Source organism: Sporosarcina sp. NPDC096371 (assembly GCF_044762865.1).
In the GTDB taxonomy this organism is placed as follows: Bacteria; Bacillota; Bacilli; order Bacillales_A; family Planococcaceae; genus Sporosarcina.
Genome location: NZ_JBIWFE010000006.1, coordinates 173,015 through 228,116, shown reverse-complemented (window position 1 = coordinate 228,116; position 55,102 = coordinate 173,015). Strand labels below are relative to the sequence as shown.

Annotated in this window: 66 protein-coding genes, 3 pseudogenes, 1 riboswitch and 1 other annotated feature (1 of these 71 only partly in view); of the genes and pseudogenes, 53 read left to right on the top strand and 16 right to left on the bottom strand. The window is 39.3% G+C overall.

The window, feature by feature from the left end; all coding sequences use genetic code 11:
• Positions 1-387 precede the first annotated feature (387 nt).
• Together ACIQ0H_RS16840 and paiA are read left to right on the top strand one after the other, a co-directional pair.
• Complete coding sequence (locus ACIQ0H_RS16840; RefSeq protein WP_403417160.1) at positions 388-816, top strand: hypothetical protein; 429 nt, start codon at positions 388-390, stop codon at positions 814-816.
• 393 nt (positions 817-1,209) lie between these two features.
• Entirely contained in the window at positions 1,210-1,740 is a 531-nt protein-coding gene (gene paiA, locus ACIQ0H_RS16835) for a spermidine/spermine N(1)-acetyltransferase (protein WP_403417158.1), read from the top strand.
• Positions 1,741-1,847: 107 nt separating this feature from the next.
• Here paiA and ACIQ0H_RS16830 read toward each other — a convergent pair.
• A protein-coding gene (locus tag ACIQ0H_RS16830) for an IS3 family transposase (RefSeq protein ID WP_403417155.1) occupies positions 1,848-2,989 on the bottom strand; the annotation gives its coding sequence in 2 pieces (ribosomal slippage) (positions 1,848-2,719 and positions 2,719-2,989; 1,143 coding nt in all).
• Positions 2,990-3,330: 341 nt separating this feature from the next.
• On the opposite strand from ACIQ0H_RS16830, the gene ACIQ0H_RS16825 reads away from it, so the two are divergent.
• The 8 genes from ACIQ0H_RS16825 to ACIQ0H_RS16790 all read left to right on the top strand — a co-directional run bounded on the left by ACIQ0H_RS16825 (position 3,331) and on the right by ACIQ0H_RS16790 (position 7,782).
• Positions 3,331-4,155, top strand: a complete 825-nt coding sequence (locus tag ACIQ0H_RS16825) for a methyl-accepting chemotaxis protein (protein WP_403417153.1) — start codon at positions 3,331-3,333, stop codon at positions 4,153-4,155.
• Positions 4,156-4,588: 433 nt separating this feature from the next.
• Positions 4,589-4,750 carry a hypothetical protein gene (locus tag ACIQ0H_RS16820; protein WP_403417150.1) on the top strand — a complete coding sequence of 54 codons (162 nt, stop codon included), beginning with the start codon at positions 4,589-4,591 and terminating at the stop codon, positions 4,748-4,750.
• A gap of 194 nt (positions 4,751-4,944) precedes the next feature.
• The gene (locus ACIQ0H_RS16815; RefSeq protein ID WP_403417148.1) at positions 4,945-5,382 is read left to right on the top strand and encodes a cell wall hydrolase; all 438 of its coding nucleotides are present in this window, start codon (positions 4,945-4,947) and stop codon (positions 5,380-5,382) included.
• A gap of 315 nt (positions 5,383-5,697) precedes the next feature.
• On the top strand, positions 5,698-5,820 hold the full coding sequence (locus ACIQ0H_RS16810; RefSeq protein WP_403417145.1) for a hypothetical protein: 123 nt from the start codon (positions 5,698-5,700) through the stop codon (positions 5,818-5,820).
• A 97-nt stretch (positions 5,821-5,917) separates the two neighbouring features.
• On the top strand, positions 5,918-6,427 hold the full coding sequence (locus ACIQ0H_RS16805; protein WP_403417142.1) for a DUF3189 family protein: 510 nt from the start codon (positions 5,918-5,920) through the stop codon (positions 6,425-6,427).
• Positions 6,428-6,583: 156 nt separating this feature from the next.
• On the top strand, positions 6,584-6,985 hold the full coding sequence (locus tag ACIQ0H_RS16800) for a phage holin family protein (protein ID WP_403417140.1): 402 nt from the start codon (positions 6,584-6,586) through the stop codon (positions 6,983-6,985).
• Positions 6,985-7,464, top strand: a complete 480-nt coding sequence (locus ACIQ0H_RS16795) for a M23 family metallopeptidase (protein ID WP_403417137.1) — start codon at positions 6,985-6,987, stop codon at positions 7,462-7,464. The genes ACIQ0H_RS16800 and ACIQ0H_RS16795 overlap by 1 nt, the downstream gene beginning before the upstream one ends.
• 6 nt (positions 7,465-7,470) lie before the next feature.
• A complete protein-coding gene (locus tag ACIQ0H_RS16790) occupies positions 7,471-7,782 on the top strand; it encodes a peptidoglycan-binding domain-containing protein (protein ID WP_403417135.1) in 312 nt (103 codons plus the stop codon).
• Positions 7,783-7,840: 58 nt separating this feature from the next.
• On the opposite strand, the gene ACIQ0H_RS16785 is transcribed toward ACIQ0H_RS16790, so the two are convergent.
• The 3 genes and pseudogenes from ACIQ0H_RS16785 to ku all read right to left on the bottom strand — a co-directional run bounded on the left by ACIQ0H_RS16785 (position 7,841) and on the right by ku (position 9,653).
• Positions 7,841-8,071, bottom strand: a complete 231-nt coding sequence (locus ACIQ0H_RS16785) for a DUF3243 family protein (protein WP_403417132.1) — start codon at positions 8,069-8,071, stop codon at positions 7,841-7,843.
• A gap of 60 nt (positions 8,072-8,131) precedes the next feature.
• Positions 8,132-8,896, bottom strand: a complete 765-nt coding sequence (locus ACIQ0H_RS16780) for an ATP-dependent DNA ligase (RefSeq protein WP_403417130.1) — start codon at positions 8,894-8,896, stop codon at positions 8,132-8,134.
• Positions 8,893-9,653: pseudogene (gene ku / locus ACIQ0H_RS16775) on the bottom strand (non-homologous end joining protein Ku). The gene ACIQ0H_RS16780 and the pseudogene ku overlap by 4 nt, the downstream one beginning before the upstream one ends.
• A gap of 250 nt (positions 9,654-9,903) precedes the next feature.
• On the opposite strand from ku, the gene ACIQ0H_RS16770 reads away from it, so the two are divergent.
• The 9 genes from ACIQ0H_RS16770 to ACIQ0H_RS16730 all read left to right on the top strand — a co-directional run bounded on the left by ACIQ0H_RS16770 (position 9,904) and on the right by ACIQ0H_RS16730 (position 16,290).
• Entirely contained in the window at positions 9,904-10,731 is an 828-nt protein-coding gene (locus ACIQ0H_RS16770; RefSeq protein ID WP_403417127.1) for a GNAT family N-acetyltransferase, read from the top strand.
• 271 nt (positions 10,732-11,002) lie between these two features.
• Positions 11,003-11,101: riboswitch (purine riboswitch) on the top strand.
• A 67-nt stretch (positions 11,102-11,168) separates the two neighbouring features.
• Entirely contained in the window at positions 11,169-12,161 is a 993-nt protein-coding gene (add, locus tag ACIQ0H_RS16765; RefSeq protein ID WP_403417125.1) for an adenosine deaminase, read from the top strand.
• Between the two features lie 220 nt (positions 12,162-12,381).
• Entirely contained in the window at positions 12,382-12,636 is a 255-nt protein-coding gene (locus ACIQ0H_RS16760) for a hypothetical protein (RefSeq protein WP_403417122.1), read from the top strand.
• A gap of 1 nt (position 12,637) precedes the next feature.
• Positions 12,638-13,348: a DUF418 domain-containing protein gene (locus ACIQ0H_RS16755; protein ID WP_403417119.1), complete on the top strand. Its 711-nt coding sequence runs from the start codon at positions 12,638-12,640 to the stop codon at positions 13,346-13,348.
• Positions 13,349-13,529: 181 nt separating this feature from the next.
• The gene (locus ACIQ0H_RS16750) at positions 13,530-13,703 is read left to right on the top strand and encodes a transcriptional regulator (protein WP_403417116.1); all 174 of its coding nucleotides are present in this window, start codon (positions 13,530-13,532) and stop codon (positions 13,701-13,703) included.
• On the top strand, positions 13,703-14,962 hold the full coding sequence (locus tag ACIQ0H_RS16745; protein ID WP_403417114.1) for a Y-family DNA polymerase: 1,260 nt from the start codon (positions 13,703-13,705) through the stop codon (positions 14,960-14,962). The genes ACIQ0H_RS16750 and ACIQ0H_RS16745 overlap by 1 nt, the downstream gene beginning before the upstream one ends.
• Positions 14,963-14,971: 9 nt before the next feature.
• Complete coding sequence (locus ACIQ0H_RS16740) at positions 14,972-15,190, top strand: YolD-like family protein (RefSeq protein ID WP_403417193.1); 219 nt, start codon at positions 14,972-14,974, stop codon at positions 15,188-15,190.
• A 131-nt stretch (positions 15,191-15,321) separates the two neighbouring features.
• Positions 15,322-15,588, top strand: coding sequence for a YolD-like family protein (locus tag ACIQ0H_RS16735; protein WP_403417112.1), 267 nt, complete (start codon positions 15,322-15,324; stop codon positions 15,586-15,588).
• A gap of 201 nt (positions 15,589-15,789) precedes the next feature.
• Positions 15,790-16,290: a DUF3231 family protein gene (locus ACIQ0H_RS16730; protein ID WP_403417109.1), complete on the top strand. Its 501-nt coding sequence runs from the start codon at positions 15,790-15,792 to the stop codon at positions 16,288-16,290.
• A 339-nt stretch (positions 16,291-16,629) separates the two neighbouring features.
• Here the strand turns inward: ACIQ0H_RS16730 and ACIQ0H_RS16725 are convergent, their stop codons facing one another.
• Complete coding sequence (locus tag ACIQ0H_RS16725; RefSeq protein WP_483882540.1) at positions 16,630-16,977, bottom strand: tyrosine-type recombinase/integrase; 348 nt, start codon at positions 16,975-16,977, stop codon at positions 16,630-16,632.
• Between the two features lie 20 nt (positions 16,978-16,997).
• The gene (locus tag ACIQ0H_RS16720) at positions 16,998-17,438 is read right to left on the bottom strand and encodes a tyrosine-type recombinase/integrase (protein ID WP_403417107.1); all 441 of its coding nucleotides are present in this window, start codon (positions 17,436-17,438) and stop codon (positions 16,998-17,000) included.
• Positions 17,439-17,915: 477 nt separating this feature from the next.
• On the opposite strand from ACIQ0H_RS16720, the gene ACIQ0H_RS16715 reads away from it, so the two are divergent.
• A complete protein-coding gene (locus tag ACIQ0H_RS16715; protein ID WP_403417104.1) occupies positions 17,916-18,533 on the top strand; it encodes an HAD family hydrolase in 618 nt (205 codons plus the stop codon).
• A gap of 310 nt (positions 18,534-18,843) precedes the next feature.
• On the opposite strand, the gene ACIQ0H_RS16710 is transcribed toward ACIQ0H_RS16715, so the two are convergent.
• Both ACIQ0H_RS16710 and ACIQ0H_RS16705 read right to left on the bottom strand, forming a co-directional pair.
• Complete coding sequence (locus ACIQ0H_RS16710; protein WP_403417101.1) at positions 18,844-19,188, bottom strand: ATPase; 345 nt, start codon at positions 19,186-19,188, stop codon at positions 18,844-18,846.
• 884 nt (positions 19,189-20,072) lie between these two features.
• Positions 20,073-20,432, bottom strand: coding sequence for a ribbon-helix-helix domain-containing protein (locus ACIQ0H_RS16705; RefSeq protein ID WP_403417098.1), 360 nt, complete (start codon positions 20,430-20,432; stop codon positions 20,073-20,075).
• 129 nt (positions 20,433-20,561) lie between these two features.
• Between ACIQ0H_RS16705 and ACIQ0H_RS16700 the strand changes: the two genes are divergently transcribed.
• The 3 genes and pseudogenes from ACIQ0H_RS16700 (at position 20,562) to ACIQ0H_RS16690 (ending at position 22,269) form a co-directional block, all read left to right on the top strand.
• Positions 20,562-20,831 (top strand): transcriptional regulator, encoded by a 270-nt coding sequence (locus ACIQ0H_RS16700; protein ID WP_403417095.1) that lies wholly within the window; start codon positions 20,562-20,564, stop codon positions 20,829-20,831.
• Positions 20,831-22,089, top strand: a pseudogene (locus ACIQ0H_RS16695) (Y-family DNA polymerase). The gene ACIQ0H_RS16700 and the pseudogene ACIQ0H_RS16695 overlap by 1 nt, the downstream one beginning before the upstream one ends.
• Complete coding sequence (locus tag ACIQ0H_RS16690; protein WP_403417092.1) at positions 22,090-22,269, top strand: YolD-like family protein; 180 nt, start codon at positions 22,090-22,092, stop codon at positions 22,267-22,269.
• A gap of 217 nt (positions 22,270-22,486) precedes the next feature.
• Here ACIQ0H_RS16690 and ACIQ0H_RS16685 read toward each other — a convergent pair whose 3' ends face one another.
• Positions 22,487-23,107 (bottom strand): hypothetical protein, encoded by a 621-nt coding sequence (locus ACIQ0H_RS16685; protein ID WP_403417089.1) that lies wholly within the window; start codon positions 23,105-23,107, stop codon positions 22,487-22,489.
• Positions 23,108-23,262: 155 nt separating this feature from the next.
• On the opposite strand from ACIQ0H_RS16685, the gene ACIQ0H_RS16680 reads away from it, so the two are divergent.
• From ACIQ0H_RS16680 to ACIQ0H_RS16670, 3 genes are all read left to right on the top strand, one after another.
• Positions 23,263-23,505 carry a hypothetical protein gene (locus tag ACIQ0H_RS16680; protein ID WP_403417087.1) on the top strand — a complete coding sequence of 81 codons (243 nt, stop codon included), beginning with the start codon at positions 23,263-23,265 and terminating at the stop codon, positions 23,503-23,505.
• Positions 23,506-23,665: 160 nt separating this feature from the next.
• Positions 23,666-23,818, top strand: a complete 153-nt coding sequence (locus ACIQ0H_RS16675; RefSeq protein WP_403417086.1) for a hypothetical protein — start codon at positions 23,666-23,668, stop codon at positions 23,816-23,818.
• A gap of 196 nt (positions 23,819-24,014) precedes the next feature.
• On the top strand, positions 24,015-24,593 hold the full coding sequence (locus ACIQ0H_RS16670; protein ID WP_403417084.1) for a DNA-3-methyladenine glycosylase I: 579 nt from the start codon (positions 24,015-24,017) through the stop codon (positions 24,591-24,593).
• Positions 24,594-25,356: 763 nt separating this feature from the next.
• Here the strand turns inward: ACIQ0H_RS16670 and ACIQ0H_RS16665 are convergent.
• Complete coding sequence (locus ACIQ0H_RS16665) at positions 25,357-25,545, bottom strand: hypothetical protein (protein WP_403417082.1); 189 nt, start codon at positions 25,543-25,545, stop codon at positions 25,357-25,359.
• Positions 25,546-25,682: 137 nt separating this feature from the next.
• A complete protein-coding gene (locus ACIQ0H_RS16660; protein ID WP_403417081.1) occupies positions 25,683-25,859 on the bottom strand; it encodes a hypothetical protein in 177 nt (58 codons plus the stop codon).
• Positions 25,860-26,051: 192 nt separating this feature from the next.
• On the opposite strand from ACIQ0H_RS16660, the gene ACIQ0H_RS16655 reads away from it, so the two are divergent.
• The 6 genes from ACIQ0H_RS16655 (at position 26,052) to ACIQ0H_RS16630 (ending at position 32,359) form a co-directional block, all read left to right on the top strand.
• Entirely contained in the window at positions 26,052-27,254 is a 1,203-nt protein-coding gene (locus ACIQ0H_RS16655) for an MFS transporter (protein WP_403417078.1), read from the top strand.
• 200 nt (positions 27,255-27,454) lie between these two features.
• Positions 27,455-27,871, top strand: a complete 417-nt coding sequence (locus tag ACIQ0H_RS16650; protein ID WP_403417075.1) for a hypothetical protein — start codon at positions 27,455-27,457, stop codon at positions 27,869-27,871.
• A 194-nt stretch (positions 27,872-28,065) separates the two neighbouring features.
• Complete coding sequence (locus tag ACIQ0H_RS16645; protein WP_403417072.1) at positions 28,066-28,569, top strand: GNAT family N-acetyltransferase; 504 nt, start codon at positions 28,066-28,068, stop codon at positions 28,567-28,569.
• Positions 28,570-28,935: 366 nt separating this feature from the next.
• Positions 28,936-29,159: a binding site (T-box leader), on the top strand.
• A gap of 51 nt (positions 29,160-29,210) precedes the next feature.
• Complete coding sequence (gene thrS / locus ACIQ0H_RS16640; protein WP_403417069.1) at positions 29,211-31,130, top strand: threonine--tRNA ligase; 1,920 nt, start codon at positions 29,211-29,213, stop codon at positions 31,128-31,130.
• Between the two features lie 295 nt (positions 31,131-31,425).
• Complete coding sequence (locus ACIQ0H_RS16635; protein ID WP_403417066.1) at positions 31,426-31,767, top strand: nitroreductase family protein; 342 nt, start codon at positions 31,426-31,428, stop codon at positions 31,765-31,767.
• A gap of 127 nt (positions 31,768-31,894) precedes the next feature.
• Positions 31,895-32,359 carry an NUDIX hydrolase gene (locus tag ACIQ0H_RS16630; RefSeq protein WP_403417063.1) on the top strand — a complete coding sequence of 155 codons (465 nt, stop codon included), beginning with the start codon at positions 31,895-31,897 and terminating at the stop codon, positions 32,357-32,359.
• A 97-nt stretch (positions 32,360-32,456) separates the two neighbouring features.
• Here the strand turns inward: ACIQ0H_RS16630 and msrA are convergent, their stop codons facing one another.
• The gene (gene msrA, locus ACIQ0H_RS16625; RefSeq protein WP_403417060.1) at positions 32,457-32,987 is read right to left on the bottom strand and encodes a peptide-methionine (S)-S-oxide reductase MsrA; all 531 of its coding nucleotides are present in this window, start codon (positions 32,985-32,987) and stop codon (positions 32,457-32,459) included.
• A gap of 253 nt (positions 32,988-33,240) precedes the next feature.
• Positions 33,241-33,339 (bottom strand): YjcZ family sporulation protein, encoded by a 99-nt coding sequence (locus ACIQ0H_RS16620; protein ID WP_403417057.1) that lies wholly within the window; start codon positions 33,337-33,339, stop codon positions 33,241-33,243.
• A gap of 225 nt (positions 33,340-33,564) precedes the next feature.
• On the opposite strand from ACIQ0H_RS16620, the gene ACIQ0H_RS16615 reads away from it, so the two are divergent.
• The 3 genes from ACIQ0H_RS16615 to ACIQ0H_RS16605 are packed head-to-tail and all read left to right on the top strand — an operon-like array spanning position 33,565 to position 36,172.
• Positions 33,565-34,524, top strand: coding sequence for an LCP family protein (locus ACIQ0H_RS16615; protein ID WP_403417054.1), 960 nt, complete (start codon positions 33,565-33,567; stop codon positions 34,522-34,524).
• Positions 34,525-34,555: 31 nt separating this feature from the next.
• Positions 34,556-35,791, top strand: a complete 1,236-nt coding sequence (locus ACIQ0H_RS16610; protein ID WP_403417051.1) for an AI-2E family transporter — start codon at positions 34,556-34,558, stop codon at positions 35,789-35,791.
• Positions 35,792-35,794: 3 nt separating this feature from the next.
• On the top strand, positions 35,795-36,172 hold the full coding sequence (locus tag ACIQ0H_RS16605) for a sporulation protein (protein ID WP_403417049.1): 378 nt from the start codon (positions 35,795-35,797) through the stop codon (positions 36,170-36,172).
• A 140-nt stretch (positions 36,173-36,312) separates the two neighbouring features.
• Here the strand turns inward: ACIQ0H_RS16605 and ACIQ0H_RS16600 are convergent.
• Positions 36,313-37,670 (bottom strand): IS3 family transposase gene (locus ACIQ0H_RS16600; RefSeq protein ID WP_403417046.1). Its coding sequence is split into 2 segments (ribosomal slippage): positions 36,313-37,217 and positions 37,217-37,670, totalling 1,359 coding nucleotides; the frame shifts between segments, so codons are not numbered across the junction.
• A gap of 203 nt (positions 37,671-37,873) precedes the next feature.
• Here ACIQ0H_RS16600 and ACIQ0H_RS16595 point away from each other — a divergent pair.
• From ACIQ0H_RS16595 to ACIQ0H_RS16520, 16 genes and pseudogenes are all read left to right on the top strand, one after another.
• Positions 37,874-38,086 carry a transcriptional regulator gene (locus ACIQ0H_RS16595; RefSeq protein ID WP_403417187.1) on the top strand — a complete coding sequence of 71 codons (213 nt, stop codon included), beginning with the start codon at positions 37,874-37,876 and terminating at the stop codon, positions 38,084-38,086.
• Positions 38,086-39,342 (top strand): annotated as a pseudogene (locus ACIQ0H_RS16590) (Y-family DNA polymerase). Before ACIQ0H_RS16595 ends, ACIQ0H_RS16590 begins: the two are co-directional and overlap by 1 nt.
• A 10-nt stretch (positions 39,343-39,352) precedes the next feature.
• Positions 39,353-39,682: a YolD-like family protein gene (locus tag ACIQ0H_RS16585; protein ID WP_403417043.1), complete on the top strand. Its 330-nt coding sequence runs from the start codon at positions 39,353-39,355 to the stop codon at positions 39,680-39,682.
• A 295-nt stretch (positions 39,683-39,977) separates the two neighbouring features.
• The gene (locus ACIQ0H_RS16580) at positions 39,978-40,652 is read left to right on the top strand and encodes a response regulator transcription factor (protein WP_403417041.1); all 675 of its coding nucleotides are present in this window, start codon (positions 39,978-39,980) and stop codon (positions 40,650-40,652) included.
• Complete coding sequence (locus ACIQ0H_RS16575) at positions 40,649-41,680, top strand: sensor histidine kinase (RefSeq protein ID WP_403417039.1); 1,032 nt, start codon at positions 40,649-40,651, stop codon at positions 41,678-41,680. The genes ACIQ0H_RS16580 and ACIQ0H_RS16575 overlap by 4 nt, the downstream gene beginning before the upstream one ends.
• Before the next feature lie 34 nt (positions 41,681-41,714).
• Entirely contained in the window at positions 41,715-43,439 is a 1,725-nt protein-coding gene (locus ACIQ0H_RS16570; protein ID WP_403417037.1) for an ABC transporter ATP-binding protein, read from the top strand.
• The gene (locus ACIQ0H_RS16565; protein WP_403417035.1) at positions 43,436-45,298 is read left to right on the top strand and encodes an ABC transporter ATP-binding protein; all 1,863 of its coding nucleotides are present in this window, start codon (positions 43,436-43,438) and stop codon (positions 45,296-45,298) included. The genes ACIQ0H_RS16570 and ACIQ0H_RS16565 overlap by 4 nt, the downstream gene beginning before the upstream one ends.
• 121 nt (positions 45,299-45,419) lie before the next feature.
• Positions 45,420-46,550 (top strand): radical SAM/CxCxxxxC motif protein YfkAB, encoded by a 1,131-nt coding sequence (gene yfkAB / locus ACIQ0H_RS16560; protein ID WP_403417034.1) that lies wholly within the window; start codon positions 45,420-45,422, stop codon positions 46,548-46,550.
• Positions 46,551-46,785: 235 nt separating this feature from the next.
• Positions 46,786-47,292, top strand: a complete 507-nt coding sequence (locus ACIQ0H_RS16555) for a sigma-70 family RNA polymerase sigma factor (protein ID WP_403417031.1) — start codon at positions 46,786-46,788, stop codon at positions 47,290-47,292.
• Positions 47,285-48,589, top strand: a complete 1,305-nt coding sequence (locus ACIQ0H_RS16550; protein ID WP_403417028.1) for a DUF4179 domain-containing protein — start codon at positions 47,285-47,287, stop codon at positions 48,587-48,589. The genes ACIQ0H_RS16555 and ACIQ0H_RS16550 overlap by 8 nt, the downstream gene beginning before the upstream one ends.
• A gap of 110 nt (positions 48,590-48,699) precedes the next feature.
• Positions 48,700-49,173, top strand: a complete 474-nt coding sequence (locus ACIQ0H_RS16545; RefSeq protein ID WP_403417026.1) for a hypothetical protein — start codon at positions 48,700-48,702, stop codon at positions 49,171-49,173.
• A 169-nt stretch (positions 49,174-49,342) separates the two neighbouring features.
• Complete coding sequence (locus tag ACIQ0H_RS16540) at positions 49,343-49,471, top strand: hypothetical protein (RefSeq protein WP_403417024.1); 129 nt, start codon at positions 49,343-49,345, stop codon at positions 49,469-49,471.
• The gene (locus ACIQ0H_RS16535) at positions 49,468-50,178 is read left to right on the top strand and encodes a YwaF family protein (protein ID WP_403417021.1); all 711 of its coding nucleotides are present in this window, start codon (positions 49,468-49,470) and stop codon (positions 50,176-50,178) included. Before ACIQ0H_RS16540 ends, ACIQ0H_RS16535 begins: the two co-directional genes overlap by 4 nt.
• 99 nt (positions 50,179-50,277) lie before the next feature.
• Entirely contained in the window at positions 50,278-51,021 is a 744-nt protein-coding gene (locus tag ACIQ0H_RS16530) for an EcsC family protein (RefSeq protein WP_403417018.1), read from the top strand.
• A complete protein-coding gene (locus ACIQ0H_RS16525) occupies positions 51,005-51,805 on the top strand; it encodes a DUF4097 family beta strand repeat-containing protein (RefSeq protein WP_403417015.1) in 801 nt (266 codons plus the stop codon). The genes ACIQ0H_RS16530 and ACIQ0H_RS16525 overlap by 17 nt, the downstream gene beginning before the upstream one ends.
• Before the next feature lie 461 nt (positions 51,806-52,266).
• Positions 52,267-52,524, top strand: a complete 258-nt coding sequence (locus tag ACIQ0H_RS16520; RefSeq protein WP_403417012.1) for a YIEGIA domain-containing protein — start codon at positions 52,267-52,269, stop codon at positions 52,522-52,524.
• 118 nt (positions 52,525-52,642) lie between these two features.
• On the opposite strand, the gene ACIQ0H_RS16515 is transcribed toward ACIQ0H_RS16520, so the two are convergent.
• On the bottom strand, positions 52,643-53,035 hold the full coding sequence (locus tag ACIQ0H_RS16515) for a YuzC family spore coat inner layer protein (RefSeq protein ID WP_403417010.1): 393 nt from the start codon (positions 53,033-53,035) through the stop codon (positions 52,643-52,645).
• Between the two features lie 196 nt (positions 53,036-53,231).
• On the opposite strand from ACIQ0H_RS16515, the gene ACIQ0H_RS16510 reads away from it, so the two are divergent.
• Both ACIQ0H_RS16510 and ACIQ0H_RS16505 read left to right on the top strand, forming a co-directional pair.
• On the top strand, positions 53,232-53,423 hold the full coding sequence (locus ACIQ0H_RS16510; RefSeq protein ID WP_403417009.1) for a capping complex subunit for YIEGIA: 192 nt from the start codon (positions 53,232-53,234) through the stop codon (positions 53,421-53,423).
• A 20-nt stretch (positions 53,424-53,443) separates the two neighbouring features.
• Positions 53,444-53,662: a hypothetical protein gene (locus ACIQ0H_RS16505; protein WP_403417007.1), complete on the top strand. Its 219-nt coding sequence runs from the start codon at positions 53,444-53,446 to the stop codon at positions 53,660-53,662.
• A 589-nt stretch (positions 53,663-54,251) separates the two neighbouring features.
• Here ACIQ0H_RS16505 and ACIQ0H_RS16500 read toward each other — a convergent pair.
• Positions 54,252-55,102: the 3' portion of a glycoside hydrolase family 18 protein gene (locus ACIQ0H_RS16500; protein WP_403417004.1), read on the bottom strand. The gene runs 421 nt beyond the window's last position; 851 of the gene's 1,272 nt are visible here — the last part of the coding sequence; its start codon lies off the right edge, out of view; it ends in the stop codon at positions 54,252-54,254.

Genomic DNA, 55,102 nt, shown 5'->3' with positions numbered 1-55,102 from the left:
GCACCCACGACCTGTTCTTCACCTCTACTATATAAAAAAAGTAGTACAAACCAATGCCTTGGCCTGTACTACTAATCTTAGTATGTTTAGTTTAACAAGTTGAGTCAACTTTTGGTTGGCTATTTTTGTTGCACATTCGGAACATAATGTGTCGTAACAACATCTTATTTGAGGTGTTTTTTTAATGACTCCAAATTGGAGGATTATGGTACCATGGAATAAATACTGTTATTCAACTAACGGTGCAGTTTAGTGCAATAGTGTTGTTTAACTTGTGTTCAACAATCGGGCCAGATTGTTGAAGAAAGGGAATATAAACAAAACACTATTCTCGAGATAGTTCTTTTTGGTAAGTGATTATGTAATTAAAATTAAGGGGGAAGTTGTATGGAGTTTGTTGTAAAACCTTACAAAAGTATTGGACCCATTAAATTGGGGATGACAAAGAAAGAAATCAGAAGTGTTATGCCTGAAAAGCCAGAGGACTCACATAATATACGGGGTCCTTATACAGACTACTTTATAAAATCATCTCTCTTCGCATACTATACAGAAGAGAATGGAGTATGTGAAGCTGTCGAGTTTACCGAACCTGTAATTGCTCTATTTGAAGGGAAACAGTTAAATGGTATTCCTTTTGCTGAAGCTAAGAATTGGTTGGAAAACTTTGATAGTGAAATGACATTTGAAAAGTATGTGGGAGTAACCTCATATAAACTTGGCATTGGATTATATGCTCCTAAATATGATGAAGAACATGAGCCTGATGCATATGTGGAAGCAGTAATTATTTTTAAAAAAGGGTACTATGACTAAACATACATGCAACAAGGAGAAGATTTATGGAGAAAATGTATTGTTTTTTTTCACTAACGATGTGCTTTAGTTTAATAAGAATTACTGAAGTCGACATACTTTTTGTTGGCTTTTTATTTCGCAGTAGGACCATTATGTGTAGCACCAAGCACCTTTATGAGGTGTTTTTTTAACGCCTACTAAGTGGGTAATTATGGTACTATGATAACAAATGGTTATTCAACTAGCGGGGCGGTTAGTACAATGACTAGATATAAAAACTATTCAGAATGATCCCCACTGTTATAATCATTAAAAGTCCATTAGAGCTAATTATTTTGAGGAAGTTCAATATCTTTCTATAAAAACAATATCCATATAAAAAATAGAAATATTAAGGAGAGACCTATAATAATGAATATTGATATAAAAAAATGCACGCTTGAAGATTTATACACACTGCAAGAAATAAGTTCTGAAACATTTAATGAGACATTCAAGCATCAGAATTCACCCGGAAATATGAAAGTATATCTGGAAAAAGCGTTTAATCCAAAACAATTAGAAAAAGAATTATCTAATCTCTCTTCATCGTTCTTTTATTTATATACTAATGGTGAGCTCGCGGGATATTTAAAAGTTAATGTCAATGAAGCACAATCAGAAAAAATGGGTGAAGATTCACTTGAAGTTGAGAGGATTTATATACGAAGTAAATTTCAAAAACTAGGAATTGGAAAACACCTTATGAATAAAGGAATTGAAATAGCGGTAGAACAGAATAAGAAGAACATCTGGCTTGGTGTTTGGGAAAAAAATGAAAACGCAATCGCTTTTTATAAAAAAATTGGTTTTGTTCAAACTGGAGCCCACACTTTTTATATGGGAGATGAAAAACAAACGGATTTTATTATGACAAAAAAACTAGTGTTAACTGAAGAATAAATTCAAATAAAAGGGTTTGTTAAGCTAACTGGTGTTTTTGTTTAATAAGGATTACTGAAGTCAACAGGCACTGACTACTCTTTTTGAGACAAGGATAAAACACCTTATCATACAGCCAATTGACGGTATTTAACCGGCGATTGGCTGTTTAGTTTCGTTTGAATTCGGATATTATTATAGTAATTAATAAATTCTCCGACGATTTGTATCACACATGCATTCGTTGTACGGTAGATATTGTCGAGATAGAACGTTTCAGACTTTAGCGTGGAATGAAACGTTTCGATAGGGGAATTATCAGCTGGCGTGCCTTTGCGGGACATGCTCATGGTAATTCCTTTTTCTTTGATTGCTTTCTGGTAAGCGTAGGATGTGTAAACAGAACCTTGGTCACTATGCAGAATACAGCCTTCTGGTAGCTCTGGCAATTGGTGTAGCGTATCCAACACAAAAACGGTATCTTGTGTAAAACCAATAGTTTGTGCCACAATCTCTCCATTATAGACATCAAGAATATTTGAAAGATACATCATCGATTGGCCAAAAGGCAAGTAGGTAATATCCGTAACTAGCTTCTCGAAGGGCTTAGATGCTGTAAAATCACGTGCCAATAAATTCTGTGCGACATATGTCGGCTGCCCAGTGCGCTTCCGTTTCTTCACTTTTACTCGACATTGCCAGCCATACTTTTGCATGACACGCTGCACAGTCTTCTCACAAACTCCCGGATACAGCGCGGTAATCTTTCGATAACCATATCGGAACTTATGCTGTTTACACAAGTCGCCAATCTGACGATTCCGAATCTCCTTCTCCGTCTGGTTGTCCGCATTCATCTTCCATCGATAATACGATGAGCGACCTACACCCAAATGGCGACAGATCACACCTACGGGAATGGTTCCTTTTAAATCTTCCACCAATTGGATCACTACTTTTGGCGCCACTTCCTCTCCAACTCTACGTACTTTTTTAAGACCTCAATCTGTTGCTTTAGGTAACGATTCTCCACTTGTAATTTAGCAGTTTCATTTTCATATTCAGGCCCTTTACCGAAGGTATATTGTTTTCCAACAGGTTGTTTAAGTCGGTGTAGCTCGCCATTTCGATACCAACTCATCCATTTTTTGAGTTGCGTATAGTTTCGGATGTTCAATTCTTCCATTACCTCTTTTACTGGCACCCCGGCTAACCGCATTTCAATTGCCTTCATTTTCACTTCTACCGGATAACTTACTCTTGTTCCCAAAGCAAAAAACACCTCCACGTTGTCTAGTTAGGATAGTAATACCCATTTTTCAACGAAAGGTGTTTTTATTTGTCTCATTTTGTTAGGTCAGTGCCACAAACTATTTGTTGGCTTTTTTATTTCGCAGTAGGCAGATAAGATGCGGTCAAAGATGGTTTGCCTGGCGTTGTCGGTTTAGATGGTGAGCAAAAGGAACTACGTGAACGGTACAACTTGTGGATACGTTAAGGCGAAAGGTTATGACCCTCGTATAAGACACTTATTTAAGAAGAAGTATACTTCGGGTATAAATACCTGGTATAATAGAACTAAAAACTATTTTCATAAGGGAGCATTTTCGCGTGGACATTTTTTCAAGGTTTAATATAAGCAATCAAATATTAAATGAAACATACGTTCTGGCTGCATTAGAGTCAAATTTAGCAATGATAGAATTCAATCTAAATAGAGAAGTTATTTGGGTAAATGAAAATTTCGCAATGACTTTGGGATATAAAGTTAATGAAATGAAAAATATGCAGCATAAACAGTTTTGTACGGTAAAATTCGGAAACAGCAGAGAATATGAAGAGTTATGGAGAAATCTTGCAAATGGGCAAAAGTTTCAAGAAAAGATACTGAGGGTTGGCAAAACAGGGGATTTATTTTGGCTTGAAGCTACCTATATTCCGATCCTAAATGAAGAGGGTAAAGTCGATGCTGTTCTTAAAATTGCAACCGATATCACAGAACGTGAAAATCACATGATAAATGTTCTTTCTAAATTGAAGGATATGCCTACAGAATTAGTACGTATAGTAGTTGCAAATTCTAATGAAAAAGTGCAAGCAATTGAATCACTAAAGAAACAAACTGAATTAATAAATGATGTGTCTAAAATGATACGGAATATTTCTTCGCAAACGAATATGTTGGCATTAAACGCGGCTATTGAAGCAGCTCGTGTAGGAGAACAAGGACGAGGTTTTAAAGTTGTAGCTGACGAAATAAGGAGATTGGCTGGTAATGTTGATGATGCTATGAAAAATGTAAATTCTAATGTAGAAAATATTAGAAGAGAGATAGAAAGAGTTAGCAATATAACAGATGACTTGCAAAAAATAGTCATAGAAACTCAAGCAAAATTTAATAGGAATATTGAAGAATTCGAAGGTGTTACTAAATAAAGGGTTAGGCTATGAGTGGGAAAATTAACTGAAATTGATGATTTTTCAACCCTTTTTATGTTTCAAAAAGAACTTAACCCGAAAATAATTAGTTATTCAATATAGGGGAGTGATAATTGAATACAGCTGCCCCACAAACGGTCCAAATGAGTTATGGATGAAACGATGTGCATCGTGTTGAAGAAGGTATCTCTTTGCCTAATTACCACTCTCTTTCACAAGAGGAACAAGGATTTGATGTATTCTCAATTACTATCTCAAGCAACTGAGTGTATTTTCATAATATTTTATTTAATAAGGGTTACTGAAGTCAACATATTATTTTGTTGGTTTTTTTATTTCGCAGTAGGAACATTATGCGTCGTATGCAATAATTAAATATCAACATAGAGAGCAGCCAACTGGGTGCTCTTTTTCTATACAAAAAATAGAAGTGTGGAGATTAGGATATGGAAAAAAACAAATGGCAGCCGAAGAAAAGTTTGCAACTGAAGAAGAATTGATAGAAAAGTTTAGCGCCGGTAAGAAACCTACTAGTGCCGATTTTAAGTCGTTGATTAAGGGTGTTGTTGGTCCACAAGGCGAATCTAGTTAGGTAGTAGGTGGCAGTGATGTATCCTTCGAGAAGATTAAAAACATCCCCGAGGAACTATTGAAAAAGGGTATAAAAAAGAAGGCCATAGTTTTCATCTTACTTAAAACTGTAAGCATAAAAAACTAAGCATAATTATTTTATAAATAATGACATCAATGCAGGCTTTTTTCATACTATATTTATGGGGTGAGAAAATGCCAAGAGTAAAATACCGTGATGCTGATGTCGATATGATGGCAAGGATGATGAGAGCAGAAGCTGAAGGTGAAGGGAAACAAGGGATGTTATATGTTGGAAATGTAATTGTTAATCGTCTTGTATCAAATTGTTTAGACTTCAAAGATTTAAGGACTATTGAAGATGTCATTTATCAAGTACAAGGTGGAAATTATTCTTTTGAGGCTGTTCAAAAAGGGAATTTATTTTATCAAAGAGCGAGATCTACTGAGAAAAAATTAGCCCAACAGACTTTGGATTATTGGAGAGAGCACCCAGGGAAATATGCACTTTGGTATTTCAATCCATATGGACCATGTCCTCTAACATGGTACGGTCAACCATTTACTGGACAATTTAAAAATCATTGTTTTTATGAACCGGTAGCTGATACATGTGAAGGTGTTTATACCTGACAGGTAGAAATTTTGCTTTTGAAGCTACGAATACAACAATTTTATTTGTTGGACTGGTAGCAAAGCTGCTGCGTCGTAACGAAATCGTTAAGCACTTTTGATATGAAGGAAGCATACCAATTCATAAGCTTCACAATGGAGACGCATAGCGGAGCACATTTTTTTACCAAAGGATTAGCTGATTTATTTACCCCATCTATCAATTTTCATGGAACAGATTGGGACTTTGACGCTAACTAAGGTAAGATGACTTCTATTTCGCAAAACTAACCATAGAGTGCCCATTGGGTGCTCTTTTTTCTATACAGAAATGAGATGGAGAATAATTGGCGACCCAAAAATGAATTAAAGCCAAAGTTTGGTACGGGTAAAAAACCTGCTGGTCCTGATTTAGCGTTGATGATTGACTCGCTGGCAGAACAATTGGAAAACGCTTAATGGCGTTTTTTAATTACGCACATTTAAGGAGGGAATGAGTTTAGTTATTAATCAATTGCCCATAATAGTCTAAGATAACAATACAAAGGATGATATCATGATTTATATCTATAATGACTATGGCGGAACACATACTACAGCACTGGCAGCTGCATATCATTTAAAAGAAATAGACCAATCAGAACGCAAACTTACTAAAGAAGAAATATTAAGTGTAAACTATTTCAATAAATTAACTAAAAAGGATTCCGGAAAAATCATTTTCCATGGGATAGATGAAAATGGAGACTCAGTGTATACAATAGGTAGGAAATCCTCTAAACTTGTCGTTCCAGCAATGAAAAATTTAATCTTATTGATTCAAAGTAAACATCAATTTCATGAACAAATAATATTCTCCAATACATCACCTACTGTACCGTTAGCAATGTCGATTGGTGGTTTTTTGTCTAGAGGATTAAAAATTGATTTTCTTGGTGTGCCATTACTGGTTATAGGTGCCAAACAATGTTGCGATAATATTTTTCGGTTGGTAGAAAACACAAAACGTATAGCCCAATCCAGTAAAGAACAAGTGACTATTTTAGCAAATAAAGAATTTAAGTAATACTTCTTAACACTATTTATTTCTGAAATAAATATGTGAGAGGAGTGTTTTGCAATTGGAACAAACTTGACGGTAGTAAATACAATAAATATCAACTATGGACGTCCATCGGGCGTTCTTTTTTAATACAAAAAATCAGAAATGGGAGATGTTTAAATGGAATATCTAAAATTCGTACCATCATTTTTTGCAGGGATTTTGACTTTGCTTTACGGAGAATGGAGCGCCCTACTGACTATATTATTTACGCTAATTATTATTGACTATGTTACAGGTATGACCGCCGGTGTGCTTGATGGTGGTTTGAAAAGTAAGACGGGATGGATAGGCATTGCACGAAAGGTGTTTATCTTTGCGATGGTCGCCGTGGCCCATTTAATAGACCTACTGTTAAATGAAAGTGGATTCGAGTCATCCCAAATAGTCATGACGATGGTTATTGTGTTTTACGCGGTAAACGAGATTTTGAGCATTACCGAAAACGCAGGTAAGATCGGACTTCCAGTACCCGAACAAATCCAGGGTGCAATTGAAGTGTTGAAAGGTGGTAAAAAGTAATGTTCGCAAGACCATGTATCGGTAGGTTGACAAGCCCATTCGGCTGGCGTACCCATCCTATTAGCAAAAAAAAATCATGGCACCAGGGTGTCGATTTAGCGCAGTCAGGAAACGTCCCGATTTATGCTGCAGCAGACGGAACGGTATCTCGTGTTGGTGTACTCGGAACATACGGCAATGTAGTTATGGTCCTCCACACGATTAATGGCAAGACGTACGAAACTAACTACGCCCATTTACATTCGTATGACGTTAATGTCGGCCAGAAAGTTAAGCAAGGGCGGAAAATCGGACGTATGGGTAACACCGGTAGTTCTACAGGGCAACATCTGCACTTTGAAATTCATGTAGGACGTTGGGCGACAGGTCAACCTAACGCAGTAGATCCAATGAAATACATCACAACTGTTCCGGCGCTTGGAGCAATAGGTTCTGACGTTGAAGAATTGCAATGGCTGTTAAACAAACATGGATACTAGTTAACTATGGAGGGTCATTTCGGAGCTACTACAGACGGTGCGTTAAGGGATTTTCAAAAGAAGAATATATTACCAGTGGACGGCAAAGCAGGACCTGCTACAATTGGAAAGTTAAAAATGCCTGTCGAATCAGCGCCACCTAAAAAGGAGGAAGAAGTCTTGGAGGACAAAGAAGCACGTGCCGATAAATCTTTTCAAACTGGACAAGACTTCGTAAAGGCAAGCGAGATTTCAGATGGGACTTATCCGCGTCGACCGATAACCAGACAAGAAGTATGGGCAATGCTTGAGCTCATGGATCGCATATTGAAAAAATAAGGACAAAGAAAAGGCATCCATTCCATTGTGGAGCGGTCGCCTTTTTTGTATTATATCTTTAGTAAATAAGTTTATCAGAATCTAAGGCTACCATTTCCAATAGTGCTTGGGCAAGCAAATGTTGTTCGTCTTTAGAGCCTGATTTCAAAAGCTCCTTTAACATTTTCAATTCCCTGTTGTCAGGCTCTTTGTTTTCGGCGGAAAAATTTGAATCTAATTCTGTAGTGTTAGCAAGTTTTTCTACACTTAACCCCATGTTTTCGCCTAACTCAACTTTATCTGAAAGCATGTAGATTAACACTCCTTTGAAATGGTTATTGTAAAAAAAGTAAAAGTACTAGATACCCTTCTATTTAATTTCTAATATCTGTGGCAAACGTAATTTTCCTCCACTATTCCATCCCCTAGACTTAACAGCAACAAGAAAAGGTGGGTTCATCGAATTCAACTTGCTTCTTATCTCCTTAGTAAATCCAATTGTAGAGCTACCTATATACTCTCCTTCAATACTTTCCAATTGAACAGCCAGAGGACGAAAAGTGACCTTTGACACAACTACATCGTGATAACTCCAATTAATAATTTTTCGCCAATTGTTTGAACGTGTGCCAGGCACGTATGTCGACCCCAATCGCTTACCAACCATGCCTTCCATTTTGTTCTCTTTCATTACATTCCAAAGGGCTTCACCCTCGGTATACACATAAGGTACAAGGTTAATGTATGGTGAGTCAATTATGGATAAAGATTCTGTTAGTAACGCTTTTCTTTCTTCGATTGGGAAGTGGATAACGGATTTATTCTTATAAATTAGAATGTCAAATGCTGTTAGTGAAATAGGTTGTTCCTTATTCCCGCTAAAGCGAGACATGGATCCTGCAAAGTCATCCGGAGCATTAGTGCCTGATGCAATTAACTCGCCGTCAATTAAGACTTCTTGACCACCGAAAACAAGTTCAGGGAAGCGACTTGTCGTAATAGTACCGTGACGAGTATATGATCGATCATTACCTACCAACAAACGGATTCCGTCAAATTTCGGCTCATATAACCATCCATCGTCCGATCTAACTTCCTCTTGATACCCCAGAAGCATTGGCTTAACTAGCTTCATGCGCGTTTTTTCTGTTCCTTAATCGATGCAATACTACGCTCCATAGCGTCCATTAGATTAACAACATTTGATGGTTGTTCAGCATTCTTAGGTATTTTACTCTTAATTAACTTTTCTAGGCGAACACGATATTCATCCTGATATTTAGTCGGATCAAACTCTGCTGTTAATTGCTCTATTAGGGATAAGGCAATTTCTTTTTCTTTAGCTGTCAATTTGACGTTTTCAATCTGTGGAAGGTCAACTGTACTACGAACTTCATCTGGAAAGTGTAGAGTTTCTAAAACTAGATGATCATTGAGAACACGGACTGCTGCAAGCCTTTCTTTAGACCGTATAGTGATTTTCGCTATTCCGATTTACTTCGACTTCGCGAGTGATTCCCGCAATAGTGCGTATGCTTTCGAACCATTGCTATCGGCTGCCAGATAGTACGTCTTGTCAAAATAAACTGGATCAATTACTTTTAGTTTGACAAATTCTACAATATCTACAGCCTTTTCTTCTATATCACTCTTCAGTCCCTTTATTTCAGCATCCGTAATTAAAACAAAACGGTCAGTGCATACTCGTACCCTTTAACCAGGTCATCTACATCTTCATTGCATATAGGGCATACTTTTTCCTGTTTAATTGGCTTCTTACATTTATCGTGAATCTGTCTTAATTTGATACCCTTATCCTCGGTTGCCGCATGTAGTTTAACGGGAATTGTCACAAGTCCAAACGTTATAGCACCTTTCCAAACTGTGTGTATTTAATCACCTCATTAACATTATTGCCATTGCGATATGTTCTAATACAAAAAACGACTAGTCCGCAATGGGGAGGTCACCTTTTTTTGTTTGTCGAATCAAAGAGGTATTCGAATTTAAAGTGCCGAACAATAGTATGATGATCAAATTATTGGGAGTGACCTGTTCTTGTTCAACTAACGGTGCAGTTTAGTTGAACAAGAAGGTTTTTTGTAATGGTATCGAATAAGTGTTAGGTGGGGAGTGAAGCGTATGATTTCAGAGTTAAAAAAGTTTGAATTCTATAAGTGTAAAGATTTGTTATATGAGCAAGGTCAATTGGAAGCAAAGGCAATAATTGAAGGAGTAAATCCAGGTCGTGTATTTGTAGATGATATTGATCACCCTACTTCTGGACTTATTTGGTTAGGTAATAATGATGGCTTTATCTTTATTGGGGATGAAAAAAATGAAGGGTTTAATAATGAATTAAACAATTTTATTGATAATATAATCATACCGGAAGCAATAAAAGTTGGATTAACTTGGTTTGAAGGTATTGGTAATCACAGAAAATGGAATACAACAATTGAAAAAGTGCTTAAAAGTCGTAAATTAGGAAGTTGGAATCAGAGGGTATATACGATACAAAAGGATGATTATAAATGCAACTCTGAACTTGCCGTTGAACAAGGATATAAGGTAGCGAAAATTTGTGAAACCCTCTTTGAAAACAATGATTACTCAATAAAAAACATTGAATTTTTACACTCCCAAATTTTAGAGTTTTGGTCTTCTTCTGAAACGTTCTTTAGTGTAGGTATAGGATATTGTATGATTTATAAAGATGAGATTGTAAGTATTTGTTTTTCAGGTTTTGTCGTTGGAAATGTACACGCTGTAGCCATTGAAACTACAGAAGGATATCGAGGTAAAAAGTTAGCACAAAAAATAGCTAAATCTTTCGTAAACGATTGTCTAAATAATAATATTGTTCCGTATTGGGATTGTATGGAATCAAACAAGCCGTCTATTGCAGTTGCAGAAAATATAGGATTCAAAAATGTATTTAACTATATAGGGTATGATTTTTCCTTTTAAGTAATTTTCACTTCAACTAACAGGGGCTTTCGTATTATAAGGTCAGCCAGATATTTCTGGTTGACCTTATAATACGAACGGGTGCTTTACTTGAAGATCATTGAGCTGCTTAGGCAGCTCTTTTTCCTTCTTGAACTAACGCAGCAGGTTTGTTGAAGAAGGCAAATAATAATTTTTATTGTAGAATATGCTTTTACAATAAACAAAATGATTTATTGGTGTTAGGCACCATATTGACAATTTTAACGTTTTTTATTATCATTAAAAAACGTTAATGAATTTAATAAAACTTCGTATAACTCCAATAATATGGTTTGGAGGTCTCTACCAGGAACCGAAATTCCTGATTACGAAGAAAGTACAAGATTTGTATTTTCTTCGTAGTCAGGAATTTTTTGCTGTATTTTAATCTAAAAATTTATTTCAGGAGGTCAAAAATGAACTTTTTAGCATTGCCAAAAATTGAACTGCACTGTCATTTGGATGGAAGCCTTAGGATTGAAACTATTATCGATATTGCCCAGAAGGAAGGTATTCAGTTACCCTCTTTTGATCAGGATGAACTACAAAAGGAGCTGATTGCTCCGATAGAATGTGAATCCCTTGATGAGTATCTAAAAAGATTTTCTCTTCCTAATTTGGTCATGCAGTCCAAGGAGAACTTAAGAAGAATTACTTTTGAGCTATTTGAGAATGCAACAAGGGAAAATGTGAAATATTTAGAAGTCAGATTTGCCCCGTTACTTCACACTTTAAAAGGTCTTGGTGTTGAAGAAGTTATTCAATCGGTTATAGATGGGATGAGGGAAGCTGAAAGCTGTTACGAAATAAAGGGAAATGTAATTCTGTCTTGCATGAGGACGATGTCTGTAGAAAGCGCATTTGAGGTGGTTGAAAAGGGGGAAAAGTTCCTTGGAAAAGGTGTAGTGGCAATTGACCTATGTGCATCCGAAGAAGAAGGCTTTTGTGAAAGATTCGTAGATCCAATCGCATTAGCCAAAGTATATGGCTACAGAGTCACTATTCATGCCGGTGAAACGGGAATTGGTAAAAACGTTTTAGAAGCTATTGAACTGTTGGGTGCTGAAAGAATAGGACACGGAGTATTTATTAAAGATTGTGCCGAGGCTTATAAGCTTGTGAAAGAAAGACAGGTAGTGCTTGAAATGTGTCCAACAAGTAATGTCCAAACGAAAGCTGTTCATCATTATTCTGAACATCCGATTTATAAGTTTCATAAAGATGGATTAAAAGTGACATTTAATACAGATAACAGAACAGTATCTGATACTACAATGGAAAAAGAAATCCATTTAGTTAACAAAGAATTTAACCTAAGCGAAGAAGATTACCGGCAAATTTATTTAAATAGTGTTGAAGCATCCTTTGCCGACCAAGAAACTAAAGAATGGTGCTTAGCACAATATTAAAAGGAAATTAGACTTAGCAACAAAAAGAGTCCCCGTACTCGAACATTTTTTTAATTACCATAAAAATAAATTTTTGTAATATTAACAGATTGTGAAGAAGTGTACTTAAACTAACAGGTGCTTTACTTAAAGATCATTGAGCTGCTTAGACAGCTCTTTTTCTTTATTGAACTAAAGGGGCACGTTATCACAATATTTTATTGGAGGATTTACATGCAAAATGATTGTAGGAAGAATTTACTCTATAGATATTATTAGAGGGTTAGCTATTATCTGGATTTTCTTAATTAACATTAACTCTTTTATTTCAGAAGAAGCATACAAAAATTTACAAGATTCTTTTTACGGAATAAACACAGGTCTATTTGTACATAGTAAATTTCATTTTAATTTCGCTTTTCTCTTTGGAGTTGGGGCAAATATTTTTCTCTCCCGCCTAAAAAAAGGTGTTAAGTATTTGGACTTACTTCCGTAGAATGATTTTGTTATTTATGTTTGGAATAATAAACGTTATGTTCTCAGCACCCGATGTATTGATGGGGTATGCAGTGATAGGTACAATAATGTTACCTTTAATTCGTTTAAATAAAAATTTCATTTTTGGTTGCGCATTGTTTTTGACGTTATTTGTGGACGTATACACTATAGTTCATCTGTTTACGGGCTTTAATATTCCTAGTGATTTATTAGGTGTATTTTTTGTTGCGCAAACGTTAGGTCAATTGTTGTTGGGTTACGTATTATTTGATTTAGGCTTGTTTGATTTAAAAACAAAGAAGCCATTGATACGAAAAGTATTTATAAGTACCGCTATTGCATCGATAGGTATATTAAGTTTACAGATAATATACCTATTAAACTTCACTTTTTTCGCAAGTATTTTGGGCCTAATGTATATTACTGGTGTGTTGCTTCTTTTAGAGCATAAAAAAGTCTACAAGTTTTGTATGAGCTTAGTTTCATACGGTCGGATGTCGCTTACAAACTATATTATGCAGACAATTTTTGGCGTTTTAATTATTGCTTCGTTAGTTACGACGACTGAAGAGGCTATTATTTATAGCGTGCTTATATTGACTGTGCAAATTATATTTTCAAACATATGGATGAGATATTTTAATTTTGGGCCATTAGAATGGCTATGGAGAACAGGAACGTATATGGCTGTACCTAAACTTAAGAAGTAAACATGGTGAATAAATGTACTTAAACTAATTGGTGCTTTAGTTGAACAACAGGAGATCGTCTATTGATGGTCTTTTTATTTACTTTACATACGAACATTCATTCTGTACACTGGAAACTAGGAGGGGAACAAATGCGCTTAAAATATTGAACGAGTCGGTAAGTTATGGAGGTTTATTGGATATGATGTATTTAGCGAAAGACGGAACAATTAGTCAAAGACGAATCAAGGTGCTGCAGGTTGGCGAGGTATCATTTCGAGCGTATTGCTACCTTCGCGGAACCAAACGAACATTTACCATCGACAATGTTTTAGCACTTGTTCCCGTCATCGAAAAAGAAAGGGATGCTATTTAATGTTCGACTACAGCAAATTCCCAAACAAACAAATCGCCTGCATCGATATGATGAGTTTTTATGCTAGCTGCATGGCATCACTTCACAGTTTGGATGTTCGAAAAGTGCCAATCGCGATTGTCGGCAATCTAAAGCAACGCGGTAGTGTCGTATTAGCCGCATCACCAGCGATGAAAAAGCGGTTCAAAATTAAGACAGGTAATCGTTTGTATGAAATCCCACACCACCCCGAAATCCGATTATTTGAGCCTAAGATGGCATACTTCCTCGAAATGTCGATGTCTATCACGAAGATTCTCCACAAATACGTTCCGGCCGAGGCTATCCATGTCTACTCAGTCGATGAATCGTTCATTGACCTTACAGGTACTGAGAAGCTATGGGGAGATCCTGCGCAAACCGTTAAAAAAATTCAAAAAGAAATCTTTGAAACGTTAAATTTACCGTCCACAGCAGGTTTGGCACCGAATATGTTACTCGCTAAACTTTGTTTAGACCTGCAGGGCAAAAAAACAGGTTTCGCTAAATGGACTTATGACGACGTTCAAACAAAATTATGGCCAGTTTCACCACTTTCAGAAATGTGGGGAATCGGTCGTCAAACAGAAAAATCCTTAAACGATATGGGAATAGTCAGCGTGGGAGATTTGGCGAACTTTGACTTGCAACGATTAGAGACACGCTTTGGCGTACTGGGCAATCAGTTGTATCATCACGCATGGGGAATCGACCTGTCAGAAGTAGGCGCACCGATGCCTGAAGGTCAAGTCAGCTATGGTAAGAGTCAAATATTGATGCGAGACTATAACACGATAGCAGAGGTCAGAGCAGTACTCTTAGAAATGTGTGAAGACGTAGCGAAGAGGGCTAGAGATGCAAGTAAGGCAGGACGTACTATATCACTTGGAATCGGATACAGTAAAAATGCTCTCGGCGGCGGCTTCCAGCGGTCGCGCACTATTAATGAAGCAACGAACGAGACAATGAAAATTTACGCTATCTGCAAAGAATTGCTGAGTGAAAACTACGACAATCGTCCAGTACGTCAAATATCGCTATCGATAACAAAGCTCGAGAATGAACAATCAATACAGCTGAGTCTGTTCGAAAAAGATAATTGGCGCGATCGGGCAATTGGCTCAGTAATGGACAACATCCGAAACCGATTTGGCTCTACGGCGATATTACGGGCAATATCATTAACTGATGCCGGCACAGCAATTAAACGCTCCGAGCTAGTCGGAGGGCATAAAGGATAGGTGACAGGTATGATTAAAGATAGAGGGATTATTAAATGGCAGGGCATGATGCTGACGGAACATAACGTCGAGATGAAATCCTGGAAAGCCAAGGATAACTACACTGAACGTCCAGAGCTAGACGAGTGGGACCTGCAAGCGATGCAGTATGAAATAGAAGTGGCTCACAGACGGCAATGCGTTGCTAACGTAAAGTATTGGGAAAAAGGGAAGATCAATTTTTTATAGCGGAATCATAACGGACATCAATACACGGACCATGTGCATCTCAGTGAATAGCCCGTTCGGAAGGGATAACATGCCGATGGTGAACATTGTAGGGGTATATATAGCAGAATAAAACAGAGAGGAAGATGAGAATGACAGCAATACCGAAACCAAAGAAAGTTAATAGAAGTGTACCAGGACCACAACTAACCGAGTATGACTACCAAGAAATCGGAGAAAAGATTGAGGATGCGTTAGAGTTTAAAAACGAAGTAGAAATCTCGATATTCCATCGTAAGCGTCACGAATCGTTTAGAGGGGTAGTGGTAAAAGCCGATTCCCAAACTGGCACACTATCCCTGTACGCTAACTTTGAGACCACGAAAATCAACATCAATTCAATTGTAGGTATTAAATAATTGAACAGGGAAAAGCGGCCGATCCATAAAAGGGAAAGGTCGTTGTTTTGTTTTACTGCATCATCAAAATATATTACATACTACTCAAACCTTCCATGTCACCACTTATTTGTAATTAAAACAATGCTTAATGTATAGAAATTTTCTAATTACCCATAATACGGATGAAAAATCTTTTATGATATCAAAAGGAGTGTTTACGTGGGAATATTAAGTGGAAACCCTGAAAATGAACCAATGCATTATGGAGAAGTGATTGGGGTTTGGGCATTTATCGGAGCGAATAATGGCTTGATAAGTGCCTATGAAGCATTTATAAATCATGCGGAAGATAAAGATTTAATTGCCCTATTGAAAGAGTCGATTCAGATGATGCAATCTGAAACAAAAGAAGTCGGAAAGTTACTAAAAGCAAACGGTATTGCTTTGCCTCCGACCTTGCCCGAACGACCAAAGGCTAATGCTAGTGATATCCCTGCAGGCGCACGCTTCATGGACCCGGAAATTAGTGGTGCAGTTTCCATTAATGTCGGTCAAGGACTAGTGTCATGTAGCCAAGTTATGGGGCAGTGTTTACGAAAAGATATTGCAGTTATGTTTGGTAAGTTCCATTTAGAAAGAGCGATGTTTGGTGGTAAACTATTGGAATTAAATAAAGAAAAAGGTTGGATTATTCCACCTCCTCTTCAAGTGAGTCCGTAGGAAAGTGACAGAAGCCTGATGAAAAAAACAGCCACCTTCTATTAAATAGAGGGTGGCTGTTTTCGTTTGAATAGTCATGCGCCTGTCCGCTTTTTTATAAAGCCCCCAATACGTCCCCCAACTGCACGCGCTTAAAAGACTTTAAACGATTTATCTTGAATGTTGTGGCGTGACGTTCTACCCGACTAAGCGTTGCTGTTATCATGTTTGTTGACTTGGAAAAAGTTATACGTGACGACCGGAAAGTATAGCACTTAATAAAACGCAGAAGCAAGAAAGCTTATGTTATAAGGGTTTGGAGTTGCAAAATTAAGAATGTCCCCCAAATCGTCCCCAAAACTAAAAATTTAGTGCATCATTGAAAATTTTTACTGATTCAACTTCAAGCTTTTTTAAAGTATGTCCATAAATTCTTAGAATCATTTCTGGGGTGTTGCCCAAACGATCTGCGACAGTTGGGAGAGGGACTCCCTTACTAATCAATATAGTTGCATGCGTATGTCGAAGCCCATGTGGTGTGATGCGTTTTATTCTGGACTTCTTGATAATCCGTTCTATTGGTTCGCATACAGATTTAACGCTGACAGGGTTTGCTCCTCTGTCTGTGATAAATACATAGTCGGACTCTGTCCATCGCTTCCCGTAAGTTAACATTATTTTTTTACACCATATTCTATATGCTTTCAATTGGTTAAATAGGACGTCCGCTATAAAGTTCTGCGGTTACTGTTCTTTGTTTTAGGTTTACGCGCCCCGTATTCGTCTCGGGTACGTTTGATTGATATGGTCTTTTTATCGAAGTCTATATAATCCCACCGCAATCCGATTGCTTCTCCTCTTCTCATGCCTGTGTAGGCTAAAGTTAATATGATTGAGTTAGTTGTGATACATTCATGATCCTTAGCAAAAACTAAAAATTGCTTCAGTTCTGCTGGATTCAAGAAGTTAGCATTTTTCTTATCATCTTCAACGACAGCAATAACCGCGATATTAAGCCTGATTGCCTGTTCACGCTGCAGGTGAGTGGTGATTTCCAAATCATTTTCATGGGCGGCAAACCATATATCTATCCATTCAGCGACGGTTAAATTCGAATTATCGACCTGTTTGACATTACCGTTAATCAAATCGATTTTAACTCTCTCCATATGAGCAACTTAGCTATCTGAACGGGCCAACAAACGGTTACGTCAAAACTAAAGGATTTGACCCCCGTAGGCCATTCGCTAGGATTCCAGTGGAAGTGGGAGTTGCCGCGGATACCTATTATGGAGACAATAGCTGCTTGGCCAATGGAATAAAAGCTGCGGTAGTTGGAGGAACATGTTATGAAGCTGATGCCTGCGGACTCAACAGCTAGAACTTCAATGCTGGGGATACGATTTCTAATATACTTATCGGCGGAAGGCTTTTGTCTTAATGGCGATATCTAACCACTTTCAATCAAGCATGGACTAGTATCCTGTAGGAACACATAACCTGAAGTAGCAACATCGTATGTAAGGTGTTTTTAATGCCTTGTAATTGGGTAATTATGGTGCAGTAATATCATTAACATGAAGTTTAGTTGAAGAGTGTTGTTTGACTTTTGTTCCACAAATGAGCCATTGAAAGGAGGAATAAAATTGTTTGAATGTGTGATTTTTGACGTTGATGGAACCATTTTAGATACAGAAAAAGCTATTTTAAAATCTCTCCAGAAAGTCCTGAGAGAAGAAGGTGAATATTATCAATTAGAGGATTTAAGATTCGCTTTAGGAATACCAGGAAAAGAAACATTGCGCAGACTTAATGTGATTGATGTGGAACGTGTACATCCAAAGTGGTCACAGACTGTATTAGAATTTTCGCAAGAAGTACAAATATTTAAGGATTTAAAAGAAATTATTAAAGTTTTATCAGAGAGTCCCATCAAAACAGGTATTGTGACATCTAAAACAAAGCAAGAATTAATTGATGAATTTGAACCATTTGGATTGAGTTCCTTTTTCGAACACACTATTTGTGCAAATGATACTGAAAACCACAAACCACATCCTGAACCTCTATTAGTTTGCTTAGAGGGGGTGAATGCTACTAAAAATGAAGCAATATACATTGGAGATTCAATATATGATATGCAATGTGCGAATAGTGCTGGGGTGAAGTTTGCCCTTGCTTTATGGGGTTCTAAAACAACTAAAGGTTTTGAATCAGCAGATTATGTGTTAAATGAGCCTAAAGATATTTTAAATATAATATAGCTGAAAAAAGAGATAAGTAAAATTGAACATAAATAGCTTCAAAAAACGGGCGCTTTAGTCGAACAACAGGGAATCGTCTATTGAAGGTCTTTTTTGCCCTTATTATGCACATGGAAAAGGCGACTACTCTTAATTGAGTGGTCGCGTAATGTATAGGTGGTTGAGTGCAATGTTTAAATTGAGGAACTGTACTGCAGCGAACCAAAATACGACATAAAAAAAGAAGGGGCTGTCCCAAAAGTCGATAAAATGATTGACTTAGGCGCAGCCCTTTAAAACCGATTTTAACCTTTGAAATCTCTTTTTAAAACTAAAGAATTTGCACTAATTCTGAGTGCAAAACCCGTTGAGCAGTAATAACAACACCTGAAGCTGTTCTTCCGTAGGCAGAATATAATCCACCGGTTTGATTAGGAACAATTTCAGTTTCATATTGAGACGCTCCTCCCACTAAACTAAGGGTTACAAAACCAGAAGCATTAGCACGAACGTTAAAGTTAGCTGATGAAAGTAATCGTCTTGTCCCATTAAGTCTGAAAACTCTAACTACCCCGGTAAGTTCACCTCCAGTACGATTGAGGATCTTGACTCGAACAGTAGTTGCATTGGCAGGTTGATTTCCCATATTTTCAATTGGTCCAGTTGTTAAAGGCATTTAAAATACACCTCCCCACATTAAAAGATTTATAATCTGCAGATTATGTAATTATTGTATTCAGGATTCTATTAATGCTCTAAACGGATTAATCAACTTGCTATAAAAATATATGAATTGATTAATAGACAACTTATCAAAGGGAGATCTGAAAGCCATCCTATATGAGCGATCCGAAACCTTTATTGATGCCAAGAGGCTTGTTTTTTTTGATATAAAAATTTGCTGAGAGAGGATTATTAAATCATTCTACTATTGCTTAATGAAATCCTTGATGGATACTTATCTTCTAGCGATATATAAATGCATATTCGATTCATCTTTAGTAGACATAACACCGGTTAGGAGAACTCATTGTTAAGTGAATTAACGAGATTAAAGAGCTGGAAGTTATCTTGGAAGAAGCTATCATCACTGATACTGAAACAGTGTAAATGGTTCAGTTCAAACAAAGCTATGTACTTTTTATAGCAAAGTTGCAGAAGGTCGCAGAACTGACTTTCGCAGGGGATTTTGATTTAGGCTTATGCGATGGTTTGCGGATTAATCTTATGAAGTTAATTCGCAAACCATCTTCAACGAACGGCGTGCTTTAGTTGAAGAAGAGGAGATCGTCTATTGACGGTCTTTTTTTGTCCGTATTACGCACATGCAAAATGCGACTACTCTTAATTGAGCGGTCGCTTTTTGCAAATTGTTTAAATATGGCCTGTGATATTTTTCTTCTCCGGCTTTAAGTGCTGGTTTTGTATCCTCAAGAAGGTCAAAGTAACTAAGGGCAATTTGTTTACTTTTAAACCCGATGTAAGGCGCACATTTATTTTGGTGCGGATTAAACTACACACGCTTTGCATCCACAACGTGTTTAAATACTTGTTAAATCTTTACGCTTCCTCATCGCCACCCCAACCATCTATATTGATAGTATTTCCGTTACCGTCCATCCAACCCTCTTCGATTGGATTCGCGCCGTTGTTCAAATCCTCGATTTCGTCGTAGTCATTCAGTTGTACGTAACCGATGATGACACCATCATTGTTCTCAAATCGCAATAAGTCCGTTTCTTTGTGAACCATATAGTTTTCAAATTTCCACATTGTCTTTTCCTCCTTGTTTTCTTTAATGTATTCTTCAATCCAACTTCGAATCAAAGCAGATGCGTTAACGTGTTTGGTGTCCATAATATCCATGAAATCTTTTTTTAAATCAGAAGGTACGCGTACCATGATGTTTTCTGTTTTCAAATTAACACCCTCCTAGTTCGTGTTGGTATTTTCTGTCTGTAATAAATATACCACTAACGTATATACGTGTCTATACATATTCTGAAAATTTTATAATGTGATTCGAAAGGCCTCTGTGTATAACTCTTCATGTGGGAACGTTCATTCTGTATACTAGGAACAAATACGGGAACGAGTGTGCTTAAAATGTTGGTCGAGTCGGTAAGTTATGGAGGTTTATTGGATATGATGTATTTAGCGAAAGACGGAACAATTAGTCAAAGACGAATCAAGGTGCTGCAGGTTGGCGAGGTATCATTTCGAGCGTATTGCTACCATCGCGGAACCAAACGAACATTTACCATTGACAATATTTTAGCGCTTGTTCCCGTCATCGAAAAAGAAAGGGATGCTATTTAATGTTCGACTACAGCAAATTCCCAAACAAACAAATCGCCTGCATCGATATGATGAGTTTTTATGCCAGCTGCATGGCGTCACTACACAATTTGGATGTTCGTAAAGTGCCAATTGCAATTGTCGGCAATCTAAAGCAACGCGGAAGTGTCGTATTAGCGGCATCACCAGCAATGAAAAAGCGGTTCAAAATAAAGACAGGTAATCGTTTGTATGAAATCCCACACCACCCCGAAATCCGATTGTTTGAGCCTAAAATGGTATACTTCCTCGAAATGTCGATGTCTATCACGAAAATTCTCCACAAATACGTTCCGGCCGAGGCTATTCATGTCTATTCAGTCGATGAATCGTTCATTGACCTTACAGGTACTGAGAAGCTATGGGGAAATCCTGCGTAAACCGTTAAAAAAATTCAAAAAGAAATCTTTGAAACGTTAAATTTGCCGTCCGCAGCAGGTTTGGCACCGAATATGTTACTCGCTAAACTTTGTTTAGACCTGCAGGGCAAAAAAACAGGTTTCGCTAAATGGACTTATGACGATGTTCAAACAAAATTATGGCCAGTTTCACCACTTTCAGAAATGTGGGGAATCGGTCGTCAAACAGAAAAATCCTTAAACGATATGGGAATAGTCAGCGTGGGAGATTTGGCGAACTTTGACTTGCAACAATTAGAGAAGCGCTTTGGCGTGCTGGGCAATCAGTTGTATCATCACGCATGGGGGATCGACCTGTCGGAAGTAGGTGCGCCGATGCCGGAAGGCCAAGTCAGCTATGGTAAGAGGCAAATATTGATGCGAGACTATAACACGATAGCAGAAGTCAGAGCAGTACTATTGGAAATGTGTGAAGATGTAGCCAAGAGGGCAAGAAATGCAAGTAAGGCGGGACGTACTATATCACTTGGAATTGATACAGTAAGAATGCCCTTGGCGGGGGCTTCCAGCGGTCGCGCACTATTAATGAAGCTACGAACGAGACAATGAAAATTTATGCTATCTGCAAAGGGTTATTAAGCGAGAACTACTACAATCGACAAGTACGTCAAATATCGCTATCGATAACAAAGCTCGAAAATGAACAATCAATACAGCTGAGTCTGTTCGAAAAGGATAATTGGCGTGATCGGGCAATGGGCTCAGTGATGGACAACATCCGAAATCGCTTTGGCTCTACCGCGATATTACGGGCAGTGTCACTCGCGGATGCAGGTACAGCAATCAAACTGTCGGAATTAGTCGGCGGGCATAAAGGATAGGTGACAGGCGTGATTAAAGATAGAGGGAATATCAAATGGCGAGGCATGATGTTGAAGGAGCATAACGTCGAGATAAAAGCATGGAAAGCCAAGGATAACTATATCGAGCGGCCGGAAATTGACGAATGGGAACTGGAAGCAATACAGATGGAGATTGAATTAGCCCACAAGCGCCAGTGAGATGCAAAAGTAACAACATGGAGAAACGGGAAGACGGTATTGTACGTCGGGGAAATATCGGAACTTGATTACAGGTTATGTTTAATCTCTGTGGAAGGCCCGTTTGGTCACATTCGAATACCAGTCATGGACATTATTAAAGTGGATAGTATGTATTAAAAAAGCGACCAATCCGATTATGGAAAGGTCGTTGTTTTTATTTAGATAATTGTTCTATTCACCAAATACCGATTGTCTTACCAAACTCTTTTACTTCGTCTGTCATAGAGTCGATTTTGGAAGCAGCAATCACAATTTTAGCCATCGGCTCATCATCATTCGGCTTAAACTTCTCTGTATTAATTGTGTATTGAGCAATCTTTTTCTCGGCTTGCTTAACAATGATTGTTACTGTATTAGCGGATTTAACGTCATCTTGTTGGATGAAATAATATGACTGCTGGACAACGTTCTGAGTTGCTAATCCAGGAGGCAAATCTTCGCTCATATCAATCATTACAGTGACGTGCGGGTTTATGTCTATAGCGCCAGTCAACTTAATTTTTTTAGCGTATTCGAAAACGGAAGTATTGATTTCAATTAATGTTGCTGAAGGTGGTGTTTTTATTGCAGTAACAGGAGATGTAAGTTTCGCAATTGCCTTATTCCCTTTTTCCTCATTTAATTTAACATCTGCATCTTTCTTCGCTGATTCTACTGCTACATCGTCCGCGATCTCAGCTGGGTTTTCTTCTTCTGGCGGCGATAAGATTACCCCTATAACGATGAAAGTGACAATTCCAATAAGCCACCATTTTTTAGGGGGCGTTTTTTTATCACTCGTTTTCTTCTCGCTCATTGAATTCACTCCTGATATTTTCTTATAGTTCAATCTTACTGCGTTGTGGATAAAGTGGCAATATGTGGACTCTAAAAAGCTAGTCAACCTTTCTCCACCTATTTACAATAAAGTCCCCAACAATCAACATATCCATCAATGGAGAGGATGACGAAATGAACGGTTTAATACTAGGGGTGGACGCAGGGAATAATGGGACGAAAGTAACCGAGCCATACGGACTGGATATATCCAAAACGGCAATATGTGGATGGTTCGAGAGGTATGCGGAGGAGGCGTTTGGTGGTGGGTCTATGTTCGGGGACACAAAGGCGCATGACAATAATAAAATAACGGTGCTACTTGCGTCCGAGCGACCAGACACTTCCTACAGCCCCGATACATATGAGAATACATAAGGAGTGTTGACGATGTGGTTTATGATGTGCATAGGATTTTGGTCGGCAGCAGCGTCCGAGCAGTTTAAAAGTAATTACGGAAAATAAAAGAGTATTTAGAAAACGATGCATAATATAACTTTTGCAAGCTGAATAACTAGCTAAATGGAGGGGGGGAATTATGAAAAAGAAGAAGACGCTATTGTCAGTAGCTACAGGAACTCTGTTACTACTAAGTTTATCTTTTGCTACAGGAGCAGGTGATCAAAACGTTAGCGAAGGTGATGGTCCTAGGCCTATATGTACTAATAACGGAAAATGCTACTATCCGTAATTGGCATTATATGAATTCAAGCATCTCTTCGGAGGTGCTTTTTATTATTTAGAGGATTTACCCCCTTTCTTGGCGAATATTGTCATGTGGGATGGTTATATATTGAGGGAAATCAAAGCTGTTTATTCCGAGTGTTAGAAATGCATGTGAATGAATTTTCGGACAAATATATTATGAGAGTAAGGTTGTGATTCTAATGAGTAATGAAATTCCATTTAGTAGATGTAGTTGGGCTGATACGAATACATTTGAAAGAGAATATCATGATAATGAGTGGGGGGTTCCCGTTCATGACGAGAATAAACTGTTTGAGCTACTTATTTTAGAAGGTAAACAGGCGGGCTTAAGCTGGATAACAATTTTGAAAAAACGCGAAACAATAAATGAGGCCTTTGATTTTTTTGATCCTAAGATAATTGCGAAGTATAATCAAGACAAGATAGATGAACTTTTGAGTAATCCAGGTATTATCAGGAATAAGTTAAAAGTTAGTGCTGTTATTACTAATGCTAATGCGTATTTATCTTTAATTGATGAGTATGGGAGCTTAGATTCTTTTTTATGGAATTACGTGAATCATGAGCCGATTAAAAATAAATGGACTAAAATATCGGATGTTCCTACGTCGACGAAATTATCAGATTTAATAAGTAGGGACTTAAAAAAACTAGGATTCAAATTTGTAGGCTCTACAACCATTTATGCATACATGCAGGCAATAGGAATGGTTAATGATCATCTTGTAGATTGTTATCGACACTCGATGTTGAACTAATACCTTTACTTTCACACCCGTCGAGGTGCTTTTATTAAACAGCTTATCTTCAGTACATAAAAACAGCCGCCAACTCACATAGTGAGGGTGGCTGTTTCTCTTTTTGATGTGCGCCTATCTACGTTTTTATAATTCCCCCAAACGTCCCCCAGATGGATGCATTTCATTGCTTGTAAATGCGATATGATGTTTTCCACAAATAACCGATAAAAACAGTTAAATCAGGGTTTGTTAGAAGAAAATACTTCCGACTAAAAATGACTGACACCACAGCACGTCTTATCCCATAGTAGCAAAAAATCTTATGCTCTCGGGGTTTCAGACAACTACAAATGATAGCATTCGCCCTATTCATCCAGAAGGCTGGCATCGTTGAATATTTTCACTAACTATGTTTAAAGTTCATGAAAAGACCGCTGATTACAATCAATCAGCAGTCTTTATCACAGTCATCTTGTGATATAGCCAGTGTTAACGAACTAGATCATGAATAAACGTAGAAGTATTTGGCAGTGGAGGGAAAATGGATGGGTTGTTCTTTTTGCTCGAATGGGTGAAGTCGGAGAGGCGGCTAGGTTCGTATCGAGTGGTTGCTGAAAAGGCTAGCTAATCAACGGAACTCATAAGGGTATTGTTCTTATTTTACTCGATAAATAGCTAATTAAATTACCGAAAAACTGCTTAAACCATTGCAGCTTTTCACTAATGCTTTTTTAATGGAAAAGGAAAGAGCTTAAACAGCTCTCTCCTTTCATTCATGCCATTATTTATTCTTATTGGGTTGTTGCTGATTGTTTTGACTAGTAACATTGTTGTTTGCACTAGCATCAAATTCCTCAGCAAATTCTTCATTTAGGTTATTATTGTTGCTATTGCTGTTTTTATTGTTTTTGTAGAGATCGAAGCCATTATGAGTTCTTTCATTCATGGTCTTTTTATTGTTTTTACTCATGAGTGTTCACCTCCTAGGACCTAATATGCTCCATATAGAAGGTTTTATGCCGGCTGTTTTTGCTTTTCAAAATCGAGGTATATGGTGCATTTGAAGAGGGAAGGGGACGTAATGAAAATTAGTGAAAAAGGAATCGTTCATTCTTCCTTTTTACTAATCTCAATAATGTTAAGTTTGTTTGAAATTTCTTTAAGGATTGTGTTTCGTCCTTTTTGAGCATTAATCAGGCTAATTGAAAACCAGATCGTAAATCCAAGTACGGCAAGATAGATAACAAACATAATTAAGATTGGGATTAAAGCAAAAATCTCCATTGGGTACACCTACCTTTTTTGTTTTTTGATATTATGGCATACAATTTAAAAATTGATATATAAGTTATATGAAATAACAGGATGTGAGGGAAAGTATATAGAAACGGTGGTAAAGTGGTATGCTTTTTGTTAATCTTATGTAATTACTTCTGAAGTATTCATCTAATTTATTCGAATGAAAGGAAAGTGAGTATGTCCAAAAAAGGAAACAACCGAAATACAGTCTTCATGATCTTCGCGATCTTTGCGATATCTATTAATATGCGCCCGGCCATTACATCTATCGGGCCAATGCTTGAAACGATTCGTGAACAATTATCCTTATCCAATGCACAAGTCAGTCTGCTAACAGCTGTTCCCGTCATCTGTATGGGCGTTTTCGCCATGTTGGCTCCGATTTTAAATCGGACATTTGGTTTAAGACAAACAATGACCGTGATGATTATCTTAATCGGGCTTACGACGGCTTTACGTGGCTTCATGCCAGGTTATGCGGTGCTTATAAGCACTGCACTTATTGCCGGAATTGCCATCGCCGTGATGGGTCCGCTTCTATCCGCAATGATTAAACAATACTTTCCTGACCGTGCAGCGTCGGTAATTGGTATTTATTCATTCGGAATGGGGGTTGGTTCAGCAGCGAGCGCGGGCTTGACAGCCGTATTCTTTGACAAGACTGGATCCTACTTATTTGCTTTAAGCATCTGGTCTGTGCTGGCGCTTATCGGCTTAGCTGCATGGGTTTTAGCGATGTCCAATCGAATTGAGGTTCGCCAGACTGATGCAGTTATCGTAAAAGCTCAACGGAAAAAAGTGAAGTCTCCATGGAAATCTCGGAAAGCCTGGCTATTCTTATTATTTTTCGGCTTGCAATCATCTGCATTCTTTTCGATCATTACATGGCTGGCCCCAATTGCAACTTCTGCCGGCATGACTTTGTTACAGGCGGGGACACTTCTCAGCGTGATGACGACTGTCCAAATCTTTTTAAATATTCTTCTGCCACAGCTTATGCAACGTTTTCCTGGGCGAAAGTTCTGGTTATTACTCATGCTCATTGCAGGGATGACATCAATCATCTTATTCTGGACGGGCATTCACTCACTGATGTGGGTAGGCGCTTTCTTCATGGGCATTCCACTCGGCGGGTTATTCCCAGTTGCGTTGCTGTTGCCACTGGATGAGACAGAAACCGCTGAGGAAGCAAGCGCGTGGACAGCGATGATGCAAACAGGTGGATTCATCATGGGTGGATTATTGCCGCTACTGATTGCCCTTGTCTTTGACTGGACCGCGAATCATCAGTATACGTTTGCCATTATGATGTTGTTGTATGTCATGATGTTTATCTTGACGTTTTTGATTGGTAATAAAAAAGAACGAGAAACATATTAAATGAAACGAGCTTGGAGCTACTTTCCAGGTTCGTTTTTATTTTTTTCGAAATTTGTTAATCAGATTAGCTTGAAAGGATAGCTATGCTACCCGTTTGAAAAAATTTCCAGACTAACTCATGTTCAATGGCCTAAGGATTGTCCAATATTCTTAATAGACTAGTAGTGCTAGGAAAATAAAAGATGAAAGGAGGTGAGAATATGCATAATATTAGTTCTGGGGCATGCCATCGCTCAAACTGTTGTGGACAAGCATCTAAGTTTAAACGTGAGGTATTAACAACCGGTGTATTAAACACTGTTGTTGGTCAAACAGCTGCTCATATTGAATTAGCTAACTTCGACCCAACTAAGACTTTTCAAGTTAGGGTACAAGTTATTAACTGGAATAGTGGCTCTCCGGTCATTCTGCGTAATCAATTAGTCACACTTTTACCGAACCAATTCGTCTCCATAACCCAAGCCGTTACTCCATTCCACTATGAAGTTAGAATCTTTCATCCTGGAAGTCCGAATGTCATTGCCAACACGTTTGCAATCGATGCAGCAACCTTCACGTTACCTGGTTTAACTTTTAACCAGAAAGACCTCATGAAGTTGGACATCCCTTTCATTTGATTGAAAAATGTTCCAATCGATAGGTTTGAAGGATGATTAAACGAAACGAGCTGGGAGCAAATTGTCCGAGCTCGTTTTAATTTTTAAGTTGTTGGGTTGAGACACTAATTCTTTAAAGTGAATCCTAAAAAACATGTATCAAAATAATCAACTACGTTATAATCGTAATAACACTATTCAAGTAGGTGAAATACATGGAAATAGTATTTGAAACGAATCGTTTATATTTATGCGTATTGGATGACTCCCATCTAGCAGCTGTGACAGAGTTTTGGGGAAATGAAGAAGTGATGGTCCACTGTGATGGTGCTTCTTCGAACGAAGTGTTGCCTCGAATTATCGATGTCTATAAAAGATGTCATGGAACTCATGGTATATCCGTTTATGCCGTAAAGGATAAAGAGTCTGGCAAAGTTATAGGTGCGGCTGGTTTTAATGTTATAGATTCAGTAAATACTATTGAATTAATTTATCATTATAGTAAGAAATCTTGGGGAAAAGGGTTTGCAACGGAAGCAGCAGCTGCTTGCTTAGAAATCGCCCGAAATCATGGGGAAGTACAGGTTATCACGGCTTCTGCAAGTCCTGAAAATAAAGGGTCTTTAAAAGTGTTGGAGAAGATTGGTTTTACTTTTATCGGAATGAAATGGTTTGATGATACGCAACAAGAAGAACCTTATTATGAGTATCGCTTTTGAATCCTATTACATAAACTATATTAAATATAGTCATAAAAAAGCTTGCGAATCGTTTTCACTTGTTGTAAGATACTAACTAATTCGATTTCGGTCAACTTTATCTATATTTTGTAAAAGCGATGATAAAGACATGAGTTGTTTTTATAGTTTCCAGAGAGGGAAGTAATGCTGAAATCTTCCTAACGAAGAAAAACAATTTACCACTTTTGAGCTGCGATAAGCCGTCTATGCTACGTTACAGCACCATGAGTTAATACCATTGTTGGATGGTATTTGAAATTTGGGTGGAATCACGAGCAAATACACTCGTCCCTTTACTAGGGATGGGTGTGTTTTTTTTATTCTATTATTATTAATTAAATAATGACAAAAGCGATGACAAAGACATGAATTATTTTGCTGGTTTCCAGAGAGGGAAGGAGTGCTGAGAACTTCCTAACACACAAAATAATTTACCACTTTTGAGCTGTATTAGTGAAATGTAGTAACTAATACCGTTAATGCTACGTTACAGCGCCATGAGTTAACACCATTGATGGATGGTGTTATAAATTTGGGTGGAATCACGGGTAATCATACTCGTCCCTTTCTTTGGGACGGGTATTTTTTTATACAAAAAAATTAGATGGGGTGTATTGAATATGAAAGAAAAACAGATTGAAATTCGGTTTCAAGACAATAGTCGAAAGAATTTCCCGTTTGGAATTACAGTAGCGGATATTGCACAATCCATAAGTTTGAGCTTAAGAAAAAATGTTGTAGCGGGAAAAGTGAATGGGCAATTATGCGATCTATCGCATTGTATTATGGAGGATGCAGAAATTACACTTTTCACAAGGGATTCAGAAGAGGGGCTCCAAATTCTAAGGCACACAACTGCACATATCTTAGGGCAGGCAGTTAAAAGAATACATGGCGATGCCAAGTTAGGTATTGGCCCTGTGATTGATAATGGCTTTTTCTATGATTTTCAATTAGCGACTAGTCTCAATGCCAATGATTTAAGCCTCATTGAAAAAGAGATGCAAGCCATTATCCAAGAAGATCTACCCATTGAGCGGATGGAGGTAAGTTATGAAGAGGCTGAAGAGCTATTTGAGCAGCGGGGTGAGTCGTTTAAATTAGAGTTGTTAAAAGACATTCAAGCAGGCGAGAAAATATCTCTTTATAAACAAGGTGAATTTATAGATCTTTGTCGTGGACCACATGTACCTTCAACAGGATGGATCAAGGCATTCAAGCTAACACGTGTGTCAGGTGCTTATTGGCGAGGTGATAGCGACAATCAAGTGTTGCAACGTGTTTATGGCATCGCCTTTTTGAAAAACAAGGATTTAAATGAGCATTTACGGTTATTGGAGGAGGCTGAAAAAAGGGACCATCGAAAGCTAGGGAAGCAATTGAAGTTATTCATGTTTTCCGAGGAAGCGCCAGGCATGCCATTTTATTTACCAAATGGGCAGGTGATACGTACAGAATTAGAAAACTTTTCACGTGCTGTTCAAACGAAAGCGGGGTATGCCGAAGTTCGTACACCATTTATGATGAACCAACGGATGTGGGAGCAGTCAGGCCACTGGGACCATTACCATGAAAATATGTATTTTTCAGAGGTGGAAAACGTGAAATTTGCGATGAAGCCCATGAACTGCCCGGGTCATATGTTGATCTTTAAGAATAGTCTTCACTCATACCGTGATTTACCAATTCGCATGGCTGAATTTGGTCAGGTCCATCGCCATGAATTTAGCGGAGCGCTAAACGGATTGTTACGCGTGCGAACATTTTGCCAAGATGATGCGCATATTTTTGTGAGGCAGGACCAAATCCAAAGCGAAATACAGCAAGTGATTCATCTAATTGATGAAATGTATCAAACTTTTGGATTTGACTATTCGGTTGAACTGTCAACAAGGCCAGAACGATCTCTTGGAAGTGACGAGATGTGGAATGATTCGGAAGAGGCACTGAGGACTGTGTTGGAGGATTTAGCCATTACTTATCAATTGAATGAAGGAGACGGTGCATTTTACGGACCTAAAATCGACTTCCATATTAATGATGCGCTTGGTCGCAGCCATCAATGTGGAACAATTCAACTCGATTTCCAAATGCCTGAAAAGTTTGACCTAACGTATATTGATGAAAACAATGAAAAAGTTAGTCCCGTTGTGATTCATCGCGCGATTTTTGGCTCCATCGATCGTTTCTTTGGCATATTAATCGAACATTTTGCAGGTGCTTTCCCCATCTGGCTTGCGCCTGTACAGGTACAAATTATCCCTGTTTCAAGTGTTCATTTGGATTATGCAGTAAACGTCCTGTCTATTTTAAAAGACGCGGGAATTCGGGTAGACATTGATGAACGAAATGAAAAGCTTGGTTACAAAATAAGGGGAGCTCAACTACAGAAGATTCCTTATACACTTATTCTGGGGGATCATGAAGTGAATGATGGTACAGTGAATGTCCGGAAATTTGGCAGTCAAACAACGGAGAGCCTATCCATTGAAAGCTTTACTTTATTGATTAAAGGACAAATAGAGCAGCGTGTTCTATAGGTTTTTAAGACCCTTTGACGTTGAGAATAGTAGGAATAATCGATATAATCGATATAATCAAACAAGAAACTGCTTTACTAACCGGAATGGGGGGATTTAGTTGTCTGTTCTAGATGTGATTTGTTTACGGCGTGAGATTACGAGTTTTCAGGAGAAAAAAGTACCAAAGGAACTGCTAGATCAAATTGTAGATGCTGCTTAATATGCACCTTCGGGGAATAATCTTGCTTCGCGAAAATTTATTGTCATTGAGAATCGTGAAAAACTGGATCATTTAGAAAAAACGACTCCCTTCATGAAATGGATGTCGACGGCGCAAGCAGCGATTGTTGTGACGGGGCGGCCGGAAGTTAGTAAATATTGGCTTCAAAATGCCTCGATTGCGACAGCTTTCATGTGGCTTGTGGCAGCGGATCTACATCTTGGCATTGGCTTTGGTGCTGTCTATCATTCAGAGGATGCTGGAGAGTCACGGATTCGTGAATCGTATGTGCGGGAAGTCCTAAATATCCCGTCTGACCGACGAATTGTCGCTATCCTAGGCCTGGGTTTTCCAGTAGAAAAACCCAAAGCGAAAAAAATGTTGGAGCGCAGTGATACCGTGTTTTACGAATCCTATCAAGGAGAAAACGAATAGTTAACTATGTCTATCCGTGCCTAGTACTCTCGGTTCTGGATAGACATGTTTTTTAAGTGGATTGCGTTTACTTATCTTTCCGATAATTTTACGCATTATAACAATCAGCTCGAGGGGAATGAAATTCATGGATGTCGTTTTTCAGACAGAACAAGCGGTCTTTAATTACCGTGTAGCAGGAATTTGGATTGAAAATGGTCATGTTTTGTTGCATCGGGATATGAACGAGTCAAATTGGTCGCTTCCTGGGGGAAGGGTTGCCATTGCAGAAGATTCGACAAGTAGCCTTAAAAGAGAGTTTCGGGAAGAATTGGGGATTGACGTGCATGTAGATCGAATGACCTTAGTCATTGAGAATTTCTTTAAATATGGTAGAAAAGATTTTCACGAAATCGGCTTTTATTATGCGATAACAGCTGACAGCAACTCCGCGTCCTTTCATGAAAATCCATTCCATGGCATAGAGGGAGAGCGTTTGATATTTAAATGGACGCCTATCGATGAACTGGACAAGGTTTCATTGTATCCGGAATGTTTACGAACTGCTTTACAAGAAGTACAGCCGCATTTGCAGCATCTTGTTGTGAAATAAGTTCGATGTTAAAAATACAATAAAGCGAAGGTAAGTACATAACATGAACAAGGCTAAGGAAATCGGTATGGGATTTCCTTAGCCTTGTTTCAAAAAATCACGACCAATGACTCTCAATAAACTCATCGCGCCCTGAACGAGCACGATCTTCCTCGTAATGAGCTTGTTCTTTTTCATAATAATCTTGGTGATACTCTTCAGCACGGTAAAAAGTTTCAGCCGGCCGAATTGGTGTGACAATTGGTTTCGAGAAAGTGCCACTTGCGCCCAGTTGTTCTTTGGATTTTTCAGCGACTACACGCTGCTCCTCTGTGTAATAAAAGATAGCCGTCGAGTACGAATGACCACGGTCTTGGAATTGCCCCTCTGCATCCGTTGGGTCGATTTGCTGCCAAAATACTTCAAGTAGCTTGTCATAAGAGAAAACAGATGGATCAAAGGTAATTTCGACAACCTCTAAATGTCCAGAATCGCCTTTTTTAACATGTTCATATGTAGGATTGTCGACATGTCCACCCATATAGCCGGACACAACATCGTGGATGCCATCCCATTCTTTGAATGGTTTTACCATGCACCAGAAGCAACCGCCAGCAAATGCTGCTTTTTCATTTGTTTTTATAGTCAAATGGAACATCACCTTTCAATTGTCATACTCGAATTATAGCAGAACAAAAGCGCAAGCGCCTGTTCTGCCCCGACAAGACTGAAGCGACTTGAGGGGCTAGCGCTGGAGCCTAGACGCCAAATCTCTATGCCGTACCTTATCAACAATTCGAGATTTTATTATTTCCAGGCAATAAAAAATAAGAGCGCTAATTACACGCTCTTACGGGTTAGGGGTATTCGTGAGCGGTTTATACTTAGATTAATCGTTCATATTAGCAAATAAAGCTTGCACCTATGATAATTAAGAGGATGAATAGTACCACGATTAATGAAAATGAATTACCTGAACCTTCGCAACATTCGCGTCCCATACTGTTCACCACCTTTCTTACGGACATATGTGTAGCATATGCAAAGCCCCATAGTAAGAATTGGGGATAACGCCTTTATACATCTCTTTAAGAAAATATTTAGAATGCCGATTCAAATGGATAGTCGAATATGACACTCATGGTATAATGGTCACAACAATACGCAACCAAGACGCTTCCTATACGTCTTAAATGGGGAGATCATATTTTGGAGGAATCAATTACATGACAGATCATTATGAAGGGCCAATACCTAAAAGAAGAAGAAAGAAAAAACTTCGTATCGGCCGGGTTATCATGACCATAGCAACACTGTGTTTTCTTGGTGCTGGACTCTATTCATTTGTTCAATATAACGCAGGGCGATCACTGGCAAAAGACAACGGAATCGAACCGGGTTCATTTAAAGGAGATGCAGTGGATCCGAAGTATACATCCATTGAAAATTACCTGCTGCTTGGGGCGGATGATGATGGTAGTGGTAGGTCGCGGACAGATACGATGATGGTACTATCCTGGGACAAAAGTGAGGGCACGATGCGCGTCATTTCGTTTATGCGTGATATTTACGCAGACATTCCAGGCTACAAATCCTATAAGTTGAATACAGCCTATTATCTTGCGGGGGTACAAACTGTAAAAGATACGATTACTGGCATGTTTGGGATTCCTATTCATCATTATGCCATCGTCGATTTCAAAAATTTTGAATCGATCGTCGATATCGCATTCCCAAATGGTGTTGAAATTGATGTAAAAAAAGAGATGTCAGAGAAAATTGGTGTCACACTGATGCCGGGTAAAAGACCCCTTAATGGTAAAGAATTGCTTGGTTATGCACGTTTTCGAGCAGATGCGGAAGGTGATTTCGGACGTGTGACTCGACAACAAGAAGTCATTACGGCGATGAAAGACGAAGCAATGCGACCGGGAATGATTGCGAATATACCAAAGCTTGCAGGTGCACTATCAGGGTTCGTCAACACAGACCTGACAACCAAAGATGAAATTTCGCGTGCCATCTCCATTTTGATGAAAAAAGGGGTTGACGTAGAAACGATGACCGTTCCTGTTGAAGGCTCCTATAGGTTCAAGAACTATGCACATGCTGGCTCCGTCATCGAGCTGGATATCGCAAAAAATAAAGAGGCAATTACAAAGTTCATCAATATGCAGTTGGATTAATACAATTTCTTGATGGAAGTAGGGGATGTCAATGGCACTTGGTGAAAAACAGCAATCGGTCACAGATTCTTTAGGTAAGAGGGAGAGCGGAGCAACATCAAATGTGATCCGCTTTCTTGGGGGACGAAGTACATTGTTCGTCCTCATTTCAATCTTATTAATTGGTTTAATCATTCTTCTTTTCAATCGGATTTCTTTCATTTTTTATCCGATTACAGTTTTTTTCTCAACGGTTGTCTTGCCAGTCATTCTTGCGACAATCGCCTATTATTTACTTCGACCGTTATTACGTTTACTTGAAAAGATACGAATCCCACGTGTCTGGGGGATATTAATTCTATTTATTGGTGCAATCGGGATGATTACGGCGTTAGTCTTTCTTGTGTTCCCCTTTCTGAAAGAGCAATTTCACAATCTTGTGGAAGAATTCCCGAATTATTTCAGTCAGCTATTACTGAAGACTGATAAATTTTTGCGGGAGTCTATTTTTTCCTCTTACTACGAAGGTCTTGATATCAACGTGAATACACTACTTGAAACAGGACAAGGAGATATTGGGAAATTCTTCACAGATACTATTGGCGGAATTGCAAGTGGGATTACCTCATTTATTTCGGCTTTTACAGGGATTATACTTGCAATTATTACCGTGCCATTTATCCTGTTTTATCTTCTGAAAGACGGAGAGAAATTGCCGCGTTTCTTTGTGAAAATGTTGCCACCGCGCATGCGGAAAGATGCGACACATATCCTTCGTGATGCGGATCACCAAATCAGTTCGTACATTCAAGGACAAATTCTTGTCGCCATTTGTATTGGAATTATGGTGTACATTGGCTTTCTAATTATCGGGATGAAATACGCACTACTTCTTGGTGTGCTTGCGATGTTCACGAGCATCGTTCCGTACCTTGGGCCGCTGATTGCCATCACCCCTGCAGTTATTATTGCCCTTGTGACATCGCCGCTTTTGTTAATTAAGTTAGCGGCAGTTTGGACAATTGTTCAACTTATTGAGGGGAAATTCATCTCACCGCAGATTATGGGGAAATCACTTCAAATCCATCCAATCACAATCATTTTCGTGTTGTTGACAGCAGGATCGCTGTTCGGCGTCGCTGGCGTAGTTCTTGGAATTCCAGGGTACGCGCTATTAAAAGTTTTGGTCACACACTTATTCAAATTGTTTAAATTGCGGTATAATAAATATATAGCAACTGAAGATATGCATTATGAAATTGTGATTAGTGAAGAAGCGGAGGAATAATTCATGGTAAAGCAATTTAAGTCAACGATTGAATATAATGAAATGACTGTAAATACAAATGTTGATGGTGCCAATGTTGCATTCGGTGAAACGCTTTCCGGTACAGTTTATATTGAAGGGGAGGCAAGTGAAGAGCTTGTCGACTATATCGAAATTGCATTGTTGAGAAGACTTGCGGCAGACGAAGGAATTATTGCTAAACATTCGATTGAAATGATGAGCGATATGAAATCAAAAGAAACCTGGATGATTCCTTTTGAAATGGTGCCCGATGAGCGATGGGAAACCGAATCTGATGTGAGAATACTTATTTTACGAACTACCGTTTATCTGAAAAAAGGGGTTCAGTTGCAAGCGGAAGATGAAATTACATATGAGTGAGCTTCAGCTCGCATGCAATGGGTAGCAGTCATGGTCTATCGCGGGATGAAAAATAAGAACTAAGTAGGGGAATTAGAATAAGGTAAAAGGCGACTACTCTTTTATGAAGTGACCCCGAAAAGTTAGACACGATTATTTCATTAGGCAGCTTGAGTAAAATGAGTTCGGTATTGCACCGGACTCATTTTTAATTTTGCCTTTATTCGTTTCGTATTATAATAATGGGTATATTGTTCCAGTTCTATCTTAAATTGTTCTACACTTTCAAATTCCTTTAAGTAGAGGAATTCCGACTTCATAATCCCAAAGAAATTCTCCATCACCGAGTTGTCATAACAGTTTCCTTTACGAGACATACTCTGCACAATTCCCCTAGATTGTAGTCTTTTACGATACTTTTTCATTTGATAGTGCCAGCCCTGGTCGGAATGCATCAGTAATTGGTGCTCCTCTGGTAAGCGTTCGAGGGCTTTCTCCAACATATCCGAGACAAGTGAATACGTTGGTCTAGAGCCAATTGTATACGTAATGATTTCAGCATTAAACAAATCTAAAACAGCTGATAGATAAAGTTTCTCGCCAAATAACTTAAATTCCGTAATGTCTGTAACCCATTTTTCATTTGGGGTATCTGCAGTAAAGTTGCGATCTAAAATATTTGGTGCAATCTTACCAACTGTACCTTTATACGATTTATATTTTTTCATACGCACTAAGCACTTTAAGCCAAGTTCTTTCATAATACGTTGAACTTTTTTATGATTCACTATTTGTCCGCGATTCTCTAGTTCATCACGAATACGACGATAGCCATAACGCCCTGCATGCTCCTCATAAATTTCTTTGATTTCCTTTTTTAAGCTGGCATCTGGATCTGGACGATTGATTTGTTTTAATAGATCATAGTACGTACTACGCGGAATGCCAGCGAGTTTTACAAGTGCTTTCACCGGAAATTCATGCCTTAATTCATAGATTACTTGCGCTTTGTCAAGTTTGGTGATTTTTCCTTGTTTTGAACTAAGGCGTTCAACTTTTTTAACTAGGCATTTTCCATACGTAGCTGTTCTAATTCCGCTTGTAATGCTTCTACTGAGCCTTCATTTATTGATTGTTTATCTTGTTTTTCTGGTTGGTCTTTTTTCATGGATGGACGCCCCTTTTTCTTCGTTTCAAGGGCATCAATACCTTTAGTATGCAGCTGATTTCGCCATTTTCGAATAAGCCCCGGAGAGGCGATATCAAAAATAGCAGCAGCTTCACCAGTTGACACCCCATTGTCATTCATATAGGTAAGTACGTCTAGTTTAAACTGCTTTGAATACGATGTATAGCGTTTAGCAAAAGCTTCCTCACCTTGGTGTTCATAGCGTTGAATCCAACTGTGAAAGACGCTAGAAGCTACACCTATTTGTTTTGCAATTGCTTTATACCCATCTTGACCATTTAAATAGGTTTTGACTGCATTTATTTTTTCTTCGGCAGTAAATTTGGCCATAAGAAAAGCACCTCCAATTGTTAGATGGTGTCTAACAATCAGGGGGCAGTTCATTAATGGGCGGTCGCTTTTTATTTGCCCAAATATCGGGATGGAGAAGTAGAGAAAGTATTTGGTAATATTTAATAATTGTTGTTCTCTACTTGCATAGCGAACACTTATTCTGCATACTATGAAAAAGGAGGGGAACGAGTGTGCTTAAAATGTTGGTCAAGTCGGTAGAGTATGGAGACATACTGGAAATGATGTATGTAGCGAAAGATGGGTCAATCAGTAAGCGAAGGATTAAGGTTATTCAAGTGGGAGAAGCGTCATTTCGGGCGTATTGCTATATGAGAAAATCCAAGCGGACATTTACCATTGATAATATTTTGGCGCTTGTTCCTGTAACGAAAAAAGAGCGTGCAGTAATATGATGGACTACAGCAAATTCCCGAATCGGCAAATTGCTTGTATAGATATGATGAGCTTTTGTGCTAGTTGTATGGCTGCCTTACACAATTTAGATGTGAGAACCGTCCCAATTGCAGTGGTCGGTAATTTAGATCAACGGGGAAGTGTCGTATTAGCAGCTAGTCAGCCCATGAAAAAGCGATTTAAAGTGAAGACTGGTACGCGACTATACGAAGTGCCCCATCACCCCGAAATTCGATTGTTTGAGCCTAAGATGGACTATTTTTTAGAGATGTCGATGTCTATCACGAGAATCCTCTACAAATATGTCCCGGAGGAGGCCATACATGTCTACTCGGTCGATGAATCGTTCATTGATTTAACCGGCACAGAAAAATTATGGGGCGATCCTGCGCAGGTGGTAAAGGAAATACAAGCGGAAATCTATAAATCGCTAAGTTTACCGTCAACGGCTGGTATGGGGCCAAACATGTTAATGGCTAAATTAGCATTAGATCTCGAAGCTAAAAAGACGGGCTTCGCAAAATGGACATTCGAGGATGTTCAAACAAAATTATGGCCAGTTTCCCCGCTTAGGGAAATGTGGGGAATCGGTAGTCGAACAGAGAAGTCGTTAAACGATATGGGGATATTCTCAGTTGGTGACTTGGCACGCACAGAGTTAAGTCGATTAGAGATGAGATTCGGAGTTATGGGCAACCAACTTTACCATCATGCGTGGGGCATCGATTTGGCCGGGGTAGAGGCGCCTTCAAAAGAAGGGCAAATCAGTTATGGTAAGAGTCAAATATTGATGCGTGACTATAACACCATAGCAGAAGTCAGAGCTGTACTCCTAGAAATGTGCGAAGATGTAGCACGAAGAGCAAGAGAGGCTTCAAAAGTCGGGCGAACCATATCACTAGGCATTGGATACAGTAAAAATCCACTTGGCAGTGGTTTCCAACGCTCTCAGACTATTAGTGAAGCAACAAACGAAACCTTGAAAATATATAAAGTGTGCAAAGAATTGTTGAGCCAAAACTATGATGATCGGCCAGTACGGCAGGTGTCGATTTCGATAACAAAGTTAGAAGATGAACACTCGGTGCAGCTCAGTTTGTTTGATACGAAAAAATGGGAAGTTCGACAGCTTGGCGCGGTGATGGACGATATACGGAATCGTTATGGACCCACAGCTATATAACGGGCAATCTCACTAACTGAAGCAGGCACAGCCATTAAACGGGCTGAATTAGTCAGCGGACATAAAGGATAGGGTGAAATAGATGCTTAAAGACCGAGGAAATATCAAGTGGCAGGGCATGATGTTACCGGAGCATGTAACTAAGTTAAATGATTGGAGAGATAAGACCCATCTTATTAAACGTCCGGAACTCAGCGAATGGGATCTCCAATCACTCCAAGAGGAATTGGAGAGTGCCTATATGCGACAATGTGCGGCGAGTGTCACGACATGGTGTGAAGGTAAAGAGTCCACGTACATGGGGAAAATTTCAGAACTTGATCAACGGCTTAACTCACTGTCGATTGAAGGACCTTTTGGTGAGGATAAGGTACCTGTTAAGGAAGTAATTAAAGTAAGATGTTTGGAATAAATACTTGTTCCCAAGTATGTCAGTCTGCAAAATGAGCTGCACTTACCATTGGAGCATTTGAAACCAGCCACTAACTCTGCCGAGAGAGTGGCTGGTTATTTGATTCGTTGTGCCACATATAAACCCTTTTTGGTGCTATCCTTTACAAAGGTGTATTGTAAGTTGAAACGTTGAGAATGTTGCTATTATCGATAATAAATACGCATTGTTTATACTGAGTTAACATACTTCTACTAAAATGAGCGTATTGCAAAAAAACAGCAGGTTACCCGGTGGAGGAAAGTAGGTGGGCAATATGGTGAAATTATTAATTGTAGACGATGATCCACATATGCGGGAGTTGGTAAGGTTTTTTTTTCGTCCAGAAGGCTATGAAATTGTAGAGGCATGTGATGGCGTAGAAGCTATGGCAGTTCTGGAGTCATTTAAGGCAGAGCTTGTCATATTGGACATTATGATGCCGAACATGGATGGCTGGGAACTATGTCGAGAAATTCGAAAGCAATATGATATTCCTTTACTGATGCTGACAGCCAAAGGGGATACAACGCAGAAAGTGAAAGGATTTGAGCTCGGAGCGGATGATTATCTTGTAAAACCCTTTGAGCCTGCCGAGCTTGTGGCACGAGTGAAAGCGTTACTAAAACGTTATCGTATTGCCATATCACAATCCGTACAGATAGGCGAACTCCGGATGAACCGTAAAACATATGAAGTACTGATGGGCAATCAACATGTTGAACTTCCTTTGAAGGAATTTGAGGTGCTATTTAAATTAGCAAGCTATCCAGGTAAAACTTTTTCAAGGGAGCAGTTGATTGAGGATATATGGGGTTATGGTTACGAAGGTACGGATCGAACGGTCGATGTTCATATTAATCGATTGCGTGAACGTTTTCCGGAGGCATCAAGTGATTTCAAAATCCGTACTATTAGAGGGCTGGGGTATCGCCTAGAGGTGAAAGAATGAAAATGGTATTTCGTGTTGTGAAGATGATAAGTGTCACTATTACCTTTTGGACACTTGCATACATCGTGACTTCTTTTATAAATAGGCAGTGGGACCTGCAGCTAAGTGATTACTCGAGAGGCTTGCTGACATTATTTATCATGTTTTTCCTATTCTCAGTTACAATGTGGACATTTTCAAAATGTGCTCCGCAAAGGCGAATGGATTTTTTCACTGTGATGATTGACGCTATGCAGAGGATTTCCAAAGGCGATTATAATATAAAGTTAGCCAATCAATTTGAACATAAAAAAAATCATCCTTTCGGTAAAATTGTAGAAGGTATCAATGAGATGGCTATAGAGCTTAATCAGATAGAGGAAATGCGCCAGGAGTTTATATCCAATGTTTCGCATGAAATCCAGTCGCCGCTTGCGTCCATTAATGGTTTTGCAAACGTGTTAAAGCAGGACCATTTAACCGCCGAAGAGCGGAAGCATTATCTAGGGATTATTGAGACAGAGAGCTTGCGGTTAGCAAATCTAAGCGATAACTTATTAAAGCTGACTTCCATAGAGTCCCAGCATCATCCTTTTGAGCCCGCACCTTATCGATTGGATCAGCAAATCCGTAACATCATTTTGTCTTGTGAACCGCAATGGCTTGCGAAATCATTGGAGTTGGATATTGCGTTAGATGAAGTGAAAATTACCGCTGATGAGGAACTGATGAGTCAGGTATGGATTAATCTCATTATTAATAGTATCAAGTTCACACCTAGTAAGGGAACCCTCAAGATTGTTCTTTATCAGCGTGAGAAGGATGCAATCGTTGAGATTAAGGATAGTGGAATGGGCATAGCTGAGGAACATCTAGCGCATCTTTTTGAGCGTTTTTATAAGGTTGATGCATCACGAAACCGGAAGCTAGGCGGAAGTGGCCTAGGCCTGTCCATTACAAAGAAAATCATTGATATGCATGAGGGTTCCATTCACGTCAAAAGTACAGTGAATGAGGGCACAACGTTTACGGTTACTTTGCATATGTAGAGTAGAGAAATTATAGAGAAGGAGCGTCTAGGGAATGATCAAATTACTAAAGAATTTATCCGTCTATAAATGGATTGTAGTTGCAATCTTAGGGCTTGTTTTCATTCAATCCCTAGCAGATTTATTTTTGCCAACTCTGATGGCGGATATCATTGACAAAGGCGTTGTCATTGGAGATATCCCGTATATTTGGAAAATCGGCGGCATCATGCTGTTAGTGGCAGCACTCGGCGCTATTGCTTCTGTCGTTGCGAGCTATTATTCTTCAAAAGCGGCAATGGGGCTAGGGCGTGATATTCGCCGGAAAGTGTTTAAACATGTGGAGAGTTTTTCACTGCAAGATTTTGATGAAATTGGAACGGCATCATTAATTACAAGAACGACCAATGATATTACACAAGTACAACAAGTAGTAATCATGATGCTTCGTATGGTGGTAAGTGCGCCAATTATGTTTGTTGGTGGCTTAATCATGGCCGTGTCGAAGGATGCGAAATTATCTTTAATAATCGTCGCAACCATGCCAATCTTAATAGCTTCTGTGCTATTTATTCTCTATAAAGGCGTACCACTTTTCAAAGAGGTACAAACGCGACTCGACAAGCTAAACCTTGTCTTACGTGAAAACTTAACCGGTATTCGGGTTATCCGTGCGTTTAATCGAGAGAAACACGAGCAAGTTCGACTGCAGAAAGCAAATAAAGACCTAACGGATGTATCCATCAAGGTCAACAAAATCATGGCGATTCTAATGCCTGTCATGATGCTTGTTATGAACTTGACTGTTGTGGGGATCATTTGGTTCGGTGGTATTCGTATCGATAATGGTGGTATGCAAATTGGTGATTTGATGGCATTTATTCAATATGTCATGCAAATCATGTTCGCACTGGTGATGGCATCGATGATGTTCGTCATGATCCCTAGAGCTGCTGTATCAGCCAATCGTATTAATGAAGTGCTTGCTATGCAACCGACCTTCTTAGATGAAGGCACGCAAAAAGCAGATAAAGTACCTGGGACACTTGAATTTGACAACGTCTCATTTAGCTATCCAGGAGCCGAAGAATCAGCCTTGTCGGCCATTAGTTTTACGGCGAATTCGGGTGAAGTGACGGCCATTATTGGTGGAACAGGAGCGGGGAAAACAACGCTCATTAACTTAATTCCTCGGTTTTATGAGGTAACTTCCGGTACAATTCGTGTCAATGGTGTCGATATTCGTGAGGCATCGCAAGAGGAAGTACGGTCTAAAATTGGCTTTGTGCCACAAAAAGCGCTGCTATTTTCGGGGACAATTGCTGAAAATATTCGGTTTGGTAAAGAGGATGCTACTCAAGCTGAAATCGAACATGCAGCTCGCATTGCACAAGCAGAGGATTTCATCAGCAAAATGCAAGACGGATATGATTCGGCCATTTCACAAGGCGGATCGAATGTTTCAGGTGGGCAAAAACAGCGCTTGTCCATTGCACGGGCATTAGTTCGAAAACCGGACCTATACATTTTTGATGATAGTTTCTCTGCCCTTGACTACAAAACGGATGCACAATTGCGGGCTGCATTGAAAGATGAAACGAAAGAAGCAACTGTTGTCATCGTTGCTCAACGCGTCAGTACCGTTGTCGATGCCGATCAAATCATCGTCTTAGAAGAAGGCGCAATTGCAGGCATTGGTACACATAAAGAACTGCTGGAAACGAATCACGTCTATCGTGAAATCGTCGAATCACAGATCTCAGAGGAGGAAACTGCATGAGTGAGCACAAAAAATCACGCCCTCAAGGCGGTGCCCAAATGGGACCTGGCGGCGGGGGCAATATGATGATGGCCGGACAAAAGGCCAAGGATTTTAAAGGCACACTGCGGCGCCTGATTCGTTATTTAAAACCGCGTCAAAACCAGTTAATTGCGGTATTCGTCGCAGCTATTTTGAGTACGGTGTTTTCAATTGTTGGGCCTAAAATAATGGGGAATGCCATTACGGAATTATTTGAAGGTGCGTATGGCAAGTTTAATAAGGTACCTGGAGCAGCCATCGATTTTCATGCCATTGGCAACCTGCTGCTATTACTAGGCGGACTCTATGTTGTCAGTAGTTTGTTTAGCTATATTCAGCAATACATTATGTCAAGTGTGGCACAAAAGACAGTTTATGATCTGCGGGAAGACGTCAACGGAAAGCTGAAAAAACTACCGCTGAAATATTACGATGGTCGCCCTGTAGGGGAAACATTAAGTCGGGTCACCAATGACATCGATACAATTGGTAGTACCTTACAACAAAGTTTAACGCAATTTATCACATCGATTGTGACGATTGTCGGGATTCTTGCGATGATGCTGTACATCAGTCCTGTCCTTACACTTATTGCGCTTGTTAGTTTACCTTTATCCATGTTTGGAATTCGACCGATTTTGAAACGATCGCAAAAACACTTTGCCGATCAACAACGTACGCTCGGTCAGTTAAATGGCCATATTGAAGAGATGTATACGGGTCACCAAGTTGTAAAAGCGTTTGGCCATGAACCCAAGTCGGTCGCTGAATTTGATGAAGTGAATGAACAACTGTACGATGCAGGTCGTAAAGCGCAATTCATCTCGGGCATTATCATGCCGATGATGTCTTTGATAGGTAACTTAAGCTATGTCGTCATCTGTGTCGTCGGCGGTATCTTGGTGACACAGCGTGCCATTTCAATCGGGGATATTCAAGCGTTTATTACGTATACACGTCAATTTACGCAACCAATTATGCAAACGGCGAATATTGCCAATGTCATTCAGTCAACCGTCGCAGCGGCAGAACGTGTCTTTGAACTGCTGGATGAGGAAGAAGAAATAAAAGAAGTGACGACAGTGACATTAGCGCGTGCGGAAGGTGCAGTCGCATTCGAACACGTCGACTTTGGTTATGGTGAAAACTTGTTAATCAAAGATATGAATCTCGATGTCGCCCCAGGTCAAACGGTCGCCATTGTAGGGCCTACTGGTGCTGGAAAAACGACAATGATTAATTTATTAATGCGTTTTTACGAACTAAATGGCGGTAAAATTACCATCGACGGACTTGATACACGCGATATGTCACGGGAGGATCTACGAACGACTTTTGGGATGGTACTTCAGGATACGTGGCTCTTTAATGGTACGATTAAAGACAATATTGCTTTCGGAAAAGAAGGTGCTACGGACGATGAGATTTTTGCTGCATCGAAAACTGCCCATGCCGATCACTTCATTCGTACATTGCCAGAAGGCTATGACACGATGTTGAACGAGGAAGCATCCAACATCTCACAAGGACAGAAGCAGCTCATCACAATTGCCCGCGCTGTGCTTGCGAACCCTCCAATTATGATTTTGGATGAAGCGACGTCAAGCGTCGATACACGTACGGAGCTGCTCATTCAACAGGCCATGAACCGCCTGATGGAAGGGCGAACGAGCTTTGTTATCGCTCACCGTCTGTCCACGATTCGTGACGCTGATATAATCATTGTGATGGATCAAGGGACGGTCATTGAACAAGGAACACACCATGAACTGCTAGAGGACAATGGCTTTTATGCGGATTTGTATAACAGCCAGTTTTCTGAGGAAACAGCGGTCTAATGATAAAACCCCATCTGCGAGAATTTTTTCTCAGATGGGGTTTTGCTATGTACTTGCGTAAGTTTGATTTGGCGTGCATACTATTTTAGGAACTTACTTTATATTTAGGAGCTTGTTATAAATGAAAACGAATGTACCATCACTTGAAAAAATGACCCCTGCACATGATCCATGGGAAGCGTACATGGATGTACAAGAGCATGGAAAACTGACATTGTCGAGCATTGAATTTACGACGACCTATTTATGTAATATGCGTTGTGAACATTGTGCGGTCGGCTATATGTTGCAGCATAAAGACCCCGATGCTTTACCCATTGAATTGCTTCTATCCCGCCTGAGCGAAATCCCGCATTTACGAACCATCAGTATTACAGGCGGTGAGCCAATGTTCTCCAAAAAGTCTGTAGAACAATATGTGCTACCTCTGTTGAAATATGCACATGAGCACGGTATCCGCACGCAAATGAACTCGAACTTGACGATGCCACTCGATCGCTATATGGCCATCGCTCCCTATTTGGACGTTCTGCATATCTCTCATAACTGGGGGACAGTCGATGATTTCATCGATGGTGGCTTCGCCAATATGGAACGAAAACCACCTCGAGAACGCCGTGCTGAGCAATTCCAGCGCATGATTGACAACAGCAGAGCGTTGGCAGAGGCGGGCGTCATGGTGTCAGCAGAAACAATGTTGAATAAACGAACATTGCCGCATCTTGAACATATTCATCGACAAATCATCGAGGAAATGAAATGTGCGCGTCATGAGGTACACCCTATGTACCCAAGCGATTTTGCTTCACAGCTTGAAGTGCTGTCATTGGATGAAACACGAAAAGCCATCCATCAATTACTAGATACGCGCGACGAAGACGTCTGGATGTTGTTCGGGACACTACCATTTTATCCATGTAGTGATAATGAAGAAGATTTGGCATTGTTAAAACGAATTTACAGCAGTAAAAATGTTTCGGTGCGCAATGATCCCGATGGCAGGTCTCGTTTGAACGTCAATATCTTCACGGGCGATGTCATCGTCACGGACTTCGGTGATACGCCGTCAATGGGCAATATTCAAACAGACTCATTGCCTCAGATGCTCGACCGTTGGTTGGAGCGCCCACTTGCCAAAACAATTGGCTGTCACTGTCCAGCAGTGAACTGTCTTGGCCCCAATTTGTTGGTGAAAGACGCTTATTATCCGGAAATGGATTTCACGAAGAGAACAGCGAAAATCGCACGATAATCTAACTTTAAAAAACGACATCGCTATGAGTAATTGAGTACTCATAGTAGTGTCGTTTTTTTAGTTTTAAGATTCTTTCGTCCGATAATGATTTTCGTAGAGTGTTAATAAAAAGGGTTAAGGTAATTATTGTAGAAACCATCATAAAATAATAGTGAACTCGTTTTTCTTTCGGAAAAATAAAATGAACGATTTGTCGTATTGAACTGTCTAATAGATAACAGGGGGTGAGTGTATGGAATTTGATTTGGCGAAAAGGGCCATTGCGGGTGATGAACAGGCACTAGTGGAGCTATTGGCGCGACATGAAGACATTCTCTATCGCACAGCTTATGCTTACTTGAAAAACGAGCATGATGCCATTGAAGCGGTACAAGAGCTGACATATCGGACATTAAAAAAGATTCATACCTTAAAAGAACCAGCATACATAGCAACATGGCTCGTCCGAATAATGATCAATATTTGTTTAGATATGAAAAAGAAGCAAAAGAAATTTGTCTACAATCACGATATAGAAATTGCATCGACGGATCCTCAACCATTCGAGATGGCTGATATCATCGCCAGTCTGCCAATTGAGCAACAGGAATTGATTTACTTAAAATACTTCCAGGATATGAAGAACGCGGATATTGCGCAGCTGAAACAAATTCCTGAAGGTACTGTGAAATCGCGGCTACATACGACGTTAAAACGATTAAGAATACTCATTGGAAGGGGGGGAACTGTAAATGACTAACTTGAACGAACAGAATGGGCAAAAGTTAACGGAGGAATTAGAAACGATTGAAATCCCTAAAGAAGCCCTACACCAAGCACGTCTAAAGGCTGTGTATCAACACCGGCTGGCGAGGCGGAGAAAGCGCCGTCTGTATTCAGTCGCCAGTGTAGCTGCTATTATACTACTGCTATTTGTGACGTCGATTCGTGTATCTCCCGTGTTTGCACAAGCTGTTGCCAAAATTCCAGGGTTTGCTTCTATCGTGGATATGATTGCTTTTGATAAAGGAATCGGTGACATTGTCGACAACAATTACTATGAAGAACTAGGAAATGTTGTCACAAAGGGTGATTATACTTTGACTTTACAGGGCATCGTCGCTGACCATTCGGGTATGATTATATCCTATAAGCTGGAATCCCCTTTTGATCTTTCCAAAGTGGATATAACTTCTTTTCAGGTGTCTCAACAAGGCATTCCACTGAGTGTCGTAAGTTCATATGGAGGCTCTCTAATGGATGAAACGACTGTACATGAAGGAAAAGTAGAAATTATGTCTGTTGATGATTTGTCATATGACAATATGACATTTGAATTCAATATGCACTTGAGTGATGCAGCAAAGACAAAGTTCGTCGTGCCATTTACACTCTCCAAACCCATTGAACCACCAAAAGTATATGAGCTGAACCAATCCATTGTCGTAGATGGCCAGACAATTAACATTAAACAGTTGAAAATTTCGCCGCTACGGGCGGAAATCCAACTAGCCGCTGATGAGCAAAATACGATGCAACTATTAGATTTCACATCGGTACGGTTAATTGATGAAAATGGTGAGGATTGGGGGAAACCTAGAGGTGGCGGTGCAGGATTTGGCATTTTGCGTGACGGTGAAGTAGGCATATTTATAGAAAGCAATTACTTTAGGCAACCGAAAAAACTAACGTTAGTGATGGAGAAAATTGAAGCACTCTCAAAAGGCTCGGACTATATCGAGGTAGATTTTGAGGAAAAGAAAGTGCTGTATATGCCAAGTGAACTGGATATCACTGTTCAAGTACCATCGTATAATACATTGGAAGTTATCTATCCAACTGCCAACAGACAACTATTGTATGGAATAGTGGACCAAGATGGCAATGAGTTTACTAGTAATACAATTTCAACACATTATAGCGAAAAAGATCCTTATGTAAAAGCAATCTATACATTTAATTTCGACAATGAAGTGAATCCAATTCGTCTGAATATTAATAGCTATCCGCTGTATTTGGACGGTAAAGTGGAAATTGACATTCCATTGGATAAATAGGCTTTGCCACATAATTTAAACGGCAATTCTATGAGTAAATAACAGCTCATAGAATTGTCGTTTTTTTAATGAAATATTGTGCGGTGATATTTTTCTATAGCCTGCAACGTATGAATGATAATGAATACATTTTTAATGATACGTATAGGGGGAAAGTTGATGTGAAACAACGATTTTTGTTAGTTGTTCTAATTGTACTGTTAACCGCGTGTAGTTCAAATTTCACCTTCTCAGAGATCAGCATAAATAACGCAGATGATCAAATACGGGAATTTATTAATCTTGTTGAAATGGAAAATGGTCACTATCTATACCTCGATGATAAAAATGGCATGTACGTATTTTTAAATGGGATTTACGTTCGACAAGGTCATGATGCTGTGTATTTTAGTGATTTTAATGTAATCGTGCAACAAGACACACTGAGCATGTTTATTAACCAAGAATACGATTCTGATTACTCAAACGCGCAACTAAACTATCAAGTGCTATATAAAATTAACACTGAAGCGAACTATGACACAATACAGCTTTACATCAATGGAAGACCTGTTTCGTTCGATGCAATATACAGCAACGAATAATGAATTGAATAAATTTAACTAACCCAGCATGATGATTTGATTTAAAAACTTTATGAGGGGGGATTTAAAATCAGTCGGGCATGCAAAACTCGTTTTTGAATAATGAAACCTTTCTGTCATTAAGAACGTATCAATAAGAGTAGGGTATTAAAACAGCGGGGGAAAGAACTTGAAAAAGACTGCTATTGGCGGATTTATAATGCTTGCAGGTGTCATAACTACAGTGATAATTGTTTTAACCGCTAGTTTGAATATGCCAAGTATTTCAAGTCGGTCCGGTCCAAAACTAGTGAAATGAGTTGGGAAATGACTATTTACAATGATCTTCCTTTTATCATGTTTTCGCCAGCACATATAATGGCGATAGGTGTCTTAGCACTTTTAATCTTTCTATTATTCATATTAAGAAAAAAAGGTTCGATGGAGCATAAGTATGAACGGCTATTTGCGCTATCTTTATTGGTAATCGAGGTCCTTTATCATGTTTGGATGATTACAACTGGCAGATGGGGCCTCAATGACTCGTTGCCATTAGAATTATGTAGCATTAGTTTACTTGTCACCATTGTCCTTCTATGGACAGGGAATAAACACCTGGTCGATTTCGTCTTTTTTGCAGGCATCGGAGGGGCTATTCAAGCGATGGCCACACCGGTTTTAGATGTTGGATTTCCTCATTTTAGATACTTCCACTTCTTCTATACGCATATCGGAATTATACTAACAGCACTCTATTTCATTTGGATGAAGGGGTACAAACCGACATTTAAAGGAATTATTAAGACGATGGTTGTTTTAAATTTGTTACTACCTTTTACATTTGCTGTAAATATGCTTTTTCAAGGAAATTATATGTTTTTACGCGAAAAACCTTACAATGGTAGTTTGCTAGACTATTTAGGGCCCTATCCATGGTACATACTATCACTTGAAGGCGTTGCATTTATCATGTTCGTTCTACTATGGTTGGGGTTTAGAAAGTTGCGGGCTACGCCAAAAGGCTGAGATGGAATCACTTCTTAAGTCTATTTGAATAAATGAACAAAGCGGTATACTAAATTGTAACCAGTAAAATGATTGCAACAAGTGGAGAGGTGCAGATAGATGGTCGATTATACAGCGAAAGTACAAGATGAGTTAGTTTTTTGGAAGAAAAAAATGACAAGGCGATCTGGGATTATCAGTCGGGCTTCCAAAAAAGCGCAGATAAAAGTGAATGGTATGATTCCAGAAAAAGTTCATAAAGTGATGACGGAGAGCATAAAAAACATGGTGAAGGCAACGCTCGTTGGTTCCAATCTTACCACTAAGAAACAACAGGCAACTGGACTAAGTCTTTATGAACGCGATGAAAATTTCAAGGAGAAACTTACGACATTCCGAAAAACGGCCGTCATTGAGGGCGCTGGAACAGGAGCAGGAGGAATTATGCTTGGCCTCGCTGATTTTCCATTGCTTTTGTCAATAAAGATGAAATTTCTATTTGAAGCAGCTGCGGTTTACGGCTTTGATACCAATGAATACGAGGAGCGCCTATTTATCCTCCATGTTTTCCATCTCGCTTTTTCAAGTGAGGAAACACGCAAGGAAACATTGCATATCATTGAAAACTGGGAGCAACAGAAGCATTTGATTGTTGATATGGATTGGCAAGACTTTCAACAGGAGTACCGGGATTACATTGATTTGGTGAAGCTGTTCCAATTACTACCGGGGTTCGGGGCAATCGTCGGTGCGTTTGCTAATTATAACTTGCTTGACCAATTGGGTGAAACTGCGATGAATTCCTATCGGCTTCGTCTATTACAAATGAAAGATGGGGGCACAGAAGATGTTTTTAAAGAATAGAGTAGTTGGTATTTCAGTACTCATATTAATTATTATCGGTGGTATTTCGCTCGTTGTTAACTCCGCGGTTACATTAGAAGAGAGCGCCAGTAAAAAAGAAATTGACGATTTATCATTTACAAATATTGCGGTTTTGACCGACAATGCCACTGTGGAAATTGTATCAACAAAAGATCCGGTTGCAACAGTTGAGTATACTGGGAAAATGAAGAAGAAAACAAAATATACTTTTGAAGCTGATGTAAAGGGAGACACACTTTCCGTGCATTTTAAAGAGAAGCGAAAGGGTTTCTTTCATTTTGGAATATCTGCAATGAATTTAACGTTAACAGTGAGCCTTCCGGAAAAAGAATATGATCGACTCCAAGTGGAAACGAATAATGGACGTATTGTTGCTCAGCATATTCAAGCGAAAGACGTTGCCCTAGAAACAGACAATGGTAGACTTGAATTGAAACATGTGGACGCCAAATCCATCCATGTAAAAACGGATAACGGCAGAATCCTCTTCGAAGATGTCAAAGGAAAGATAAATGCAAAGACAGACAATGGGCGGATTGCCCTTATCGCAAGCAATTTAGATCAATCTATCGAGCTGGAAACCGATAATGGCAGGATTGATATCCAAACTGAGAAAGAGCCTACAAATGCGACAATCGATGCGAAAACAGACAATGGCCGTGTCGAGCTATTTGGACAGGAAAACAAGCATGTGACGTTTGGTAAAGGTGAGAATTTGATTAAGCTAAGAACGGATAATGGAAGAATTACTGTAACGAAATGATACCTCATCGGTTATCATTTCGTTATTTTTTTATCTGCTAGCAGCAATTGATAGTTCCCTGGTGTATCTACGTCAAAGACAAGCCGTTTGTCGGTACAGGGCAAAAGCTTACCTGAAAGAAGAAAGTCTCCTCGTAAAATCGCTTTCGATCCTCTATCACCACGAAGCTTTAGAAGATCTGCATACTTACAGCAATTTCCTCAGGTCCATCCATATCTATAGACATCCCAACCGGCGAATAAACCTCTTTTGGTATCTCTCTACCAAATAAAGGGGTGGTTTAAGGCAAATAAATAGGTAATAAGCGCTTATGCCGCGAATGATTTTTTGTCCCGCTTTATGTTGGAAAGGGGACATAGCATCCAGTTCAATTGGAATTTCTTCATCCCAGCTGCCATACCGATCCCCAATAGGTATAATGCCTACGTAGTCGTTATAATGGATGAACAAAACAGGTTCTTATGCCTGTTATTTTTGGAGCTTCAGATTCAGGAAAAGCCGCAAAAATCATTACTGAAAAGGCGGTCGGTGCAATTATCATTCCAAAGAATCAAAACAGCATTGCCACTTTATCTTATCTTGGGCAACGGCAAGTCATGTTGCACCACGTCGCTACTATACTAGGGTGCTATCTTGATTCCTCTATCAAAAAGAGATATGGCAGACGGTCGAATCGCACTTTTCTTTTTGCCACGAGAAAAAGATTTTGCTTAAATTAAGCCGGTATTTGAGAAAGTCCCTGTATTGGATAGTGCGACCCGAATGCCAGAAGAAGCGGATAAAGGGAAGTCTAATTAATGAATGGCAAACTCTTTTGGAGAAATAAGATACCTAACTTTACCATTGTAATGCTATTAGTAATTTACAACATTCTCCTAGTTTTTCAGCATTATCGAGTTCAATATGAATGCCACTAGGGTTAAATTTAGTCTTAATCTTACTCGTAACACCCGTAGATTTGATTAATTCATCGACTTTCTGTTGATTGGATAATTGTGATGCATTCATTAGTTCAAATGCAAATTCCGAAGAATCTACAACCTTATTGATTAAGAGTTGAGCTTGCTTTATGATTTCCAGCATTTTTCCCGCGGATGCATGTAATTGATGAGTATCTACGGGTGGAAATAGGTTTTCGGGTCTTGGAGCGGTTTGTGATAGCGCATAGACATTAGCATGTATAGGACCTACTCCTTCGGGTGCTATCCATAACGGATGAAAATAATGCATAAAAGTTCTTCCTTTCCATTTGTTGTTTATCATAATCTATGTACAAGAATTGGAAAGGGGATTACTTTATCAGAAAAGGGAGTGGCAAGATACATTTCTAAGAAGGAATCAAGTTCATTATAATCATTTGCTACTTTGGCTAGACTACACTTCAAAAGAAGCGGATAGCGGGAAATAAGGAAAGGGCGAATGTCAATTGGGAAATCAACACGCGGAAATTGTCGCCGTTGTTACGATGAAACCGGAAACCATACAAGGCGGCGGTGTCCCTGTTTTTATTGCTGAAAATAAAAAACATTTACAGAAAACGAGCTTATTATTAGAGAAAATTATGGATGCCGCTGCACATGAAATAGAAGAAGAAACGATTATTATTGTTGCACGCTAAAAAAGGGGAGGGGTTCTTGCATGGATATTACAGTGCGAACGACAGTTGGACAGCCAGCTGCGCGGATTGATCCCTTGATAAAGCGACTGAGAATGTGTAAGCATGTTGGTGATCTGGTAGGTGCCGGCATACTGCATGCCAAACTTGTGTCAAGCATCGAGGCGCATGTAAACCTTACATCCATCGAGGCTTGGAAAGTATCAGGGGTGCGTGAAATCATCACCTCGACGCGGTCATAAAGCTTGGTGTGACGAAGGGAAGGAAATTGCTAGCGGGTCATAGTACGTTCCTTGTTGACCACGGAGGGTACTGATCAAGCTGCTGGATGGCAGTAGTAGATTTGAGTAACAGCCAATCTGGTTCATTAGCTGGGGGGCCTTTTAAAGCTATTGCTGAGCTTGCTGTACAGCTTGTAATCGTGGGTAGCATTACTTTGCTGTGATATTTTAACAGCCTGTAGTATCGTTTGTAGTTGCTGTTTCAGGCTGAGGGCTCCTTTCAAGTGAAATGAATAGGTGACTCAAGGGTGATCGTATATCAGTATTCGAATCATTAATGTTCGCAATAGCATTTGTAACATTGATTGTGCTAATTTTGATGTTTAAACAAAAATACCCCATCCTAGAGTTAGAGGCTCGTAGGGATGGGGTATTTCACCTCTATAAATACGGATTCCCTTGTAGGGAGCCTGCTATTACATTAACCGTTCGATGCACTAGCATCGTTCGGTTTTTTTTCTAGCAGCTTATATCAACAAAACACTTTTGAAGCGCTTTTATGACAACTACTTTGTGCTTTTGATAATAAATCCGACATTCCAATGATAAGTTACACCCTCTTTCGAATGGTGAAATTGTCTTCAAGTAACAGCCAATTTTGTGGAAATGGATAGCCGAGCACCCAGTAACTAATTCCACGTAATTTATAGTCTTTAACCATCGTAAACTTTGCTTGGGCACTGCGAGCATCTTCAAACCACACTTCATGATCACGTCCCTGAGCATCCACATAGCGAAAGAACGGTGACTGAGCGATGAGGTCGTATTGGATCGGCGCCCCATATTGAATGGCCCTGCGAAGGGCTTCTTGCTGACTGAACGTCTCGGCCTCCTGTCCTTGGACATGGGGGACTAGCCAATCGCGTGCGTAAATTTGAAAACCAAAGAGGATCTTATCCCTTGGAATGACGGTCACTGCATAATCTAACACCCGTTTTATTTGATTGAGTGGGGAGATTGCTTGTGGCGGTCCAAATCGATAGCCCCATTCATAAGTCATCAGGACAACAAAATCGACTATCTTTCCATGCGCTTCATAATCATGGGCTTCGTACAATACTCCCTGTTGCTCACTACTCACCTTAGGGGCTAAGGCGCTAGAGACAAAATAACCTTCTGGATGTAATTTGTCAACTGCTCGTTGCAAAAATTGATTGTAAAAGTTACGATCAGCCGGATAGACATTTTCAAAATCAATATTTAACCCTTGATACCCTTTTTCTTTCATAACGCTTAGTATATTATTTAATACCTTTTCTTGAAGTTCACTGCTAGAAAGGACGGTATGTGCAAGACCAGATCCGGCTGCCGTGGCGCTGAAATTTGTGATTGTCATCACAGGAACGATTCGCTCGGCATTAGCAGATTGAAGCATAGCTGTGTCATCCAGGGTAGTTAAAC

Coding starts and splice junctions, on each gene's coding strand:
- ACIQ0H_RS16840 (WP_403417160.1), top strand. CDS start 388: ATGGAGTTTGTTGTAAAACCTTACAAAAGTATTGGACCCATTAAATTG.
- paiA (WP_403417158.1), top strand. CDS start 1,210: ATGAATATTGATATAAAAAAATGCACGCTTGAAGATTTATACACACTG.
- ACIQ0H_RS16815 (WP_403417148.1), top strand. CDS start 4,945: ATGCCAAGAGTAAAATACCGTGATGCTGATGTCGATATGATGGCAAGG.
- ACIQ0H_RS16810 (WP_403417145.1), top strand. CDS start 5,698: ATGGAGAATAATTGGCGACCCAAAAATGAATTAAAGCCAAAGTTTGGT.
- ACIQ0H_RS16805 (WP_403417142.1), top strand. CDS start 5,918: ATGATTTATATCTATAATGACTATGGCGGAACACATACTACAGCACTG.
- ACIQ0H_RS16800 (WP_403417140.1), top strand. CDS start 6,584: ATGGAATATCTAAAATTCGTACCATCATTTTTTGCAGGGATTTTGACT.
- ACIQ0H_RS16795 (WP_403417137.1), top strand. CDS start 6,985: ATGTTCGCAAGACCATGTATCGGTAGGTTGACAAGCCCATTCGGCTGG.
- ACIQ0H_RS16790 (WP_403417135.1), top strand. CDS start 7,471: ATGGAGGGTCATTTCGGAGCTACTACAGACGGTGCGTTAAGGGATTTT.
- ACIQ0H_RS16785 (WP_403417132.1), bottom strand. CDS start 8,071: ATGCTTTCAGATAAAGTTGAGTTAGGCGAAAACATGGGGTTAAGTGTA.
- ACIQ0H_RS16780 (WP_403417130.1), bottom strand. CDS start 8,896: ATGAAGCTAGTTAAGCCAATGCTTCTGGGGTATCAAGAGGAAGTTAGA.
- ACIQ0H_RS16770 (WP_403417127.1), top strand. CDS start 9,904: ATGATTTCAGAGTTAAAAAAGTTTGAATTCTATAAGTGTAAAGATTTG.
- add (WP_403417125.1), top strand. CDS start 11,169: ATGAACTTTTTAGCATTGCCAAAAATTGAACTGCACTGTCATTTGGAT.
- ACIQ0H_RS16760 (WP_403417122.1), top strand. CDS start 12,382: ATGATTGTAGGAAGAATTTACTCTATAGATATTATTAGAGGGTTAGCT.
- ACIQ0H_RS16755 (WP_403417119.1), top strand. CDS start 12,638: ATGATTTTGTTATTTATGTTTGGAATAATAAACGTTATGTTCTCAGCA.
- ACIQ0H_RS16750 (WP_403417116.1), top strand. CDS start 13,530: ATGATGTATTTAGCGAAAGACGGAACAATTAGTCAAAGACGAATCAAG.
- ACIQ0H_RS16745 (WP_403417114.1), top strand. CDS start 13,703: ATGTTCGACTACAGCAAATTCCCAAACAAACAAATCGCCTGCATCGAT.
- ACIQ0H_RS16740 (WP_403417193.1), top strand. CDS start 14,972: ATGATTAAAGATAGAGGGATTATTAAATGGCAGGGCATGATGCTGACG.
- ACIQ0H_RS16735 (WP_403417112.1), top strand. CDS start 15,322: ATGACAGCAATACCGAAACCAAAGAAAGTTAATAGAAGTGTACCAGGA.
- ACIQ0H_RS16720 (WP_403417107.1), bottom strand. CDS start 17,438: ATGGAGAGAGTTAAAATCGATTTGATTAACGGTAATGTCAAACAGGTC.
- ACIQ0H_RS16710 (WP_403417101.1), bottom strand. CDS start 19,188: ATGCCTTTAACAACTGGACCAATTGAAAATATGGGAAATCAACCTGCC.
- ACIQ0H_RS16700 (WP_403417095.1), top strand. CDS start 20,562: ATGTGGGAACGTTCATTCTGTATACTAGGAACAAATACGGGAACGAGT.
- ACIQ0H_RS16685 (WP_403417089.1), bottom strand. CDS start 23,107: ATGAGCGAGAAGAAAACGAGTGATAAAAAAACGCCCCCTAAAAAATGG.
- ACIQ0H_RS16680 (WP_403417087.1), top strand. CDS start 23,263: ATGAACGGTTTAATACTAGGGGTGGACGCAGGGAATAATGGGACGAAA.
- ACIQ0H_RS16675 (WP_403417086.1), top strand. CDS start 23,666: ATGAAAAAGAAGAAGACGCTATTGTCAGTAGCTACAGGAACTCTGTTA.
- ACIQ0H_RS16670 (WP_403417084.1), top strand. CDS start 24,015: ATGAGTAATGAAATTCCATTTAGTAGATGTAGTTGGGCTGATACGAAT.
- ACIQ0H_RS16665 (WP_403417082.1), bottom strand. CDS start 25,545: ATGAGTAAAAACAATAAAAAGACCATGAATGAAAGAACTCATAATGGC.
- ACIQ0H_RS16660 (WP_403417081.1), bottom strand. CDS start 25,859: ATGGAGATTTTTGCTTTAATCCCAATCTTAATTATGTTTGTTATCTAT.
- ACIQ0H_RS16655 (WP_403417078.1), top strand. CDS start 26,052: ATGTCCAAAAAAGGAAACAACCGAAATACAGTCTTCATGATCTTCGCG.
- ACIQ0H_RS16650 (WP_403417075.1), top strand. CDS start 27,455: ATGCATAATATTAGTTCTGGGGCATGCCATCGCTCAAACTGTTGTGGA.
- ACIQ0H_RS16645 (WP_403417072.1), top strand. CDS start 28,066: ATGGAAATAGTATTTGAAACGAATCGTTTATATTTATGCGTATTGGAT.
- thrS (WP_403417069.1), top strand. CDS start 29,211: ATGAAAGAAAAACAGATTGAAATTCGGTTTCAAGACAATAGTCGAAAG.
- ACIQ0H_RS16635 (WP_403417066.1), top strand. CDS start 31,426: ATGAAATGGATGTCGACGGCGCAAGCAGCGATTGTTGTGACGGGGCGG.
- ACIQ0H_RS16630 (WP_403417063.1), top strand. CDS start 31,895: ATGGATGTCGTTTTTCAGACAGAACAAGCGGTCTTTAATTACCGTGTA.
- ACIQ0H_RS16620 (WP_403417057.1), bottom strand. CDS start 33,339: ATGGGACGCGAATGTTGCGAAGGTTCAGGTAATTCATTTTCATTAATC.
- ACIQ0H_RS16615 (WP_403417054.1), top strand. CDS start 33,565: ATGACAGATCATTATGAAGGGCCAATACCTAAAAGAAGAAGAAAGAAA.
- ACIQ0H_RS16610 (WP_403417051.1), top strand. CDS start 34,556: ATGGCACTTGGTGAAAAACAGCAATCGGTCACAGATTCTTTAGGTAAG.
- ACIQ0H_RS16605 (WP_403417049.1), top strand. CDS start 35,795: ATGGTAAAGCAATTTAAGTCAACGATTGAATATAATGAAATGACTGTA.
- ACIQ0H_RS16595 (WP_403417187.1), top strand. CDS start 37,874: ATGTTGGTCAAGTCGGTAGAGTATGGAGACATACTGGAAATGATGTAT.
- ACIQ0H_RS16585 (WP_403417043.1), top strand. CDS start 39,353: ATGCTTAAAGACCGAGGAAATATCAAGTGGCAGGGCATGATGTTACCG.
- ACIQ0H_RS16580 (WP_403417041.1), top strand. CDS start 39,978: ATGGTGAAATTATTAATTGTAGACGATGATCCACATATGCGGGAGTTG.
- ACIQ0H_RS16575 (WP_403417039.1), top strand. CDS start 40,649: ATGAAAATGGTATTTCGTGTTGTGAAGATGATAAGTGTCACTATTACC.
- ACIQ0H_RS16570 (WP_403417037.1), top strand. CDS start 41,715: ATGATCAAATTACTAAAGAATTTATCCGTCTATAAATGGATTGTAGTT.
- ACIQ0H_RS16565 (WP_403417035.1), top strand. CDS start 43,436: ATGAGTGAGCACAAAAAATCACGCCCTCAAGGCGGTGCCCAAATGGGA.
- yfkAB (WP_403417034.1), top strand. CDS start 45,420: ATGAAAACGAATGTACCATCACTTGAAAAAATGACCCCTGCACATGAT.
- ACIQ0H_RS16555 (WP_403417031.1), top strand. CDS start 46,786: ATGGAATTTGATTTGGCGAAAAGGGCCATTGCGGGTGATGAACAGGCA.
- ACIQ0H_RS16550 (WP_403417028.1), top strand. CDS start 47,285: ATGACTAACTTGAACGAACAGAATGGGCAAAAGTTAACGGAGGAATTA.
- ACIQ0H_RS16545 (WP_403417026.1), top strand. CDS start 48,700: ATGAATGATAATGAATACATTTTTAATGATACGTATAGGGGGAAAGTT.
- ACIQ0H_RS16535 (WP_403417021.1), top strand. CDS start 49,468: ATGAGTTGGGAAATGACTATTTACAATGATCTTCCTTTTATCATGTTT.
- ACIQ0H_RS16530 (WP_403417018.1), top strand. CDS start 50,278: ATGGTCGATTATACAGCGAAAGTACAAGATGAGTTAGTTTTTTGGAAG.
- ACIQ0H_RS16525 (WP_403417015.1), top strand. CDS start 51,005: ATGTTTTTAAAGAATAGAGTAGTTGGTATTTCAGTACTCATATTAATT.
- ACIQ0H_RS16520 (WP_403417012.1), top strand. CDS start 52,267: ATGCCTGTTATTTTTGGAGCTTCAGATTCAGGAAAAGCCGCAAAAATC.
- ACIQ0H_RS16515 (WP_403417010.1), bottom strand. CDS start 53,035: ATGCATTATTTTCATCCGTTATGGATAGCACCCGAAGGAGTAGGTCCT.
- ACIQ0H_RS16505 (WP_403417007.1), top strand. CDS start 53,444: ATGGATATTACAGTGCGAACGACAGTTGGACAGCCAGCTGCGCGGATT.